This window comes from Spirosoma daeguense, from assembly GCF_054776875.1.
Map to the genome: position 1 here is coordinate 403,701 of NZ_BAAHBF010000003.1, position 57,671 is coordinate 461,371.

The following is a 57,671-nucleotide window of genomic DNA, read 5'->3' on the forward strand; positions in this document are numbered from 1 at the left end:
AAAGGTATTGCCGAATCGGGCAACCTGAATCCGATTGTGGCGGTTTGGCTTCCAAACGCTATTTTTGCAGGCATTGGGGTATTATTGTATAACACAATACCAAGGTAATAGGAGTGAGGAGCGAGAAGTGAGGAGCCATTCGGTAGTAAAAAGGCTCCTCACTTCTCGCTCCTCACTCCTCACTTCTATGAAAAATTCGCCTTCCCTGACAGATTATTTTCAACTCCATTTTATCGTTCTGATCTGGGGATTTACAGCTATTCTGGGGAAATTGCTCGAACCGCTCGATTCATCGGCGGTTGTTTTGTTTCGGACTTTGCTGGCCGTACTCGGACTAGCCGCTATTTTATTTGCCCGTCGACAAAGCTTCGACGTAGCGCCTAAAGATCGCTGGCGTTTGCTGGCTACGGGTGGACTAATTGGCTTACACTGGGTATTGTTTTTTCTGGCCGCCCGACTTGCCAACGTATCGGTTTGTCTGGCCGGAATGGCCACCAGTTCACTTTGGGCTAGTGTGCTGGAACCGATTGTGTTACGTCGACGGGTTCGCCTGATTGAAGTTGTTTTGGGCGTAGTAGTACTGCTGGGGCTTTACGTGATTTTTCGCTTCGAGTTCGACAAAGTGGCCGGACTTACCGTAGCTGTACTGTCGGCGATGATGTCGGCCCTGTTTACGATTATCAACAGTCGCTTTACACACCGCTACGACGCATTGGTTATTTCGTTCTATGAAATGGCGGGTGCCGTTGTTGGAGCGTTTATTTTATGGCTGTTGGCGCAACAAATCGACGTAGCGTCCGTCGGAAGTGTTCAATACGTACCCACTACGGCGGGGCAATGGCTTTGGTTATTGGTGCTGTCGCTGGTATGTACGGTATACGCTTACTCAGTTGGTGTGCGCCTGTTAAGAAAGTTTTCACCCTATCTGGCCATATTAACTGTAAATTTGGAGCCGGTATATGGTATTGTACTGGCTGTACTGATTTTTGGAAATTCGGAACGAATGACGCCGGGTTTTTACATCGGTACACTGGTAATTCTGGCGGCTGTACTGGCATATCCGTTTTTGAATAAACAATTATCCAAAACCACCACGCCCACAGGGGGCGATTTGGAAATAGACTTGAATTAAGGTTTCGGGTTAATTAATGCAGGCAAAACCTGTCGTGAAAAATCTGAACCGATAAAAACTTTGCATGAAACATCCGCTTCTTGACCGGCTGGCGACCATAACCGTTGTACTGTTATTTCTGCTGGCTTACATACCGTTGCTCGTGCTTTCATTGCACAATCATCCATCACCCGCCGACGATTTTTGTTTTGCTGATACAACACTACGTTATGGATTCTGGTCGGCGCAGAACTATTACTACAATGGCTGGACGGGTCGCTATTTTTCGAATATGCTGGTGCATGGAAGTCCGCTCGTCTGGGGTTGGTACGATGGCTATCGGTTTATTCCGGCCTTGATGGTCACCGCTTTATTGCTTGTGCTGTATGGTTTTGTGAATGAAATGCTACGTACCGAATCGCTGAAAACAAAGCTGATTGCTACCGCTACGTTGTTTTTTCTGATGATACTGGCAATGAGCAGCACGGTCGAAGCCTTCTTCTGGACGGCGGCTATTGCTACGTATACCGTACCCACGATTCTGACGATCTATCTGCTCACCGTTATCAGCCGCTGGTATCGATTACCGAACGGGCCGATTCGGATACTTACGGCTATTTGGGCGGGTTTTCTGGTATTTGCCAGTATTGGTTCGGGCGAAACCAATTTGATTCTGTTGCTTTTGTTGTTGCTTTCTATAGCCGGCTATCGTTTACTGTTTCTACGTACATTCGATCCGTTACTGGCCTGGCTGGTTTTAGTTGCTTTTGTTTCGGCCTGGTTACTTTTCCGGGCACCGGGTAATGCCATTCGTATGGGCGGCAATCCGCATAGTGGCGAAATCGTTACGTCGATGGTTTCGTCGTTTAAATGGCTTGCGCGCTGGGTTGCTACGTGGCTCGTGAAAACGCCGATTTTGCCGTTGTCAATTCTTTATCTGCCCATTGCGCGTCGGCTAGTCCGTTCGGGGAGCCCGATACGTGAATTGTTTATGCTTCCGACGGGTCTGCTCACCCTGATTTATATCGGTATTCTGGCGGCCACTATTTTTCCGTCGTATTATGGCATCGGTATTCCTCCGTTCGACCGAACTATGAACGTACTGTTTATTTTCTTTACGTTGGGATGGTTCTACACGCTAACAGTTTGGATTGGCTGGTTCGAACGTCGGGGGCGGTTACCGGCCATACAAGTAGGTTCGGTGGCTTTGCTGGTTGTGGCTGGTGTTTGGATTGCCGGTAGTATCTGGTTCAGTAAATCGCTGACACAGCTTTATAAAGACTGGCTGAGCGGAAATGCCGCTACATTCGACCGGGAAATGACCGTGCGGCACGAGAAATTAATTCAACCGTCCGATACGCTTCGGCTGGGCCCTATCAGCGTGTATCCACCTAGTTTGTTTATCGAAGACATTAAACCGGAGCAAAAACACTGGTGGAATCGCTGTCATGCAGGCTATTATAATCATAAAATAATTATTCTTGACTCAACCCTCACCGCAACTGCTCATCGCTAACGTCCATGTCGTCTGTCTGTATTATTGTTCCCTGCTATAATGAAGCTGCACGACTTGAGTCTGACGTGTTCGTAGCCTACGTTCAACAAGTACCGAACGTTCATTTCTGCTTTGTTGATGATGGTAGTGCCGACGGTACCAGCAACGTACTAAAACAATTGGCAGCCCGTCAGCCCGACCGGATCGAAGCGCTGATTTTACCGCAAAATCAAGGGAAAGCCGGTGCCGTACGAGCCGGAATGCTTCATTGTGTAACGAAGTCGTTTGATTATCTGGGCTATTTCGACGCTGATCTGGCCACGCCATTGCCAGCTATTGCCGATTTGACCGAAGCGCTGGATAAAAAGCCCACGGTTGATATTGTGATGGGTTCGCGGATCAAACATTTGGGAGCCGATATTCAACGCACCTTGTTCCGTCATTACGTGGGCCGGGTCATTGCTACGTTTATCAGTAATATTCTGAGTTTACCCGTATACGATACGCAGTGTGGAGCGAAATTGATCCGAAGTAACGTAGTAAGTACGTTGTTTACCGACCAATTTATCAGCCCGTGGCTGTTCGATGTGGAGTTACTGGCTAGATATATTCAACGCAACGGGCGGCCAGCCACACTGGAGCGTGTAGTCGAACATCCGTTGCGGCAATGGATTGAGCAAAGTGACTCACGACTTAGTTCAACCTATGTGTTTCGGATGTGGTATGAACTGTACAGAATCCATCGAACGTATAAAAAAGGTTCCGGTTCTCCTGTCAACTAATGATTCTGGAACAGCTAACGCTTTTATGACAAAACTGTATCGACTGCTGGCTATTCGGCCACTCACCATAGTGCTGATTGTTTTACCCATTGCCGGATTTTGGGTTTACTTTTTTGCATTACGTCACAACATTCCGTTTCTGGACGAATTCGAAAGTATTCCCTATTTTCTGAACCGATTTCTGGATGCCAGTACGTTCAACGAAGCGATGGGCGCGCTGCTACGTCCGAACAACGAACACCGCGTTGTTTACGCACGATTGGTAGTGCTAGGGCAGTATTTCCTGACGGGCGGACTGAATTTCGGCAACCTGATGCTCTGGGGGAATGCCTCGCTGGTGGTTATTTTTTACCTGCTTTATCGGGTGCTACGTCAGGCAGAAGTACAGCCGGGGTCAATGGTGTCGGGTCGGCGGTTGGGAAACAAAGCGTTAGTTGGGGTGATGGTGGCACCGTTGTTGCTCTTCATGGCTCAGAACTACCTGCTTACGTTCATGGCAATGAACACGTTGCAGTATCTGTCGCTCATCATGCTGGTGTTTATTACGTTTTACATACTGGTTGTTGACCATCCGGTTTGTCTGATTGGGGCGTTGGTATTGGGTATGTTTGCTACGTTCAGCATGGGCAATGGGATGTTGTTATGGCCAGCCGGAGCGGGTATGTTGCTGTTGCAACGGCGTTGGGGAGTGATGGGCATTTGGCTGGCTATAGGTGCATTAAGTATTTATCTATATTTTCTTGGTTATCCGGTGGAGCAAGGTAATACAGAAGGCTTTAGCTACGTAGTACAACATCCGCTGAAAACCATTGCAGGTTTCCTGATTTTTGCTGGAAGTGTTTTCGATTTGTTTCCCAATCTAACTTTTGAGAATCGCGTTTATCTGCCATTTATTGCTGGTTTGATTTTACTCATAGGATTAGGATACTGGCTTATTCAGACACTGTTGGCGGCTATTACCCGAAAAAATACCTCGTTTTTCGAGGTATATATGTTCGGCTGCTTGTTGTTCGTACTGGCCTGTATTGCGTTGGTAGCCGTATTTCGGTTGCGTATGTACTATAGCATTGTGCTACATACATCATACCGGACTAATGCTATGGTGTTATGGGCAGTTGCAAGTGTGCTATTATTCAGTCAGTTATCCGAAAAAAAACGGGAAAGATTATGGCCAGTTGTCTGGCTGTTGTTTCTTGCCTTGAACGTAGCAACCTACTTTACTTATGTACCGGAAGTGGCCGGACGCAAAAGACATTTACAGGGACTGACGTATAATCAGATACACAGCAATATTGGTCTGGGTGGAAGCCGAAATACGAATCTGGCCCGTTTCATATCGGAGCAACTGGATATCATGCATAAAAAAGGATGGTACGATATGCCTGATCCGGCCATTGCGTTGGGCGAAGAAAAACTGAGTGAACCGATGCCAGCCGCTGGGGTGAACCTCCCGCTTCGAATCGAAAAGCAACCCGACTTTATTGTCGTGGAAAGTGACGAGCCCGGTTATACAACTGGGCTCAACAAAGGCGCTTATCTGGTCCTGAAATCGGATAAACTAACGTACCTGATGTTTGCCGAACGAAAAAAGGTGCAGGGCCGAAATCCGTTTCGGGTACCGCCCGGTTTTTCGGTGCCGCTGCCGATTTACATGATGCAGGGCGGCCGCTATAGATTGGGCTTATTCAATACGTATCCCGACCGGACGGATATTCAATTTACAAATCAATACGTCGACGTACCGGCTACGGGCGGTTGGCCAACACAAAGTTTTTAAAAGACTGACGACTATAGGAAATGCTTTTTAATTCGCTTCAGTTCTTACTGTTTTTTATTGTCGTTACGCTCAGCTACTTCAGTCTGAAGTGGCAGGGACGCTGGATACTGTTGTTAGTAGCAAGCTGCTACTTCTACATGGTTTTCAAGCCCGCTTATTTTCTGATTCTGCTGTTCACCATCATTATCGATTACATTGCTGGTATCTGGATTGAAAAGACAACCGGGCCTGCGCGGAAGTGGCTGCTTATTATCTCGCTCATTTCAAACATCGGCATTTTAGCCTTTTTTAAATACCTCGGTTTTTTTACTGAAAACGTATCGCTGCTGTTTGAGAAATTAAACATGCCCGGCATTGCCAGCGAGGTTATGTTTCAGGGTAATCGGCTTTTTATTAAGGTGCTACATTTTTTCGGACAGGATGATATCAAGTCATTCAAGGAGAATGTCATTAGCATTTTGCCAGTAGGCTTGTCGTTTCATACGTTTCAGGCTATGAGCTATACTATTGAAGTATATCGTGGAAATCAGAAAGCTGAGCGGCATTTCGGGATATACGCGCTCTACGTTATGTTCTATCCCCAGTTAGTAGCTGGCCCGATCGAACGTCCGCAGAACGTATTATGGCAGTTTCATAAAACATTTCCCTACGATGCCGAGAACGTAAAAGCGGGCCTGATGCAAATGGCCTTCGGTCTATTCAAGAAGCTGGTTATTGCTGACCGATTGGCTATGCTCGTGGACCATACGTATGGACATCCCGATCAGCACAACGGCCTTACATTACTGGTTGCTACGGTGTTCTACACATTCCAGATTTACTGCGATTTTTCGGGCTATTCCGACGTAGCGATTGGGGCCGCGCGGGTGATGGGTTTCAACCTGATGGAGAATTTCCGGACGCCATACCTATCTCAGTCAATCTCGGAATTCTGGCGACGCTGGCACATTTCACTCTCGACCTGGTTCCGCGATTACCTGTACATCCCACTCGGCGGAAACCGAAAAGGCGAAGTGCGCCAATACCTGAACATGCTTATCGTGTTTCTGGCAAGTGGTCTCTGGCACGGTCCAAACTGGACATATGTGATCTGGGGTGGTTTGAATGGGTTGTATCAGGTACTGGCTGTGCTGCGGGACAAGTTTCTGGCGAAAGTCGGTCTTTCGCGAACATCGCCCGTTATGGCAACTTCACCGGTCAACGATAAAGAAAGTCGCAAATCGCCAGTGCGCGTGGTCGTAAACACACTCATTACGTTTACGCTCATTATGCTTACCTGGGTGTTTTTCCGCGCACGTAGCGTTGGCGATGCATTCCTGATTCTGAAACGTATTGGTACGTTGTCGTTCAGCGATCACATCGATACGCCAATGAACAGCACGGAGATGTGGTTCAGCTTCTTCCTGATAATTTTTCTACTGGTGAAAGAAGCTAAATTCCTGACCATCCCGACACGTAGCACGGTTGGTTTCGCTACGTTGTTTGTGCTGATTACGTTTGTTACGTATCTGTTCGGGGTTTTCTCGTCGAACCAGTTTATTTACTTTCAGTTCTAATTGGCCTGCTGCTACGTATCTATAACGTCGCGATTTCTTGCCAGATAGTAAGAATGCGGTCGGTACGTTTAACGGCTGTTCTAGATTCCAAATGAACTGAGATGCTTTCATGAATAGTCTGGCTGGTAATCAGCTTTGCGATCTCAGCTCGTAGATAAGATCGGACGGACTCTGGACTTTCTCGAATTTCATGGATCAATTCGACCCGGTTATCAAAGAGATAGATGATATCTTCAAAATCTGAGTTCCAGCGAGGGTCTCTACCGCGTCTAAACGAATTGAAAGCATCAAATTTAGTAGCGAGAAAATAAGGAGCTGAGAAAATGCGAATGGATTGCTGTTCGCTAATCGGATAGAATACCGCTTTAGCAACACCTTCTTTATACCAATGGTTACTAAAGCCCAGCACGTCAGGATCTGTAGGCATAACATCAACCGTTAGGCCGTGAATTTTGTAGCGGTAGATGAAGGTTGATGTTATATCATTTACAAAACCCAATTGGCGTAGCCGTTCGTCAACCTGAGTAGTGAACTCAGCATACGTACCAACTTTAACCACTACGTCTATATCTTCGGTAAAACGTTGTTCTGCTGCTGCTGAATCAGTTGTATAAAGACCAACAACAGCTCCCCCTACAAACACGACTTGATCGTTAAGTTCGGCCAGAGAGGCTGAGACTGTTCGAAGTACTTCCAGATTGGCGTAATTATTCATTCAATATCAATCTTTTTCGAAGTTCCTCAACTGCCAAACTTATTTCTCTTGCTTTGCCAACCCGTATAGTGTCGACTAGTGCCAGCATTTCATAGAGAAGTGAATCACTGGTTATTGCCTGCACCACAGTAGGATAGAGGGGCTCAATTGCCTGTCCCCGCACGCTGCCATCGGCACTCGGCCATACATAAGGCTCATTGGATTGTATAATTTCCGAAAGTGGTTTAGCGGAGTGAGCTGTAGGAAATCCCCGGACCAATGCCCCCGGTTGTTGGGGAAAGACATACTTAAGTCCATATTGCAAAAATTCGAAAAGAGCGTGTGCCATAACTCTCTTCTGGTCAGAATCATACAAACCTGCGAATGCCGAACGAGCTAACGATTCTGTCACTTCAGAAAAGCTAATTCCCAATTCAAGAGCTATATCTTTCTGTAAAAGAGAAAAAGAAATTATGCTTCCCTCAGACGATTTTTCTCTGTATCTTTTTGTATGGGCCGCAATCTTTAGCAGAATCAGTATATCCTGCGGACGCATGCCATTATGCTTTTTCATGATTTGCGATTCGCAAATTGCGAATTTCAAAAGTAACAGAGCATACATGAAAAGCAAAATTTATATTCATCCCGACACGTAGCACGGTTGGTTTCGCTACGTTGTTTGTGCTGATTACGTTTGTTACGTATCTGTTCGGGGTTTTCTCGTCGAACCAGTTTATTTACTTCCAGTTCTAGAAATCGGAAATAATTATCAATAATGTTTGTCTGGATAACTGACTTTTGGCAAACGGTAACGTCAAAAGTTTCATAGAGACGATTTCCTTTTAAAATCGTCGAAGTTATTGTTCACCAGCCAGCTTGTACATTTTGGGAAATACTACCGAATTCGCGAAGAAGTTATTGGGCATTCACCCGCAGCAGGGCGTAGAGTCGTTACCGACCGACCATATCGGGTCAACGTATCACGGCTACAATGTGCCTAAGGGTTTTCTGAATAGCCAGTCAATCTGTTATTGCATCGGCGCTGGTGATGATATTTCGTTCGATACGGAGCTGAAAGTGCAATATGACGCACAGGTGTTCATCTTCGACCCGATGCCTGAGGGGATTCTTCATTTCAAAAAACTGAAAGAATTCGCGAAGCACAATCAACTCCTGACCATTCACGGACAGGCACCCTTTACGTATCGAATTTCAGATGAGCAGCTCGATACCGTTACGTTCGTTGAGATTGGCGTATGGGATAAAAAGGAAATGCTGAAGTTCTACGAACCAACGCGGGAAGGCTATCCGTCGCATTCGGTGTATATGTTCAAGGAATCCGGCAAGTATATCGAAGCGCCCGTCGACCGACTAAACGCACTGATGCGCCAGTTGGGCCATACGACAGTCGATCTGGTTAAAATTGAAATTGAAGGAGCGGAATATACTGTTATCGACACCATTCTGGAAGATCAATTGGACGTGAAACTGATTCTGGTAGAGTTCGATGAAATTCACAATCCAACTGATAAAATGCATCATTTCCGAATCAAGAAAACCTGCGACAAACTTCGCAAAGCGGGCTACGTATTGATTCATTCGACCGATGAAATGAAACGCTCGTTTCTGCGGAGAGACGTATTTGAGAAATTGAGAGCGAGAAATTAGTCTGGATTCATTTCTGGCTAACATTCCGTAGCACCAACTTTTCGGAATCTATTCAGTTAAACGACAACGCTTCGCCATTGATGCAGTAGCGAAGTCCGGTAGGGTCGGGGCCGTCGTTGAAAACGTGGCCGAGATGGGCATCACAAACCGAGCAACGTACTTCGCTTCGATTCCCGTCGGGTTCGGTGTAGATGGCGTTCGGTACGTATGGTGCGTAGAAACTAGGCCAGCCGGTTCCCGATTCAAATTTAGTTTTTGAGGAAAAAAGCGGATTGTGGCAGCACACACAGGCATACGTACCAGCGCGATGTTCGTGCGTGAGTTCGCTGCTGTTTGGCCATTCTGTGCCACTCTCGCGGGTGATGTTGTATTGCGATCTTGTCAACAGTTTTTTCCATTCTGCATACGTTTTCTCAACACGTCTGTTACCCGGAGACGTAGCGCCAGCCGGGCGTTTGTGCGGTGGGCGAGGAGCGGCTATGAACGTACCATAACCCCAAAGAAGGCAAGTAATCAACGTAGCAATCAGCAGAAATAATCCGGTTGGTTTCATAAGTAAAGAGCGAAAGGCTGAATGAGCGAAAGACTGAAAGGCTGGCGTAAGCTTTTTGCGCTCTTTCGCTCATTCAGCCTTTTGCTCTTTAAAACTCACCGCCCAATGGCAACTTTTCGTAGAATGGAGTCAATCACCTGCAACGTAGTAACGCCATCAGCTTCGGCTTCGTAGTTGAGCATAATCCGGTGATTGAATACGTCGGGAGCCACTTCTTTAATATCTTCGGGCAATACGTAGTCGCGTCGGTCGAAATAGGCGAGGGCTTTGGCGGCTAGATTCAGGAAAATAGTTGCGCGGGGCGACACACCAAATTGAATATACCGGGCTTCGTCGCGGAGGTTGTATTCCAGCGGTCGGCGGGTGGCAAAAACGAGTTCAATAATATACCGCTCGAGCGTTTCCGAAATAGTGATGCTATTGATTTCGTTACGTATCGCCACCAGTTCCTCTTTGCCCAAAACAGGACGCACTTCGTAATCAAAATTCATGTTCGACATTCGGCGCATCACTTCCAGTTCTTCGTCTTTGCTCAGATAATCAACGAATACCTTCATCATAAACCGGTCGACCTGGGCTTCAGGAAGCGGATACGTGCCTTCCTGTTCAACTGGGTTTTGGGTGGCCAACACCAAAAAAGGACGATCAAGCAAAAACGTTTCTTCGCCGATGGTAACCTGCTTTTCCTGCATTGCTTCGAGTAGGGCCGACTGTACTTTGGCGGGCGAACGGTTCACTTCATCGGCCAGAATCAGATTGGCGAAAATAGGCCCCTGTTTTACCTCGAATTCAGCCGTTTTCTGATTGAAAATCATGGTGCCAATCAGGTCGGCAGGAAGCAAGTCAGGTGTAAACTGAATACGCTGGAAATCGAGTTCCAGAACTTTTGCCAATGTGTTAATTGTCAAAGTTTTAGCAAGTCCCGGTACGCCTTCTAGCAGAATGTGCCCGCCCGTAAACAGACCAATGAGTAGTCGGTTCAGCAGCCGTTCCTGCCCTACCACAACCTGACTCATTTCGCCGAAAACCTCGCGAATTTTACTGTGATATATAAATGAAGTGCCTGATTGCATTTTACTGAATTGTAAAGTTTTAGGTTCTAGAGTTGTAAGGTTTTAGAGTTATAAAGTTGTAGAGTTGCTTTCCGTATTCAACCCTATAACCCTACAACGCTATACCCAATAACTCTTATGAGCCCTGTGAATAGCGTCTTCCTTTGTTGTCGGTCTTATTTAAATAAAAAAGTAAACTGTCAATCATTCGGCTTACGATATCGCACTGTTCATACAACTCATCAAATTTCTCTTTGGTAATGTAGTGATTATCCAGTGAGCGGTAAAGCTGTGACTTAGCCTCCGTTCGTGAGCCTCGGGCAATCCCTAAAAATTGAACAAATTCTACCCGATTGCCGCGCCCGAAGCCTTCAGCTATGTTATCCATTACGGAGCCACCTGATCGACGAATCTGACGTTTTAAATCTAAATCATCCTGAAAACCTTATCGCGAATTGCCTGATGAATAGTACTGGATAAGAAACGTGCTTGCTGCCAGGCCTTGAGGTCTTCTAAACGGTTTACGATGGGCATTTTGAGTTATAAAGTTGTAAGGTTTTAAGACAGTAAAAACGATTTTGCGTCAACCAACCCTATAACTCTACAACCCTACAACTCTAGAACCGTATAACTTTAAAAAGTTGCCCGGATGCTCCGGTCTTTGCCGTGAATATCTTTGTAAACCTGAATGTTAGCAAAACCCCGCTCAATAAACACCTGCCGGGTGGCTTCGCCAAAACGTTCGTTGATTTCAACGTAGCAAGCCCCACTTTTGGTCAGGTATTTTGTGCAAAAATCGGCTACGGCTTTGTAGAATACCAGCGGATCGTTATCGTCGACGAATAGAGCAAGCCCCGGTTCGTAATCCAGTACATTCCGATCCATAACCGCAGCTTCCGAACGTGTTACGTAGGGCGGGTTACTGACCACACAATCGTATTGGCGCGAAAAATCGGCCGATACGTTCAGAATATCCTGTATCTCGAAATTAACATCAGCTTTCAGGTTGTCGGCGTTACGTTGTGCCAGCGTCAACGCCTGATCCGATACGTCCCAGCCTGTTACAACCGATTGGGGCAGAAAACGCGCTAACGTAATAGCAATACAGCCGCTGCCGGTACCTATATCCAGAATCGGTACGTCGTCGGTTCGATCAGCAAAATCGTGCATGATCAGCCGTACAAGATCTTCCGTTTCGGGGCGGGGAATCAGTACGTCGGGCGATACTTCGAATTCGAGTCCGCAGAAAATCGTGGTGCCGATAACGTGCTGAATGGGTTCCTGGCGATTTAGGCGTTCCAGAATCTTAAACCAGTCGGGCTCGGTCCGGTTCGGCGGAAGGGGCTTATCGGTCAGAACGTCGGTCTTGCGCAGGCCAAAGTAATGGTCGAGGAGCATAAAAGCCATTTCGCGCGCTTCCTCAGGCGGAAACGCCGTAATGTTCTTGCTTAGTCGGTCGTATAAAGGTTTGGCGGTTGCCATTCGGTTCTATCGGGTAATTTTGCCAAAAATAGGGAAGTTTATCTTTTTTGTTTCAGGTTTATTGTTTCAAGTTTCAGGTTAGCTAATACTGAAAATCTGAATGCCGAGATTCGAACCTGATTGAACAAACCTGAAATTTGACATCTGACACGTTAAACATGGAACAAGAACTGTTTATGCGTCGCGCCCTCGAATTGGCTATACTCGGACGGGGTCACGTTAGTCCCAATCCGATGGTTGGCTGCGTAATTGAACACAACGGACGTATCATTGGCGAAGGCTGGCATCAACGCTACGGACAGGCACATGCCGAACGTAACGCCATTGCGTCGGTACAGCCCGAAGATACGCGCCTGTTGCCTGAGAGCACTGCCTACGTAACGCTTGAGCCATGCTCACATTATGGTAAACAGCCGCCCTGTGCCGATTTACTGATTGAAAAGAAAATTGGCCGGGTTATTTGCTGCAACGACGACCCCAACCCACTGGTAGCCGGACAAGGATTTGCGAAACTCCGGGCGGCTGGTATTTCCGTTGAAACGGGTTTATTGGCCGGGGAGGGGCAAAATCTGAATGCGCGATTCTTCACGTTTATTGAAAAAAAACGGCCTTATCTTATTCTGAAATGGGCTGAAACGTCGGACGGTTATATTGCCGGGAAAAATGGCCAGCCTGTAAAAATTAGTGGCGATTTATCGCATCGGCTGGTGCATCGCTGGCGCAGCGAAGAAGACGCGATAATGGTTGGAACCAACACGGCACGTAACGATAATCCGCGCCTGAATACGCGGTTGTGGCCCGTTCAGGCTGTTGCTGAACCCGGCAAAAATCCAATTCGTATCGTGTTCGATAGAAATCTGTCGTTGCCCACCCGACTGCATTTATTTGATGGTACGCAGCCAACGATTGTTTTTCATGGACGACCAAATGAACCCAAACAGGAAGCAGATGACAATGCCATGATTCATTACGAATTCGCTCTGTCGCTGAATCATGCATTGGAAATTTTGTATCAACGTAACATCCAGTCAGTATTTGTTGAAGGTGGAACAACGCTTTTTCGGTCGTTTATTCAGGCTGGTCTTTGGGACGAAATGCGGGTGTTTCGTAGTCCACGTATGTTGGGCGACGGTATTTCTGCACCAACAGTGCGTGGGCAATTGATTAGTCGCGAAATGATGGGTGACGATGAGTTGTCTGTTTATAAAAATAGCTCCGAACAAGCGTCCAGAGCTATTCTGTAAAATGAAAAGTTCAAGGAAAACACGAACCTTTCATTCAATCACTCAATCATTCAACAATTTAACATAAGATTAGACTAATTCCGGTGCTGATCAGCTTTAGGCTGACTCTGATTACCAGTTTTATTGTGTTGGCCAGTTTCACTACGTGTTCTGACCGGAGAAGCTGGGGAGCTGTATTGTAAAACTCCGGGAGAATAACTTCGGCGTCCTGAATACGTAGCGGATGTAGTATACCGTCTCATAGTGCTGATGAGTTAATAATTAATGAGTTGAAAAGTGGAGTAATGGTCTATTCATCAGGCTCTAAAGAGTCTGAATGATACCTCGGATATATGAACTGAAAATTGTTGTACAGCCAATTAGTTATGACGGTTGGTTGTACTTACTTTTCTACTGTTTAAATCGTAAGAAAATAAAATTGTATTGCTTTTGGTTAAATGTATAGATTTTAATTTTTAATAAAAAGATTATTTCAAAATATTATGTCGATTTATTTTAATAATACAATATAAAAATACATACCGACTATTTTTAGGTAAATTTCAGGATGGAATTCGTATTTATACTTACTATTTACCAGTTTTCAAATGACTATAAATCTGGTAAATAGTAGGTTGTCTCTATGCTCAAATCAGATAATTCGTTTGCCGGAAATCCAGACATTTTTAGTTATCAGTGATTTATTGAGTTGCAGCAGATTGGCTACGTACCCCGGCTGAATTTTACCAATCTGATTGCTTAATCCAATAATTTCGGCAGGTATCACTGATGCCATACGTAGTGCATTGGTGAGTGGAATGCCTGCCTGTTCTACCGCAATTCGGACGCAATCAATCAACGTAATGGCCGATCCTGCCAGATTTCCTTCGTTGTTGACGTAGCGTCCCGGTCCGTTGGTATCGGGTTCGTATTGTACCACAAATTGCCCCAGTTCGAACGTTGGGCGGGGTGGGTTGGCAAACAGAGCGTCTGAAATTAAAAATAATCGTTCGCCCAATAGTCGATAAGCGATACGTATGCTGGTTGGGTTACAGTGATAACTGTCGGCAATAATACTGGCACGTACCGTCGGATGGTCAAACACGGCACCCACAATACCCGGTTCACGACTTTCGAAACCACGCATGGCGTTATATAAATGCGTTGCCAGCGGAATTCCGTCGTTAAAAGCGGTCATTGCTTGCTGATACGTAGCGTTACTATGCCCCAGCGATAACAACGTAGTAGGTGATTTCAATTGATTGATCGTAGCGAAGTGTTCCGGCGTCAGGATTTCCGGCGCTAACGTCAGAATCCGAATCACATCAGCATTGGTACTAAACAGGGCTTCCAACTCACCTTCTGCTGGTGTTCGTACGTAGGCCATGCTGTGCGCCCCTCGCTTAATTGGGTTAAAATAGGGCCCTTCAACATGGATGCCCGGCACGCCGAGCGGATTTTCGTTACGTACCACAGCCACAGCTTCCATCGACTGTTGCATAATTTCCAGCGAAGTCGAATGGATAGTTGGTAATAACGTAGTGGTGCCATTTCGGGCGTGAGAGTCGTAAATATGCCGAACGGTGTCGGGCGTAGGAATATCGTTCAGGAAAAGATTGGAGCCGCCATACAATTGCAGGTCAATCAGGCCCGGCACGAGGTAGTCACCGTGCAGATCAATCACATGTTCTTCATTCGGATCGGAGGCCGCCGTAACTTCTTGAATCGTACCATTTTCGATACGTACTGATGCGTTGTTTAGCCATTCTTCGCCGGTAAAGACGGTGGCGTTGATAAATTGTGTCATGCGATAAAACAGATTGCCTGCTCACTGGCAAACGAATGATGGCCGGAATCTAGCCGATTTTTCGTTTTTTTGCGAACAAATTTGTTTAGTACCAACTCGTTTTGCCTTTGAACGCTGCCCGTTTAACTCCTCTCGCTACGTTAACAAATCCTGGTTTAGTCCAGGCAACCATTCCGCTGGCTTCGTCGAAAAGCGAAAGCAACCGCGCGCTTATTATCGATGCGCTGACTGGTTTTCAGTGCGACCTTACCAACCTATCGACCGCCCGCGATACGCAAACGATGATTCGTCTCCTCAAATCAGACGACGCAACCGCCGACGTACTGGATGCCGGTACAACCATGCGTTTTCTGACGGCCTATTTCTCCATAACAGGTAAACAGAAAATCATGACCGGAACCCCGCGCATGTGTGAGCGTCCGATTGGGATTCTGGTCGATGCGCTACGTACGCTGGGAGCCGATATTACGTATCTGAAAAATGAAGGCTATCCGCCACTGCAACTGAATGGTTTTAACCCATCGAGCACAAACCGGGTCAGCATTCGGGGCGATGTGAGCAGCCAGTATATTTCGGCGCTGCTGATGATTGCGCCTATGTTGCCCGATGGTTTGACGCTGGAGTTGACAGGTGCAATCGGGTCGCGTCCGTACATGGAAATGACCATCGAGCAGATGATTTATTTCGGTGCCGATGTCCAGGCCGATTGGGACGCTAAAATTATTACGGTTGCGCCGAAACCCTATATACCCCAAAGCTACGCGATTGAATCCGACTGGTCGGGAGCGAGTTATTGGTACAGCGTAGCGGCTTTGGCAAAAGACGAAACCGCCGAAATCAATCTGCTGGGCCTTAAGCCAAAATCGTTGCAGGGCGATAGTGCCATTGTCGACATTATGCGGTCGCTGGGCGTTGAGAGCACGTTTAATGAAACGGGAGTTCGACTGACGAAAGGAAAAGCCGAAGAGTCGCTGGCGTGGGATTTTACCGATTGCCCCGATCTCGCGCAGACCGTGGCCGTTTGTGCAGCAGTAAAAGATATTACGTTACGTCTGACGGGTATCGAAAGTTTGAAAATCAAGGAAACCGACCGCGTTGCTGCTTTACAAGCTGAATTGCAGAAACTAGGTGCCGAACTGGTTGAGCTAGAGACAAATCACCTCTACGAAGTTCACCGGCTAGAAGGAAGTCATTCGGTACCCGCTACCATCGCTACGTACGACGACCACCGTATGGCAATGGCCTTTGCGCCTGTTGTGATGCGGGAAGAAATTATTATCGACGAACCACGCGTTGTCGACAAATCCTATCCAAGCTTCTGGGATGATCTGGCGCAGGTTGCTACGGTCGAGTTTGAGTAATAAGCGTTTTCGGTTCAATATTCCCGGTTTGCATTAGCCAAAATCGAACCTAAGAATTTTTATAAAAACCCCTAAATTCCCTGAAGGAGACTTTTTTCAAGCACGAGAAAAGTCTCCTTCAGGGAATTTAGGGGTTTTCGAGAGTCTCTAATGCTTCACTTCCTGCTGGCGGCCATAGATGTAACGTAGCGAAATACCGAAGCTCCAGCCTTTACCATCGGACGTAACAAGCGCCTGCTGTTCGGTTTGATTGACTCGATACGCCAAATCGGAACGTAACGCTTTGCCAATGCCCCAATATTTTCGGAGGTAAACGCCAAATTCGAGAAACGAGGCTAGCCGAACGGAATAATCCGCACCTAATTCTGCCAAACCGGTGGTTTCCCGGAGTGTCGTGTTACTGTTCAGACGTAACGTATCGGCGGTGCGGCTTCGACTGGTGCGGTAACTATACCCAATCAGCCTGAAATTATTAAGTTGTGCATCGCCATTCGGAACCAGCCATGCGCCTGCCGATACCCAAAATCCAGTGCCATTTGCGGCTTTATTCCCAGAACCAATACGTCGTTTGATACGTAGCGGAAGGCCATAACCGCCATTCTGGTAATTATAAACGAGAGGAGTAGAGCCGTTGGCAACGGTGATATTCAAATGGATAGGGGCGTAGGCATAACCTGTTTCAACAGTCCACGCATTCCGATACGTATACCCAAGTAGTACGCTCCAGACGGCCTTCGTTTTAGACGATGAACTGATAAGTCCATTAAACGAATTACTCAGTTCGCTCGCATCGTTGCGAAACCCGCCTTCCAGATTAACGTACCAGCTTTGTATTTCCCGAACTGAACGCCCGGTTATAGCGTCGACATTTCGACGACTTTTGACAGGTTGATAGGAGGGGGTATTACGTTCGTCAGGGTCTTCGGTAAGAACGCGCCGACGATGAACGGGAAGGGTATAATAACTCGTATCAATCACGGTTTCCTGCGCCAATGCCGATACGGACAAGCCAATCAGAAAAGAAAGAAGCGAGATGTGTTTCACGATAGTATGCAGGTCAATTGAGATAGTGATTTTTACTATCCCCGATACGCATTTCCTACTAGCTACGTTGCGCTGTTTTCTGAATCATTTTCAGCCAGTTGTAAGAACTGCGTTCTGTTACAGATTTGCGCAATTGGTCAGTCGGTTTTCATTTTTTGTCATCAATGCCCTAGCTGTTTCATCAGACCTTTGTAGCATACAAACACAAACTATACGAAGGCTATGAAAACCCTGTTGAAATCGGAAGAACTGATACAATTTTTAGGTGGTATTTATATATTTTCTCAATTGAATTTTGCCTGGTGGTGGTTTCCTGCCCTTATCCTCGTGCCCGACCTCAGCATGATTGGCTATGTAATAAATCCGGCTGTTGGTGCCGTTACGTACAATATTGTGCATCATAAAGGATTAGGCATTGTTATTGGATTGCTTGGTTTGGCGACTGGTAATCAGATTTTTATATTGGCTGGTGTGATTCTTTTTGCGCACTCTGCAATGGATCGTATGTTTGGCTACGGTCTGAAATATTTCGATAGTTTTAAGCACACCAGCTCGGGAAACATGTAAGAGTAGGCCAACTCTTATCCCCCTTTTATGGGATTTAGACTGTTCGTGGTATGGTTGAATTTTGTCGTAATCAAACGTAGCAACGTAGCTGCGTTTACGTATCAATCTATTCAGCCATGCTTACATCTACTACGTCCCGTATCGCTCACGCCTTTCTGCTGGTGAGCATCGTTCTTTTTTCTTTCTCAGCCTGCAAAGGCCCACAAGGTGACCCCGGCCCTAGTGGTGCTCAGGGAGCTGCTGGCGCACAAGGTCCCGCTGGGCCAGCCGGAGCGGCAGGGGCAGCTGGCGCACAAGGTCCTGCGGGGCAGAACGGTAATGCTAATGTGATTCAAATTACGTATGGAGCCAAAAGTTGGGCTAATACAGTAGGAGCTACAGTTACACTGGCGTTGACAGGGGTAAACGCTGAGGTGGCTGAAAAGAGTGCTTATTTAACTTATATCAAAACTACTTCCTTGTGGTATGCTGTTCCTGGTGAGATAGATTTTTACGGTGAATTCAGGACATATATGACACCTGCATCAACCTCAACAGTCACTGTTAAACGAGTTTCTGTTGGAACAGCACTGAACGCCACAGCAGTCAGAGTGGTTGTTATTCCCGCCAACGATCTTCGAAACGGTCGTAAAGCCGCTGTTGATTATTCTAATTACGAGGAAGTGAAAGCGTTCTACAACCTGCCTGATTGATCTGCTGTGTCATGAACTCTCGTTTATTGGTCAATCGGCTGGCAGGCTTACTGTTCGTCTTGTTGTGGGGGCCGGGTTACGTGTTAGCTCAGAATGGAAATGATCCATACCTGCGGCTTACGCTCTACACAGGTGGCGACGATCTGCGTAATGGACAGAACGTACTCGCTACATTATACACAAATGTAAACATGGGGCCGGGAATGGCCGATGTTAACATCAATGATGGACGCGGATCGGGCAATAATTCCAATTTTAGTTTTGTGTTTCCGATGGGCAGCGGCTGGAAACCCTCTGATTTTAAAGGAATCAAAATTGCGCACGATGGTAACGGACGTAACGCTTTCGAAGGCTACGACAACTGGAACCTCGACCGAATTCGGGTCGTCTTTATTGATCCGAATGCATCTCCCCGGCAAACAATCATGCTGGATTTGTCGGGTCAACCGCTGATACGTTTTACAGGCGACAAACGCGCACATAGCTGGAAATTTATGCCTGCCAACAGTGTGAGTGATTTGTCGGGCGGAGGCAGTACGAGCAGACGGACAATGAATGATAATGATGTAAGTTTCATCATCCAGTCACAGTATAGTACGGTTGGCGATCCGCTTCAGGCCATGCTGGTTAAGATAAAACAAACCGGTTCGCTACGTAGTATGGCATCGGCACAGGCACGACGTATTGTGGCGAGTTACAAGGAAGAATCTGGAAAAATGACGCTGGCCCGAACCTGCTTTTCTTACGTGAGCGACCGTGATCAATTTCCGGGATTAGTCGATTTATTTCAATCGTCAAATTTGATTCGTCAATTCGAAGCCGAATTTGGTCGGGTCAATACGTCGTCAGCTACTACGAATACAGGTCAAGCTACTACGTATTCAGGAAATAATAACGCCAACACTCCGCCGGTAGGCTCTCCACGATCTGCCGCACAGGGAGAGATTAATGGCAAATTCGTTCGGGTACGGTATTCGAAAGTTGCGGTACGTGGACGCGATGTCTGGTCAACGATTGCACCATACGGCAAAATCTGGCGAACCGGCGCTAATGAAGCCACAACCATTACCTTCGACCGCGACGTGACTATTGGTCATCAAACCAAAGTTCCCTCCGGAACGTATTCGCTTTTCACCATTCCGGGGCCAACAAACTGGACTATTATTCTGAACCGAAACAACCAGCTTTGGGGAACTCAGGGCTACAATGCCAGCGACGACGTAGTACGTCATTACGAAGACGTTCGTCCTCATGATTACACCGAACAACTGACGTTTGATGTTATTTCGGATGGTATAATGCTACGTTGGGAAAAGATGGAAGTGTTTATTCCAGTACAATAATTAACTCAGTCGATACGCGCGGGGTGTTTTTCCTGTCCATTTTTTGAAAGACCGGAAAAACACGCTGGGTTCGGCAAAACCGAGTAAGTATGAAATATCTGTGGTGCTTAAGCTCGATTCACGCAGGTGACTAACGGCCAGTTCTTTACGGGTTTCGTCGAGAAGTTGCTGATACGACGTGCCGAGTTCTTTCAGGTGAAGCTGAAGCGTCCGAACACCCATTGCTAAGCGGTCAGCAATTGCGAACAAAGTAGGTTCTTCGCCTTTCATCATGGCAATGATTTCGGTTTTCACTCGTTGGCTCAATGCTGGAGCCTTCAATTGATTCAGCAAATCGGCTGCGTGTTTTTCGAACAAAACTGATAGACTCGAGCTGGCATTTAAAATCGGTAAATCGAGCAACGTAGCATTGAGAACCAAGTGCGTTATGTCGGTATCGAAAGTCAATTTTGCTGGCGAAAATACACGTTCATGTTCTCGTGTGTCGGCAGGGCGCGGATAGGCGAAATGGACTTCACTAGCAACGATAGGATGGCCTGTCAGGGCGCGCATCGCGGCTAGATAAATAGAAAGCTCGGAATTGAGCGTGTGCTGTGGGTAAATAATATCAGAACTGATAAGTTGCAGATACAGAACGTACTGCTCTCTAGACGTAGTGAATTGTCCGTTTGTCAGAACACCCTCGCAGGCAATATCCTGATACTGACAGAGTCGCTCCAATGCCTTTCCCAGCGTGGGCGCGTGCATCATTACGTAGGCGAGTACCCCTAAAGCCAGCGGATTAACCAGCTCGCCTAGTTTCAGTGCCAGATCTGGCTCACCCGTAACCAGAACAACTTCTCGCCAGAGCGCCTGTATTTTCTGAATCGATACGCGCCCGTCGGGGTCACTACGTTGCTCCGGCGTAACGCCAATAGAATGCGCTAGTGCATCACTATCGACCCCATATTGCTGCGCTACGAATAAAATCAGGTTGATGGAAGCAATAGAAAGTGTGTCGTTACTAGTTGGCATTTACTCGAAAATACGTTCGTGAGAATAGTTAGTTTTAGAAGTCACGGACTTCGCTACGCAATTTCTTAAAATAGTCCGACGACCGCAATAAGCGGCTACCATACCACGAAAATAGCTCACCATCAACCAGCACTACGTTAGCCGATGGGCATATTGCCTGAAATTCTGCTACGTGTTTGTCGGTGAATGGGTACGGTTCGGACGATAGGAAAATAAGATCCGGTTGGGCGGCTTGCAGTTGCTCTGGAGTTACTTCTGGATAGCGATTTTCGTGCGCAAACGTGTCTCGAAAACCTGCTATGTTGAGCATCGAATGAATGAACGTAGCGTTTGCCACAACCATATACGGCTTTCGCCAGATAAAATAAGCCACTCGTTTGCTGGGAGCAACGGGCGCGGGGCAGAGGGTTTCTTCAAGCTGTTGAGACATAGCTTCCGCTTCCTGACTTTTCCCAACCAGCGTGCCTACTACCCGAATCATCGACAACGCATCGGGTAGCGTTGCCACATCGGTTACGTGAACTGCGTACTGACGTTGAAGTTCTTCGATTTGCTCACGTGTGTTCTCTTCTTTATTGGCAATAATCAGGTTGGGTTGTAACGCCTTTATTTTGTTGATACGTAGCGTTTTAGTGCCACCCACAATAGGCTTCTGTTTAACTTTATTAGCGGGGTGAATACAGAACTTTGTAATTCCCACTACCTCATCGTCAAGACCAAGGTCGAAAAGGAGTTCGGTAATTGATGGAACGAGCGAAATAATTCGTTTGGGCGTCATTACGTAGCATTCGGAGGTTAAAACGACCGACTTAGTATCGATTTAATTGCTTTCAGCAAGATTTTCAGCTTCAGTTAAAAAAAATGTGCAACGTTTACAGTCAGAATCTCTCATTTCACCATGAAACAATTCATTTTTGCCTGTTTAACAGCCGGACTGTTTAGTACGTCAGCGTTGGCGCAGACCAGCGTATCCGGCAAAATTACATACGAAGGTATGCGCCAGATTGATCGGTCGCAGATGCGGATGGTCATTAATGGTCAGGAAGTTCGTGCCGGTGCGCCCGAGTTGCCCGAAGGAGCGCCTGATGTAATATCGTTTACGCAGAAGCTCGTTTTCTCGGGAACAATGGCCAAAGAAGAACGCGACCGTCAGCAGGGCGGTATGATGTTCCGTCGGCAAATGGGCGATGGTAATGGCGGTGGATCGGGCGAACGTAGCAACCGGCCGCGTACCATGAACATGACCCCCCCTTTTGAGCAACAAACGTATCTGGACTTAGCCAATCGGCAAAGCATCGACGTAATGACGATGACGAAAGATTCGGTGAAACAGACGTATCGGACGGAGCATCCGCTGGCGAAGGCTGAAGGCTGGCAATTGTCAGATAAAACAAAAAAAATAGCAGGTTACGTTTGCCATAAAGCTACTGTGGCCTATAGTCCGTCTCGGCGGATACGGCAGGGACGAAATGGTAGCAACGACGGCAAAGCGCAGGCTCAGGAACAGCGGCAACAGGCCCCCCAAGCACCTGAAGAAACATATACTATCTGGTACACAACCGATCTGCCGTTTACGTATTCGCCAGTTGCCGCCCTGACACCGGAGAAAGGCGTAGTGTTGCAGATAGAGTCAGATAGTCAGTCATTTAAGGCGACTAACGTATCGATGGAAGCCGTGGCCGAAACGGCTGTACAGCCGCCAAAAGACGCCAAAGTGGTTTCGGAAGACGAAATGAATCAGCTACGTCGGAAAGCAATGGCCGATTTTCGACAGAAAATGATGCAGAACAACCCATTCCCAAGAAATTAATCGGCCCCGACAGGCTCTGGCTGTCGATGAAACAATAGCGGCTAATATTCCAGTTACAACCTCGCCGACAGCCAGAGCCTGTCGGAGCCAGTCCATCAATGATCAACGAATGTAAGATGAACACTTTTCGACCGATACTGAAGCGATTCCTGTTTGGTACATTCTTCATTATCCATTCACTATTCTTTATAAATACTACGTTCGCGCAATCGGGCGGTACCATTCGTGGGGCCGTGGTCGATTCCCTGACTCGGAAGCCATTGCTCGAAGCGTCGATATCGCTTTTATCGGGTCGGGATTCGTCGCTGGTGTCGTTTGGGATCACGGATGGCGACGGAAAATTCCTATTCCCAAAAGTGGCCGAAGGGCAGTATCGTGTACTTGTTACGTATGTAGGTTACCGTAGTCGGGCACAACGGATTTCGATCACAAAAGCCGATCAGATCGCTGAAGTTGGGACAGTAGAACTGATTGCTGAATCGCAGACGCTGACCGAAGTATCGGTGCAGGGTGAGCGCGCACCTGTGGCTGTGAAAGGCGATACGCTGGAGTTTAACGCTGGTTCGTTTAAAACACGTCCGAATGCGCAGGTCGAAGAATTGCTTAAAAAACTACCGGGGGTTGAAGTTGACCGCGACGGTGCTATAAAAGCGCAGGGCCAAACCGTAACGAAAGTACTGGTCGATGGCAAACCGTTTTTCGGGAACGATCCTAAAATGGCAACTCGTAATTTACCTGCCGATATTATTGATAAAGTGCAGCTTTTCGATCAGTCGTCAGAACAATCTGCGTTTTCGGGTGTAGACGACGGCGACCGGGAAAAAACCATTAACATTACTACCAAACGCGATAAGCGGAAAGGCTCATTTGGGCAGCAGTCGCTGGCAGTTGGGCCAAAACCCGGCGATGATGCACGCTATTCGGGACGTATCAGCTTTAATCAATTCAATGATGGTCGACAGATTTCGGTGCTGGGTATGGCCAATAACATCAATCAGCAAGGCTTTTCGGCGCAGGATTTAGGGCTTGGTAGCAGCTTTGGCGGAGCCGGACAAGGTCAGGGTGGTGGCGGTGGAAGTAATATGGTACGCGGTGGCGCGGGTGGCGGAAGTACGGGCGGTGGCGGTCAGGTTGGTAGCAATGCTATTACGCAATCGTGGGCGGGCGGCATCAATTACCGCGATGGCTGGGGCAAAAAAATCGACGTAGTAAGTAGCTATAACGTCAGCAATACCAATACGTTAACGGATCAGAAAAGCCGTCGGGAGAACGTAATACCGAGCACTACGTCGGGGCCAACGCGGGCCGATGCCGGTTTCATCCGTAACCAGGCCAACGGTTCTGACAACACCAATACCAATCATCGGCTTAACCTTCGGCTGGATTACCGACTCGATACACTGACAACCATTCGGCTGATCCCGAGTTTTTCGTGGCTAAATTCTAACTACAATAACCATAGCGAAGCCACAACGCTCTCTCGCGAAGGTGTACTGGCCAACTCAAGCCGCACCAATTATCAATCGGACGGCGAAGGCTTGAACGGTAACAATTCACTGTTGTTTATGCGGAAGTTTCGGAAGAAAGGCCGAACATTTTCGGTAAACTGGAACATTGCCCTCAATAATCAGGATAACGAAGGTATAAACCGCTCGGTTAACCAGTTCAACGGCGCATCGACAACACTGACATCGGGTGTTATTACGAAAGATACACTGACGGGAATCACGACGCAGACAATTAACCAGCGTAACAATCAGCAGACGAACTCGATGACCAATTCGGTGAACGTGAGTTATACTGAACCACTTTCGCTACGTCAGACGCTGGAGTTTCACTACACGCTGTCGAATAATCACAATACGTCGAACCGGGCTGTTAATGATTTCAACGAAGCAACGAGCCGCTACGATTTGCTGAATACGCAATTGAGCAACAATTTTATTAACGATTACATGACCAATCGGGGTGGGTTGACCTGGCAAACCAGACGCCTGAAATATACCTATGCTCTTGGTCTGGATGCGCAGCAGGCAAACCTGAATTCCGATAATCTCAGTAGTCGGGACAGAAGCCTGAATCGGTCGTTTTCAAATCTATTGCCGAATGCATTGTTTACGTATAATTTCGGAAAACAGCGTACACTACGTATCAATTACCGGACACGTATCAACGCGCCTTCGGTAAATCAGTTGCAGCCCGTTCCGAACAATACAAACCCATTGAATATTCAACTTGGTAACCCCAACCTACAACCTGAATATAGCCATAATATCTCGCTGAATTTCAATCGATTCAGTTCCGCTACGTTCCGCAACCTGTTTGCGTCGGTAAACCTGAGCCGGACCGATAATAAAATCGTAAACGCAACGACCTTTACGTCGGCAGGAGCGCAGACAACGCAGCCCGTCAATACCAACGGTTATTACACCGTCAATGGATTTCTGGTATTTGGTCAGCCAGTTACGATTGGTTCTCAGAAGACCAACGTGAACCTGACAACTAACGTAACGCATAACCGGGGGCAGAGTTTTGTGAACAACCAGCCCAACGAAGCAACAAACTGGCTGCTTGGGCAGGGAGTAAGACTAAGTTCGAACTTCTCCGAAAAACTGGATTTGAATTTAGCCGGAAATATCAACCTGCAATCGGCTAAGTATTCGTTGCAGCCACAGCAAAACACGACGTTCCTAAATCAGACCGTTACGTTGGATATGTTCTATCAGCTTCCGCTTCGGTTCACATTCTCGACGGATGTGTATTACAATCACTATGGTGGTAGTGCGGGTGCTTACAATCAGTCATTTACATTATGGAATGCTACGTTGTCGCGGCAGTTATTCAAGCAGAATCAGGGCGAAATTCGGATTCAGGCGTTTGATTTGCTGAACCAGAACCGAAGCATCGTTCGGAACGTAACCGATACGTATACCGAAGAGGTGCAGAGCCGCGTGTTGAATCGGTATTTTATGGTCAGCTTCGTATACAACCTGCGCAAGTTCGGTGCTGGCGTTACGCCCCCACGCGATCCGTTCCAACAGCGCGAACGGGGAGGTAACCGAGGACAAGGCGGTGGCTTCCGCCGGAATGGGTAGCGGATTGAAAATAAAATTGGAAACGTAGCAAAAGCAGTCAATATTATCACTGGTTTTGCTACATTTCCAATTCTGATACATTCCTACTTGATGCGACCGAACCATAAGCTACTCGAAGGATAATAAGCTTTATTGTCATATATTTTATGTGTATAATTCTGGTATTAAGATAGAATCGCTGTAGTATATGATAACCCTTAGTGAATTGAAAGAGAGGTTTGAGCAAATGTTCCAAATACTTGCTGATTTAAATATTTGCATGAATAATGTTGAAAGATTAATTGTTAATAAATATGAGTATGAAGAGATAATAAAAAACCAAGGCTTTTGGCTTCTTCATTTTTCTCAGTTGAAGTTCATATTGATTATACAGTTATGTAAACTATTGTCTACTTCAAATAATCAAAAGATTAGCTTATATAAATTGATCAATCGTTTGAAAAATGAGAAATATGATGGTGAGTTAATTGCTCTATTGGAAAATAATAAGAAATATATTGGAAGAATTTATCATTCCCGAAAAGATATTTTAGATGATTTAGAAACTATAACAATAGAGATTGAGGGCAAAAAGTCAGTAATTGAAAAAGTGACTGCGGCAAGAGATAAAGTATATGCACATTACGATCCTAACGGTACTATAGCACGAATAACTTTTGACGAAATTCGTGAACTGGTCGATTTAGCGTCAAAATCATTTAACCGTATTAGGAGTAATTTTTTAAATATAAACGTAGTCTTTTCTCATACTAGGGATTGGGATGTTGATTATATATTGAAAGAATTAAGTAGTAATAAAAAAAGTAGAATAGATGAAATTCAATCTAAATTAAAGAATGAACAACCGTAATAGATATTATGAATATTAACTTTGGTTGATGATGCTGAATCCAAAGACTAATAATGACCATTTTATTTATTCCAATCCAGTTAGGTCGCGCGGTATTCTCATAGTGCAAAGACTTCGTCTTTTACAAAATGCAATCGTACTAATTGCGGCCACTGGGCTGAGCTATTATAATGACAATCAATAGCATCCCGAATCATTATTTTTAAATCCGCTATTGTCTCGCCCTGAGTGAAAATATTTTCGCCAACGGCCTGTGCGGTATAACCACCTTCAGGATCTTCCTCAACCAAAAAGATTAATTCCCTCATATTGCGGATAATTGATTCTGTTAAGGTAACAAAAAAAGCCGGAAATTAATCCGGCTTTTTTTGTTACCTTGTTTACTTGATATACCGGAAATCTTCGTTGCCTTTTAAGGCTAACAGCGTTTCGTACATAAGCTTGATTACGTTCTGCACATCGTCCATGTGGACAGTTTCAACAGTTGTGTGCATATACTTAAGCGGAAGCGAAATCAGGGCAGACGCAATGCCTTCGGTGGCGTAGGCAAAGGCGTCGGTATCGGTGCCGGTCGAGCGGCTAACCGCCTGACGCTGAAACGCGATTTCTTTCATTTCGGCTACCGCAATCAGGAAATCCAGTACGTTGTTCTGAACCGCCGGACCGTAGCAAAGCACGGGACCATCGCCACATTTGAGGTCGCCCTGTTCTTTTTTGTCGTACTTCGGCGATTGTGTATCGTGCGTTACGTCGGTACAGATAGCGAGATCGGGTTTCAGTCGACGGGCAATCATTTCGGCACCGCGCAGACCAATTTCTTCCTGAACTGCATTCACTATGTAGAGCGTAAACGGCAGCGTTACGTTGTTTTCTTTCAACAAACGAGCCACTTCGGCAATCATAAAACCGCCCATACGGTTGTCCAGTGCACGACCAACGTAGTAACGATTATTCATCTCGGTCAGGCCATCGACAAACGTACAAACCGTACCAACATGAATGCCCATGTCCAGAACTTCCTGCTTGGTTGCGGCACCCACGTCGATAAATAAGTCCGTCACTTTCGGAGCGACATCTTTTGCGAGGTCGCGTACGTGAATGGCAGGCCAGCCGAAAACACCTTCGACAGTTCCTTTTTTCGTATGCAGATTTACCCGCATAGAAGGCGCAATGAGTGCATCGGAGCCACCGTTACGTCGAACGAAAATGTAGCCATCGTCGGAAATGTAATTGACGAACCACGAAATCTCATCGGAATGGGCTTCAATGACTACTTTATAATCTTTGCCAGCTCCGATTACACCAACCGCAGTTCCATACGTATCGACAATGTACTCGTCGGTGTAGGGTTTAATGTAATCGAGCCAAATCTGCTGTCCCGACGATTCAAAACCCGTTGGTGAAGCGTTATTGAGGTATTTATACAGAAACTCTTTACTCTGTTCGTTCATGAAAGCTGTTAGCTAATTGCGTTAATGGATAATGACGCTATTGGGAGGTCAATAATAAAGTAAAAGTGCTAAAATCGACACCATTTCACGAAATTCTGTACCGGAAATGCTATCGAAGCGCTTCTTCTACAGAACGTACAAAATGAACCAGATTGCCTTTGTTGCTTTCAAAAATGAAATCCTGCAAACTTTTACTGGTATAGCCTGAAAAGTCGCCAACGATAGCGAGCTGAACGCGAAAGTTCGAAAACTTCTGGAGAATTTCTCCGGCGAGACCCGTTTTTAAATCGAAAAAATCGGCCGTGATATTTTCCTGATGAAGGATGATTTTCTCCGCACCCTGAAACGAGCAGTTCGCCAGTATATCCAGCCCGTCCTGAGCTGTATGGATGATAATCGTATCTGCTTTTACTTCGGCTATTTCGGTTCCATTAACGCTTTTGATCTCAATTTGCATGGTTGAATACGATTTGTCCTATTGGGGGACAACTGGGCTAGCGGGCATTACTGGCTCCATTTGTTGCATACTGAAAAACTGATCTAAAAATTCTTTCAGTGGTTTGAGTGGCGGATGGGCGGGATCAATATTCCAGTGACGAGATTCTCTGTAATTGCGATGACGCTCTTTTATTTTCTCCTTTTCGGAGTCAGATTCTCCAACTAAGGCTTCGAGGTAAGCGTATATTTTGGTTTTTCGGGCAGGTATGGTAAAGCTACCCGAGTCTGTCATGTAGGTGGGCTTTCCTTGTAAACATTGTTCGTAAGCTTGCCAACAGTCGAAAATGACCTGATTATCTGAGTGGATCAAATTTTGTAATAGAGTTTCTAAATCGCCATCAGATTCATGATTGGGTAGTAGAAAAAAACTGAAACCGTGCGTCTGGCTATGACTGTTAAACAATGCATAATTGCTAGAAAATGCGTCAGCATCAGCAATTAATATTACAGGAATTTCCTGAAATATGGCTTGTTCAAATAATATTGAAAGTTTGTCTAATTTAGTCGCGCTATCGAATGCATTTTTTCCGCCTAGACAAACAATGTCACCGGGTCTGCCTAAATCAGCAATGGCTAATGGAGTATCATACCATGTTGCAATTATGTCTTGGAGAAACTTAGCATCCGCAATACCTTCAACCAAAATTTTGATTGTACTCATAACTGACCTCCACGCGTATTTACACCAACACTTAATGAATACTCGAATTGGTCAAAATCATACGTGAATGCTTTAACCTCACTCTTTTTATTCTCAAGCAACGTAATATTTCTTGCATCCGCTTGATATTGTTTCATCTCTTCACTCTGAAGAGCTTCTACAAACGCACGCTGACATTCAAGACTATGAGTAGTAGCGAAAAGCTGAACATTATATTTGGAGCAAAGTTGAATAACCGTCTTCCAGTAATCTTTTAAACGAGTAAAATGGATGCCAGAACCAATCTCGTCAACCATTAGGCGATTATTTTTTGTAATAAAAATCTCCATTATTAGTCGGAGTACTTTTAATGTACCATCGCCATATTGTGTTATAGGGAATATTTCGTTGCTATTAATCAAAGTGAGAGCAAGTGCCTCTTGATTAGCATGAAATTTATGGGTTCTTATTTCTTCTAAGTCACTAATAAACATCCTTAAATTCTTTTCTAATTCTTTCCTTGATTCCTTATTTGAATTGAAGTGTTCATAGAAAATATCTACTAATGAATGAGTATAGTTAGTATTCGCATCTATAAAGGGGCAGTAGTGCTCTATATTAAGATTTATATTCTCAAAATAAGCACTTATGATATTGAAATTATCTGTGCTGTCTTTTTGAGAATTTAACTTTATCCATTTATTTGCCAAATTAGGAAATATGTTGTTTTTTATAAACTCTTTATCTTTGTCACTTAGCTGGTCTTGAGATAAAAGATTAATAGAATATTTTTCATTATAATTTATTTTTATATTAATAGATTTGAGCCTTTCCTTAAAAAGGTAATTCCAAAATTCGGTATTTGGTACTTCTTGTTTGTTAATGAGTGAATCTGAAAAATTATATTTATAGCGTGATAAGGCTACAAATAGAAAATTGTGGGCTAATTCTATGATGTTTGGAGAAAACGTTAATGCTTCTAGCACTGATGTTTTTCCCACATTATTGTCACCCACAATCAAATTGAACTGTCCGAGATTGTTCATCTCGAATGAGTTGAATCGTTTGAAGTTTTCGATTTTGAAGTGGGTGAGGTGTTGCTTTTCCATAGCTGTATAAAAAATAAAGCAACGAATGAGTTACCGGTAAAAAAGGCTCATTCGTTGCCAAATCAACAAAAAAAACAGGAAAACCTCACTAAAACGCCACGCGATAACTCAGAACGGGCAGAAGCCCCATCTGATAACTGGTGTGAACGGTGCCCGTTTGCGCATCAAAATATTGTCCGAAGATGTTTTGGCGATTTGTTACGTTCTGAATGTCAAGCGAAAGGGTGCGGGTGGAGCGAGGTCGGTTACGTTTGTAGCTCAGCCGAATGTCGGCACGGAAGTAATCGGGTAAAGTTTGGGTATACGCCAGATTTTCGTAGTAAACCGTTTCACCTTTACTACGTGATTCATCCAGATTGATGGGCGTAGCACGATAGCCACCGTAATACGTCAACTTTACGTTCAAGCCCAGAATACCGTTACGTCCTGCGCCCGTAGTAAACTCTTTCCCGGCCAGAAAACTTGTCGCAAATCGACCATCGTAGCGGCTGTTGCGCCAGATTTTGTCGGAACCCTGATATTCGGAACGGTATAGCGACGACGATAGCAGAAAATAGAAATTGTTATGCAGAAACTGCTCCAGCGTTAATTCCAGCCCATAATTCCGGCCAATGCCTTTGCTGGATAATGACTTGTTTGTCATACCAAACGGTTCGTTAATAAGGGCGAACGAATCAGACGTATCGGCGCTAACCGGAATGTTGAACAAATGCTGGTAATACGTCTCTGCTTTCAGTCGTAAGTGATCGGTTAATTTTCGATCATAGGCCAGTACTACGTGGTGCGAACGGGTGAAACTTAGGTCACGATTTGGCATTCGAAGCCCATTGCTGGTAGGTTGTTGAGACAACAAAACGGCCGGATTTTGCGTCTGACTGTGTAACCCATATCCCAGACTAATTGCCTGTCCCGGTTTGAATGCCCAACGTAGCGAACCGCGTGGCTCCAGCGCATCTGAACCGTTCAAAAACAATCGTAAATAGTGGAGACCAGCGTTGAGCGTCAAGGCTTCTGAAAGGCGGTAATTCCATTGGCCAAATGCCTGAATGGTTTGCGTTGCTGGCGCGGGCGATTGCGGGCCCGGAATTTCTACAACAGTCTGAAGCTGACGCTGATCCGAATTCCATTCCAACCGACTCAGGTTATAATGAATCTGTGTGCCAATTAAACCCGCCCGAACCGTGTTCCGAGCGTCGAATTTATAGGTTAACGTACTGGATGCTATGGCTTTCCAGATGGCGTATTGATCGCGTCCTCGTGGTTCTGCTACGTAGTTTTCGGTTAAATAATCGCTTTCGTAGTTATTCTGATAACCCGATGCTGATAGCACCGTTTTAAGAAAAGCGTGTCGGCCAATGTTGAGCGAATGCGTTAAACCGACAGCGCCTGTGTTTGCTGAATACGTTTCATTGTAGCGGTCGCTCTGGCTAGTCCAGCCGGTTGAATCGCGCTTGGCTTCGATGTTCTGACTGCTCAAACCACCGAAACCAAATAAAGTGAACGTACCAAGTCGGTTTGTGGGTAGATAGACGTTGAACGAAAAGTCCTGAAACGTAGTGACGCCTGTACCGACATTTACGCCCAACTTGCTCAGAATTCCCAACGTTGAGTACCGATAATTGAACAGATAGGAACCCTTATACTTTTTCGAGAATGGCCCTTCGCTCGATACGTCGATGCCGAGCACACCCGCTTGAATCGTGCTTTCGCGTTTGGCGTTGTTGCCCCGGCGAAGTTTTAAATCGAACACACCAGACAACGCATTTCCATATTCAGCCGGAAAAGCACCGGTCATAAAATCGGAATTGGCCAGAAGTTGAGCACTTAGAATTGAAATGCCGCCCGATGCCGCTCCCAGACTGGCAAAGTGATTTGGATTCGGAATCTCAACGCCTTCCATGCGCCAGAGCAGTCCGTTGGGTGTATTTCCCCGAATCACAATCGTATTGTTGCCATCGTCGGCCCCGACCACACCCGCATAAGCCGTTGCCATACGCGCCGGGTCATTGACAGCGGCTGCGAATCGTTGCGTTTCTTCGACCGAGAACGTACGCGCCGATACAGCGGCCATTTCGTTCAGCGGCTTGTCTTTTTCGATGGTCGGCTTTACCGTGATTTCGGCAAGTTGCGAAATGGATTCCTCCAGTGAAACCGTGAGAACGAGTTCTTTACCCGCATCGACAACGAGATTTGACAGGACGAGGTCTTTGTAGCCAACATACGAAATCCGGAGCGTTTGCCGGCCCACTGCTACGTTGGTCAGGCGGAACGTTCCGTCGGCACTTGTGCTGGTTCCGGTGGTAGATTGATTGCCAGTATCTGATGAATTCAACAGCGAAATAGTAGCACCGGGAATCGGCGTTTGCAGACTTTGGTCAACCACAGTTCCGCGAATGGTTTGCGTAAGTGGTTGTGCAATAATGGAGTAGGAGAGGAATAGGCTGAAGATAGCCAGAAATGAACGAAGGAGCATAGCGTTTTGAAATGGTTGCAGCTATGACCATCGTTACGTCCTATACCCCTACGTCATTATAAATTTTACGATGGAATCAGATGGAAAAATTAAAAACCAATACGTTCGCGTTTCTCTTCGACGCCCATCGAACGTAACACTTCAAACGCGATACGTTCGTCGTATTTACGTTTCCAGTAATCAGCTTCCAGCCGAAGTTTGTCGAGTTCAACCTGCTGTTTTTCAAGAATCAGACGTAACGTTTCGAGTTCATGATGAATCGCTACGTCAGGTTTTTCTTCAACAACCTGCGCCGGAATTGCTTCGTCGGTAAGCAGGGTTAAGGGCGATACGTCCAGCGCCTGCGCAATTTGTGTCAGGCGGGAGAGCGTTAAGTCAGTTTTTCCGCGTTCGATATCCCCATAAGCCGTGGTCGATAGGTTGAGCAAATCGGCCATATTTTCCTGTGATAAACCGCGCTGAAGCCGTTGTAAGCGTATTTTTTCGGCGATGGATGCTTTCATATCAAGTAACAACGATAAAATCTAAACCAAAACCGACAGGGTTTTTCGGATTCATAACGCAAATTTGTAACGAAACGATTCTCGAACTTACACCAGTTGTTTCTGGTTTTCAAATTAACGGATAGAAACCAAATTATGAATTACGAAAAAGAATTCCGCAAATTCGCCGTACATCACATGGGCCTCAACGGACTAACGGTGGATGGCTACATGAACCATACGGTAAACAACCTGCAAGTTGAAAACATGACTCGGTCGGTCATTGAAGAACGGCCGATGAATTTCCGTGAAGTAGATGTATTCTCGCGTCTTATGGCCGACCGGATCATCTTCATGGGCTTACCAGTCGATGACAATATTGCCAACATTATTGTGGCTCAATTACTGTTCCTGGAATCGGCTGATCCGAAGAAAGATATTCTGATGTATCTGAATAGCCCCGGCGGTTCGGTATACGCTGGTCTGGGTATTTACGACACCATGCAATACGTTCGCCCTGACGTAGCAACGGTTTGTACGAGCCTTGCTGCCTCGATGGGTGCTGTATTGCTGGCAGGTGGTGCGGCTGGTAAACGTTCGGCGTTACCTCACGCACGGATCATGATTCACCAGCCATCGGGCGGTGCGCAGGGCCAGTCGGTCGATATTGAAATTACGGCGCGTGAAATTGTGAAACTTCGCGAAGAGCTGTATCAGATTCTGGCTGACCATTCCGGTAAATCGGTTGAACAAATTGAAAAAGATTCGGATCGCGACAAATGGATGCGGGCTGAAGAAGCGAAAGAGTACGGTCTGATCGACGAAGTACTACGTCGCGAAAAATAATAGCTGCCCTCTGGGTAGAAAGTCGTGGAAAAGCGCAGGCGTTACGTTGGTAATTCCTGCGCTTTTTTGTATAATTCACTGAGATTGTAGAACTCTTTAGCTGACTGAGGGTTCTATGATTTTCAGGCGTGCAAACGCACTTACTACCCATAACGATGAAACGTGCGACCCCATTAATCTGGCTCATTGGCCTGACAATGCCCTTTTTGTGGGGAGGATGTTCGAAACCGACCGAGGTTGATAAGCCTGCTACGTTGCCCCCGGCGACTACTGGCACTACGGGTGCTACGTCTGTACGACTGAAACAACTTCAATTTATAAATCGGACGGCTTCATTTGTTGAGTACACGTATGATGCACAGGGGCGGCAGGAATCGGTACGTACCTATAGCCAACGTACTGGCGAGAGTAAAGAAGAAAGCCCGCTCACGCTTATTACGTATGACCAGCAAAATCGTCTGGCAAAAACCGAAGACGGCTGGTTTACACTCGATTCAGTAAGTCATTCCGTTACCAAAAAACTGTTGATGCAGTGGCAGGAATTTACGCATCAGGGTTCAGTAATGGGTATAAAAACTTTTCTGGTTGACCCAAACGCTTACAACAACAATCCAGAAGTAACCCTGGAGTCAAGCGCGCAGCAAGTTGTGAAGCAGATACAGCGGAAAGCGGACGGTTCTACGGTTGACATAACGTTCCAATACGATGGAGAAAACGTAACACAATGCGAGCAGATTAACCGCGATAAAACAGGGACAGTAAAAAGCCGTGCGCGAAGTTTGTACGTCTATGATACGAGTCCTAATCCACTACGTGGTTTGCTGGGGCCGTATGGGAGCCTGAATGTGCAGTCATATGCCAGTAAAAACAACGTAGTAAAATGGACGTCGCAGCAACTTTCGCTGGATGGTACGTCGGTGCTTTCGCAGGTCAGTACAGACTATCTGTATACGTATTCCGAAAAAAACTGGCCAGTAAGTTATGAAACGGCTACTACGTCGGCAACTTTTATCTATAAATGACGTGTTCTGAACAACAAACAAGCTTGGCTGTTTGACGCCAGATTGATAACTTTGTTAATTCCAGGTGCCCCGAATGAGGTTATGCAGGTCATTATCTGATTTCGGGCTAGCAAAGTACCTAAACGAACCGTTTAAAATCCTGGATTACAGATGCCGTAACGCGCTGATTATCCGTTAACCACAGCAAATACACTGCAAACGTTCATGCCACAAATTAGTTGCTCGTTCTGTGGACGACGCAAAAATGAAGTGATGGTGCTCCTGTCGGGTATCGACGCACACATCTGCAATTATTGCATTGAGCAGGGCCATCAGGTCGTACTCGAAGAAATGCGCCCACGCAAAAGCGAACCGTCCGAGATTCAAATCAATCTTATCAAACCGATTGAGATGAAACGGCACCTCGATCAGTACGTTATTGGTCAGGATGAAGCGAAGAAGGCGATTACTGTAGCTGTCTATAATCATTACAAGCGGTTAATGCAGCCCAAAACCAATGATGACGTAACGATTGAAAAATCGAACATCATTATGGTGGGCGAAACCGGAACTGGCAAAACGTATCTGGCACGTAGCATCGCTAAAATTCTCGAAGTGCCTTTCTGCATTGCCGATGCTACGGTAATTACTGAAGCTGGCTACGTTGGTGAAGATGTTGAAACGATTCTGACCCGTCTACTTCAAGCTGCTGATTATAACGTAGAAGCTGCCGAACGGGGAATTGTCTACATCGATGAGATTGATAAAATTGCCCGGAAGTCTGACAATCCGAGCATTACGCGCGATGTGAGTGGCGAAGGTGTGCAACAGGCGCTGTTGAAATTGCTGGAAGGTTCCGTTGTGAACGTACCACCACAAGGAGGTCGTAAGCATCCCGACCAGCGAATGATTGCGCTGAATACCGAAAATATTCTCTTTATCTGCGGTGGCGCGTTCGACGGAATCGAGCGTCACATTACGAAGCGTGTCAATACGCGCCCAATCGGTTTCTCTGGAGATCGGCGACTAAACGATACGTTCGAGCGGGGGCATCTGATGCGGTATATTTCGGCGCTTGATTTGAAATCGTTCGGATTGATTCCTGAATTGATCGGCCGCTTACCTGTATTGACGTATCTGGAACCGCTCGATCGGAAGGCGTTGATGCAGATTCTGACCGAGCCGAAAAATGCCATCACGAAGCAGTACGATAAACTGTTCAAGATGGAAGGTATTACGTTGCATTGGGACGAAAGTGCATTGAATTATATTGTGGATCAGGCACTTCACTACGGCCTAGGCGCGCGTGGACTACGTTCGATCTGCGAGTCGATCATTACCGATGCGATGTTCGAAATGCCGTCGCAAACGGGTGTGACGGAGTTAACGGTTAGCTTGGAATATGCACGGGAAAAATTTGGTAAATCCACTACGTATCAACTGCGTTCTGTAGCATAATATAGTTGTTAAGTCATAAAAAAGTCGCCGGTTTTGACGAACAAAATCGGCGACTTTTTTTGTGCTCCATTATTTTTTTATGTCCGGGTTAACAAATGAAAACTTTGGTGGTTTACCCATTGATAATTTAATCGTTCACTTAACTATAAACATACTTGTTATGAAAAATAACTCCAGTCGATTACTGGCCTGTCTGCTGATGATTTCGGTTTTTGCTTCCTGCAGCCGCCCAGTGGCTTATTTTCAGCCAACAACCCGTGAACAGTTTACTACCACTTCTGCCAAACCTGCTCCCATTCGTGCAATCGAAGAAACTGCTCCTGCTACTATTACTTCTACTGTTACCCCAGCCGAGCAAGTAGCTCAGGTTAATACTGAACTGGATAAAGTTGATGCGTTGGTACGTAACGACAGCAAACTGTCGGCCGATAAAACGGTACAAAAACGATTGAACCGGATTCGGAGCATGGTGGCTTCTGCCTCGACCAAAACGAACGTAGCATCTGCCGAAAGCCAATCGACGAAAAAAATGGGACTAATGGAACGTATGATGCTGAAGAAAATGAACAAAAAAATCAGCAAACAGCTTGCTCCTGCCAATCCCGAAAAAACAATGATCAACTCAGGTACATTAGCTACTGGAGCTGTATTGGTGATAGTTGGTTTACTGTTACTCCTGCTTACTACCGGAACTGGCGCTACAGTCGGGCTTATTGCTCTGGTAATTGGTGCGGTACTGTTGTTGCTTGGTTTGCTGTAGGAAATAAAATTTCGCTATCGCAAATACAAATCTTCAGGTGTTTTATCTCTTAATTAATCAGTTGTTAATCAAGAGATAAAACGCTGAATAAACTCTCTTCTGAAAGCAAACGAATTATCGTCTGCAACGTAATTGAACTAATTTTTTTTCAAGATTGCCCAACAAACTAATTAACTAACAGTTGACATGTTTGATATCTTAATCGTTCACGTTAAATCATTCACCATGCGATCACTTACTTCGCGCTTCATTGTTGCCCTAGCTGGCATCGCTTTTATGGCTTCCTGCAGCCGTCCAGTGGCTTATTTTCAGCCCACAGCCCGGGAAAACTTCAAATCAACTCCAGCTACTGTTGCAGTAGCAACGCCCGCAGAATCTGTTCAGTCCGTTGCCGAACCACTACCAGCTGCTTCTGTAGCTGCGCCAGTTACAGAAACCGTTTCGACAACACCCGTTGAACAAGTAGCTCAGGTTAAACAAGCTGTTAGTCAGGTAGAAGCTTACGTTCGTAACGACAACAAACTGGCATCTAGTAAAAAGCTGACTAAACGAATGGAGCGATTGAATGAGGTGATGACTACTGCCAGTGATAAAGCAAGTGTGTCGACCAATGCAGCGACGTCGACTAAAAAACTGTCGCTGATGGAGCGGACGATGCTTAAGAAAATTGATAAGAAAATTAAGAGCCACGTAGCACCTGAAAAAACCAAAGTGATGAACAGCAACGTACGGCTGGGTCTGATTATTGGTCTTATTGGTTTACTGTTGTGGTTATTGGGCGGAGGAAGTGTTCTGGGACTCATTGGGTTAATCGGCTTTGTCGTTGGACTAGTGCTTATCCTGCTAGGCGTTATTAATACCTAGCCGTTTTTGTCTAAATCACTATCAATGAGTCAATTGAAAACAATCTGTTTGATTCATGGCCACGGCGTAGATGCCTCCATCTGGGATGGCATCTACGCCGATTTGGCATCTGATGCGCTTGTGTTAAAGCCCGACTTTTCTCAGCTTACCAACCATACTTCTGTTGAAGCCTATGCCGAAGACGTGCATGCTCGTTTGCAGGGAACACAGACGCAGAAAGTAACCCTGATTGGGCATTCGATGGGCGGTTATATAGCGCTAGCTTTTGCCGAAAAATATCCGGATCTGGTCGAAGCGTTGGTCTTGTATCATTCAACGGCTACTGCCGATGATGAAAAAAAGCTGGAAGCTCGGCAGGAAGCTATAAAAGGTCTTGAAAAAACTGGAACGGCTCCATTCATTCAGAAGCAATTGCCAAAAATGGTTGCCACTACGTATCCGGCCGATAAAACACAGGGACTTGTCGACCGCTTTGACAATATTCCAGCCGATGCGCTGATTGCCGGGATGAAAGCTATTGCGGGACGTCCCGATCGCACACACGTATTGAAGGTAGCTAAATTCCCAATTTTGCTGTTACTAGGAAAAGAGGATCAGTTGATTCCGTATGAAAAAACAGCTCAGCTTGCTGATTTATCGAGCCAGATACAACTGGCAACGATTGATAATGCAGGGCATTTGAGCATGATTGAGCAGCCCGAAGCGTCGATTCAGGCGTTACGCTCATTTCTCAATCAATACTGATATGAGCTAAAAGTGTAAAAAAAGAAGGAAGCTAATTGGCTTCCTTTTTTTGTTTTAACCCTATTTTCAACGGATTATCCGTAAACTTGCACCCTTATTTTATGAACAACACCGGCAGGTAATAGCGTCGGTTTATGGTTTACGCAAATGGCTGAGTTATTTAACGTTTATCCGCTCTACGACATTGAGCCCGTGCGTGCGCAGGGAAGTTACCTCTGGGATGTTAACGGTACCCGTTATCTCGACCTCTATGGAGGGCACGCTGTAATCTCGGTTGGTCATACGCATCCACGATACGTGCAGGCGCTTACCGATCAATTACACAAGATTTCGTTTTATTCCAACTCTGTCAGGATACCACGGCAACAAGAACTGGCCGACAAATTGGGCGCTCTTTCCGATCATCCTGATTATGCGCTGTTTCTGTGTAATTCAGGAGCCGAAGCAAACGAAAATGCGCTGAAACTGGCGTCGTTCCATAACGGACGTACTAAAGTTGTTGCCTTCAAAAAGAGCTTTCACGGACGTACTGCCGGAGCCGTTGCCGCTACGGATAACCCAGCAATTGTAGCGCCTATTAACTACAATGAGCATGTTACGTTCCTGCCTTATAACGACGTAGAGGCCGCCAAAGCGGGTATTACATCAGAAACCTGTGCTGTCATCATCGAAGGCATTCAGGGTGTAGGTGGCATTCAGATGGCTACCGATGAATTCCTTCAGGCGCTACGTCAGCGTTGCGACGAAACCGGAACAATACTGATTCTGGATGGAGTGCAGTGTGGCTATGGGCGATCAGGAAAATTTTTCTCACACCAGTTCAGTGGCATCGAGGCTGATATTATTTCGATGGCGAAAGGTATGGGTAATGGCTTCCCAATCGGTGGCATCCTGATTTCACCGAAATTCAAGGCAAGTTATGGCCTGTTGGGCACTACGTTCGGCGGAAACCATCTGGCCTGTACGGCTGCCGTTGCCGTGCTCGACATTATGAAAGAAGAAGGACTCATGGAAAATGCCGCACGCATGGGCGAGTATTTCATGAACGGTATTCGTCAGATTGGTGGCTACAAAGAACTTCGCGGTCGTGGGCTTATGATCGGTATAGAATATGATTTCCCGGTCGAAGCATTACGTAAGACGTTGCTGTTCGAACACAAACAGTTTACGGGCGTAGCGGGTAAAACAATTATCCGCCTGTTGCCTTCGCTGGCTGTTGGTGTTGACGAAGCCGACCAGTTTCTGGAAGCGCTGGAAGCCTGTCTAAAAACGGCTGTTGTTTAATGATTTTTCTCGCGTTACGTTTTACTACCACTAATGACCAATTTCATTTCGCTTGCCGACGTAACAAATATTGATGCACTGATTCAATCGGGTCTGGAATCGAAAGCCAACCCGTTTGCGCATCAGGGTCTCGGCAAAAACAAAACCATTGGCCTAATTTTCTTTAACTCCAGTCTGCGCACCCGTTTGAGCACTCAAAAGGCGGCTCAAAACCTCGGCATGAACGTAATAACGATGAATGTTGGGCAGGATAGCTGGGGCTTAGAAATGGAAGAAGGCGTGCTAATGAATTCAGATAAAGCCGAGCACGTTCGTGAAGCGGCTGCTGTTATTGGCCGTTATTGCGATGTAATTGGCATCCGGGCGTTTGCCGAATTGCAGGATCGCGATAAAGATTATCGGGAACAGGTGATGCATCAGTTTGCCAAATATGCCCGTGTGCCGATTGTAAACCTCGAATCGGCTACGCGTCATCCGCTGCAATCGCTGGCTGATTGTATTACTATTGAAGAAGCTAAAAAAGTAAGTCGGCCCAAAGTTGTGCTTACATGGCTGCCTCATTTCAAACCCCTGCCGCAAGCTGTTGCCAATTCATTCTGTGAATGGATGAATGTGCGTGCTGCTGCTGGTGAAGTTGAGTTTGTGGTAACGCACCCAGAGGGTTACGAATTGGCACCTGAGTTTGTCGGTAATGCATATGTAACACACAATCAGGATGAAGCCTTTGCGGGTGCTGATTTTATCTATGGTAAAAACTGGTCGTCCTACACGCATTACGGACAGGTTCTTACCCAAGATCCGTCGTGGGCAGTTACAATGGACGATTTACGGCTGACGAACAACGGTCGTTTTATGCACTGTTTGCCCGTTCGGCGTAATCTGAAAGTATCTGACGAAGTGCTGGATAGCCCGCAATCGCTGGTGATTGAACAGGCGGCCAACCGCGAATGGTCAGCACAGGCGGTTCTAAAGGAAATCTTAAAAGGAATTTGATAGATGTATGATGTGTGATATATGATGTATAGCAGACCAATACATCATATATCACACATCATACATAATACTTTGTAAAAATGCCCAACACCCTTACAGTTATAAAAATTGGTGGTAACGTCATTGACGATACTACGGCTTTAAAACGTTTTCTGACTACGTTCGCCGAGTTACGTGGCGCTAAAATTCTGGTGCATGGCGGAGGTAAAATTGCGACGCAGGTAGCTGAAAAATTAGGGATTCAGACAACTATGGTCGATGGCCGACGTATCACAGACAAACCGATGCTCGACGTAGTAACGATGGTGTATGGCGGTTTGGTTAACAAACAAATCGTTGCTCAGCTTCAGGCTTTGGATACGAATGCTATTGGGTTGACGGGCGCTGACGGAAATACAGTACTGGCAAAGAAACGCCCCGTTAAGGATATCGACTACGGTATGGTTGGTGATATTGAGGAAGTGAATTCTGGGCAGATTCAGTTTTTTCTGCGTCAGGATTTAACTCCTGTTTTTGCGCCAATCACGTATAACGAAACGGGCGATTTATTAAATACCAACGCTGATACGATGGCTTCGACTATTGCCGTTGATCTTGCTAATCATAACGACGTTACGCTGGTTTATTGCTTCGAGAAAAAGGGAGTCCTGAAAGATCCGACAGACGATACTAGCGTCATTAGCGAGCTAACGCCCGCGTTATATGCTGACTATAAAGCTGCTGGAGCTATCAATAAAGGAATGATTCCTAAACTGGATAATGCTTTTAAAGCCCTCGACAACGGTGTATCGAAAGTAATTATCTGCCACGCCGATGAATTGGCAGCCGCTGTAGGGCAGGGAGCAGGAACAACACTCAAGAAATAGACTACTACTTGTAGGGGCAACTTAATAGTTCCTATTTCTCCGTCAACATATGAGCCACACGTCGTACTCCTACAAAGCGACGTTTATAGTAATCGGCACTCAGATAATCGTAACGTACTCCGCCATTCCAGGCTGAGTGAATGAATTTTATCTGATTGTCAATTACTTCGGTAATCAGGCCGACGTGGCCTATTCGGCTTCCTTTGGAGCTGTGACCTTTAAATAAAATCAGATCGCCGGGTTGGGCCTGCTCTTTGTCGATAGCCTCGCCGACATTGCCTTGTGCTGCGCTGGAGTGGGGGAGTAAGAGCCCGAAATGATTGAAGCAGAAGCGAGTAAAGCCAGAGCAGTCGAAGCCGTGTGTGGTCATTCCTCCAGATCGATACCGGGTATATAAGTGTTCTTTTGCAAAACCGATCACCTCTTTTACAAGTGGGATTTGCTCATAGAACGAAGTTGATGTTACGGTGGGTACGTTAGCTTCAGTTACGGTTGGTACGCTATGAGTAACGGTGGGTACGGATTGTGCCTGAACAATGCCAAACGAGACAGTACAAAGTACTGCCAGGAGCATCTTTTTCTTCATAAAGTAAGGTTAAGTACAAGCGATACGTTATAAAAGTAGGTGATACCGATCTTTAAACCAATTTTATGAGGAAATTTTTCCCCACTTTTTTAACATCTGACCCAGATTTAGTAAATAACTTATTGATTATGAGTAGTGTATATTTATAGGTTAAATGATATCGTTTTATAGATAAAACTGTGCCAATAAATTGATACTGTTATCTTCTTTTATTTATCGGTATTATATTGTTACTGAAAAAGGGTATTCTGTAGCCTAAACTAGATTACAGAACACCCTTTCGATCTAAATGAGAAGTTAGCAAAAACAATGCTAGAACCAGTTGGCTCCCGGAATACGGAACGGCCAGGGAATAGACGCCAGAATCAGTAGTAGACCAATGCCGAAAAATATACCGACAAGCCGATGTTTTTCGATAGGTTGGCTGACTCGTTTAGAGCGCGAATAACCAATAGTTATCAGAATGATAGCCAGTAACATACCGGCGGTATGTTCAACGCTGTAGAACCGATATAACTTGTCACTCATCAAGCCAAAATTTACTTTAGGACTAATGAACAACAGAAACAGGCCAAGCAAAAGCTGGGTGTGTACCGAAATCAGCGTAAATAAATAGAGTTTACGGTTACCTTCGGTGAAACTATTTCGGCCCTGCCATCGACTAATAGCGGTTGCGGTGGCAGCCAATAATAAAATAAGGGCAATCCAGCGAAGCCCTGAGTGTGCGTGTACTAATCCGGAATACATGGTCAGTAGGTTATCAAACGAATTGGTTCAGCAAATAAACAACCAAATGGTCAACTTCCATCAATGATTTGCTGTTAAGCAAACTATGATTGTTTATAATACCACGTATAGCGTCGCTGTCGACGTAGCAGAAGATTGGGTCCGATGGATGAAACGCTTTTACCTTCCGGCTGCGCTGGCCACCAGCCTTCCTGCCAATCACCGGATACTACGTTTACTGACCGAACTCGACAATGGCGGCACTACGTATTCCGTGCAATTTGATTTCGCTACGTTGGCCGACTACGAAACCTTTCAGGAGCTTCATGCCGATGTGCTACGTCAGCGAATTCAGCATCGTTTTGGTAATCAGTACGTTTCATTCGATACGTTGCTCGAAGAACTGTAAAATTTCAGGTCTGTTCCTCAATATTTTTTCATGATCTTAATCAGCTTGCGGCTAATCAGATCATAACCTTTATCGGAAGGATGCAGGCCATCGTAGGTTCTATCGATGGCTTCAACCGGGTAAGGATACTCATCCGTTTCGGGGGAGAATGGAACGTCGATAAATTTTGGATATGGGTAATTTGTGTAAACGCCGGTTTGTGGATTTTTTAGCCGCTTAAACTTCACTAGTTTTTTATGATCCAGCCCCTTCAGATGGTAAAGATCCAGAACCGGTAGGTTTTCAAAACGGCCAATTGAATCGATAGCGTTGGCAAAAGTTTCGAGAAGCTGGCCATTTTTGGCTTTGTATGAGCCATAGGCGTTATTTTTGAAATTGGTTAGGTACACAAAATCGACCCGCTGCATAGGCGTGATGAAAATAATAGGAGCTTCCGGGTTCAGGCTACGTAGTTTGTTAACGATTATCCGAAACGACCCATATACCGTACCGTTACCCGTATTTTGCTTGTAATCTTCCAGCCGGCCAAGTGGCTTTCCGCCCCACCAATCGTTGGTGCCCAGAAAAATGGAATAAACGTCAGCTTTTGTTAATCCCAGTTTGTCAATTTCCTGCGCAATACGTACCGCCGTCCAGCCATTATGGCCCTGATTGGTGTAGTGGATATACGGTAGTTTTTCGGTCACGCGAGTCATATACCCTTTGGTGATTCGATTGCCCGTTTCATTCAGATGCTCGTTCAGGTACGTAATCGAATCGCCGATAGCGACCCAGCTAAGCTCTTTGTGCGTGAATGAGCTAAATAAACAAACCAGGATTATAAGGACAGCCAGCTTTTTCATCATCAAATATATTATAGGAGAATGGTCGAAGAAGTAAAGCAAAACCTAGGTTCATTCTCCCTTAATCGATACCATAAATAACAATGTAGTAAGCTACCGTAATACGTAGTATCAGACTATTCGATGGCCCGTTTCCTCAGTGTAAGCGTTAACGCGTGCGGTTTTGTTGAAGTAATGAAGTGAATAATATCATAGTACAAATGAGTTTCTATGGCAAAAAGCAGGTTAAATAGGATAATAATCAGCAGTAGCCCATTACCTAGCTGTTCAGGGATTAAATCTGAGGTTTCTTATAAACAAAAGAGCATATAAGCAGCTTATATAAATACGAATAATACAATTCAATCCCTAATAACCCAATGAGCATATACAGCAACCGAACCGGAGTAGCCACCACTCAGTCTGTAGTACATTCAGGAGCGGATGCATCATTTGATTACAAACCAAGAAACGTAGCGTTTATTGGCGATTACTTGCCTCGCCAGTGCGGAATTGCTACGTTCACCTCTGACCTTTATACATCCTACGATTCATTTATTCCCGACGCCAACGCATTAGTCGTGTCGGTCAACGATACGCCCGAAGGCTATAATTACCCGAGCGAAGTACGGTACGATTTCTATCAGCATGATCAGGACGCCTATCGAAAAGCTGCGGAATTTCTCAATGCAAAGTCTGTCGACGTAGTGTGTTTGCAGCATGAATATGGTATATATGGTGGATCTGCCGGAAGCTACATTCTGACGTTGCTACGTAATCTGACAATGCCTATCGTCACTACGTTTCATACAATTCTGAAAACGCCCGACAAAGATCAGCTCGTTGTTCTGAAAACGATTGCCGATCTGTCGTCGCGAGTGATTTGCATGTCGGAGAAAGGACGTGATTTTCTGATTAACATCTACGAAATTCCTGAAGAAAAAATCGACCTGATTCCGCACGGAATTCCCGATATGCCCTTTGTCGATCCGCATTTCTATAAGGACAAATTCGGGATGGAAGGCAAACAAACCTTATTGACATTTGGCTTGCTATCGCCTAACAAAGGCATCGAGAACGTAATAAAAGCCCTACCACGTATCGTTGAACAGCATCCGAACGTAGTGTATATGGTGCTGGGCGCTACGCATCCGCATTTGTTGAAACATGAAGGAGAAGCGTATCGCGACAGTCTAAAAAAACTGGCGGCCGATCTGGGCGTTCGAGATAACATTCGTTTCTACAATCAGTTTGTTGAACTGGACGATTTACTGGAATATCTGGGTTCGGCGGATATCTACGTAACGCCCTATCTGAACCCGGCACAGATTACGTCTGGTACGTTATCATATGCGTTCGGCTGTGGCAAAGCGGTTGTATCTACGCCATACTGGCATGCTGAAGAATTGCTATCGGATGGTCGGGGCGTATTAGTGCCTTTTGGTGATTCAGACGCTATTGCCAGCGAAATCAGCCGATTGCTAACCGACGAGCCAACACGCCATGCCATGCGTAAAAAAGGCTACATGATGGGCCGGGAGATGATCTGGGAGCGGGTTATTCAATTATACGGTGAATCATTCGGGCGGGCTCGTCAGGAGCGAATGAGTATTATTGGCGGTCAGGCTCCATATACCGTAGGGGCGCATAGTAGTGCTGTATTTAAACTGCCTACACTACGTCTCGATCACCTTTTCCGCTTGACCGATTCAACGGGTATTGTGCAACACGCCCGTCATCATTTACCTTTTTATGAAGAAGGTTATTGTACCGATGATAACGCACGAGCACTGATTCTGGCCCTGATGATCCAGAATATTGGTACTACTGATGCTCGTTTGGGGCAAGTCGTCGATACGTATTGCGCCTTTCTGAATCATGCCTATGCCGATGATCATCGGCAGTTTCGCAACTTTATGAGCTACGACCGGCGCTGGCTGGAAGAGTTTGGCTCCGACGATAGCACCGGCCGGGCTATATGGTCGCTAGGCTGTTGCATTGGGCGCGCAAAAGATCAGAATACCGTAAGCTGGGCTATGAATCTGTTTGAAAAAGTGTTGCCCAGTATTTGCGAAATGTCGTCGCCACGGTCATGGGCGTTTGCGTTGCTGGGTATCTACGAATACCAGAAACAGTTCAACGATGATCGGCTGGCTAAAAATATTCAGCGTCAGTTGCTCGACAAGCTGATTTTCCGATATACCGAAACGGCTACGGAAGATTGGCCCTGGTTCGAAAATACGCTTTCGTACGATAACGCCCTGCTTGCACACGTCTTGATCCGGTCAGGAGAAGAACAGTTAGTGGCTATCGGGTTGTCGTCGCTACGTTGGTTGATTGACATTCAGACAGCTCAGCATGGGCATTTTCAGCCTATTGGCTCGAACGGTTTTTACACAAAAGGACAACCCCGCGCTTATTTTGATCAGCAACCATTAGAAGCACAGAGCACGCTATCGGCCTGTCTGGCTGCGTTGGAAGTAACAGGTGATGAGGACTGGCATCGTACCGCGATTCGTATTTTTACCTGGTTTACGGGGCTTAATGACTTAGGATTACCACTTTATGACCAGCAAACCGGCGGTTGCCGCGATGGGCTTCATATCGATCGGGTGAACCAGAATCAGGGAGCCGAATCAACATTGTCATATTTGCTGGCACTGGCCGAACTCCACTACGTTCAAAAAAAACGTAATATATTGAAGGCTACAGCTACGACAACAAGTTCGCTCGTTAATGCCTGATTGAACGACTATTATGAAATTATCCAAAACCTTCTCGCGTAGAGAAGGTTTTTTTATTGTTCAGTCGATAGGCCATGCACATGGCAGATTATCAACTGGATACGTACCTGCATTTGATGGGATTACTAATTCCCGTTAGAATAAAGACGTCGAAACAATCTGTAGTTATTTATATCACTGCTATCTTGGTTTCAGCGTCTTTTTCGTTCTTTTTTTGTTCAGAAATCCTGACTTAGCCAAATGAGTATAAAAGCCACGCGTACCGGTATTGTGCTTCAGCCGGACCCAACCCGTGTTTTGTTTCGTCCGTTTGAATTGGGTAGTACAACCCGAACGCTGAAAATTATTGCCAGAGTAGGCAGTATGACCGACGAAGAAGTTGATAGTAAATTAGACGAGGTTATTCGGGAGTTCGGCGGACGGCATTATAAGCACGACCGTTTTCTGCTCCAGCGATTCGAACAAATAAAACCTCATTTGCTGACCGATGAGCCATTGACGGAAGACCGTAAACTGTTGCTGGGCGCTTATTTTACGATGGAATATTCGTTGGAATCAGCTGCGTTGTTCAATCCGTCGATGATCTGGCACCCCGATCAGACGAATCTGCCGCCGGGCTACAAGCGATTCATTCTGAGTTTGCGCGCAACTGGCGAAGGACACGTATCGTCAATATCGTTTCGGATGGGTTACATCGATGAATCGGGCAAAATCATTGTTCGTAAGCCATCGCGCTACGTTACGTCGCCCGATATAGTACCTAATCACCGTTTCAATCGTGCTATGTTTGAGCGTAAACTTTACGAGTTGCGGTTGGAGAATAGTATTCAGGAAAAAATGATGACGGGCCTTGGCGAAGAGTTCAGTCTGACCGAACTGGAAGCACAGGTAAAACGTGTGCTGGCGCAGTATCGTTACAATGCTGAATACGAAACGATTGCTGGTGGATTGCTGGCACTGGCAAAATCGAACTACGAAATTCACTTCGAAGATGATCAGAGTTTAGATGAACGCTGTATTTTCCCGACATCTCCTAACGAAACTAACGGAATCGAAGACGCCCGGTTCGTAGCGTTTACGGACGATAATGGCGAAATAACGTATTACGCTACGTATACAGCTTATAACGGTCGTGTTACGTTTCCGCAACTTCTTGAAACCAAGGACTTCACCAATTTTAGTGTCAGCACGTTAAACGGGGCCGAAGTGTCGAACAAAGGTATGGCGTTGTTTCCTCGTAAGATTAATGGCAAATACGCCATGATTTCGCGGCAGGATGGCGAGAATATCTACCTCATGTATTCCGACGATCTATACTTCTGGCAAACCAAGGAATTACTGATGAAACCAACGTATCATTGGGAGTTCGTTCAGTTAGGTAATTGTGGTTCACCTATAGAAACCGAAGCAGGCTGGCTGGTACTCAGTCACGGCGTTGGACCAATGCGTAAATATGCCATCGGCGCGTTTCTGCTTGATCTTAACGACCCCAGTAAAGTCATCGGACGCACGGTTGAGCCGATTCTGAGCCCTGATGAAAATGAACGGGAAGGCTACGTACCGAACGTAGTATATAGTTGCGGAGGGATGATCAACAATGGCGAACTAATCATTCCGTACGCTATGGCTGACTATGCCAGCAGCTTTGCTACCGTGAATGTAAATGAATTGCTGGCTGAATTAATGGGTCAGAAAAAGCAAGAAGCCGAGTCTATACAAGCCTTGGAACAGTCGCTGGAAGCCAACCATAAATAAATTATTGCTAAACACGGCGGACAGAATGTCCGCGTTACGTAATCTTGTAACGTGGACATTCTGTCCGCCGTGTTTACTGACCCACTCGTGCAATAACTCGTTGATAACGAGTCAGCTTAGGCGAACCAGAATCGCTTACTTCCAGTACTACGTGGATGGTTGAACCAACGGGAGCATCGTTTGGAACTGTGAACGATGCTTTTGCTTTTTCGGCATTTTGAAGGTCTATTTTGCCCGTATACGTATCCACATCTTCATACTGCCACCACCGATACGTAACGGAATTACCGTCGGGGTCTGTAGCTGAACCGCTGAGCGTTACGTTCTGCCCCGGCTTGACCGACAGATTGAGCGGATGATTGAGCTTTACAACAGGTGCATGATTCGCTTTTTTATAATCCATGACGCACCAGTCGGCGCGGGCGGCAAAGTCGTTCTGAATAACATCAATCCAGCGTGTTTGCGGATAAGCCGCATCCTGCTTTTTCGAGTAGGGATTGTAATCCGTTACGTGTTTACCATCTTCCCAACGATGCGGGTTCGTAGTCGACTGCACCATGCGTCCGCCCCAGCCTCCGTATGAAATATCTTCCATACAACGCAATCCCACATCGACAAGGTAAAAGTAAGCTGGCGAATCACCTTCCGAAATGAAGTCGTACTGACTTCGTTTGTATTTCTGCGCTTCTTCCATGCTCCCGTGTGTGTGCTCTGGGTCGCCGGGAAGTTTCTGTCCATCACCCCAGAGATAATATGATTCCAGCAGCGGGCCGTGGTTGAACTTGATGTGTTCGGCAAACCATTTTCCGCTCAGATAAGGCTGTAATTCAGTTGGCACCACGCGTGGCCACAGGTAAGCAAAGCTCCAGAATTGGTCAGAATTGTAGAGTACCCGAATGTCGGGCCAGTTTGGTGCTACGTATTTCTGGTACGTAGCATCCTGATCGAGTACGGCGTAAATGATGGCTTTCTGCGATACTTTTTTGTAGATGCTTTGCCACTCCGATTTTCCTTTGTACTGATCTTCAATCGATTTTAGTGCCCTGGCAACCGTGTTGGTGCCACCCCATATTTGCAGATAGACCGGACTTGGATTGTTGTCGAGCAGAATCTTTTTAATGAAATCAGACCCTTCGGTATCGCGCGCCATTTCGCCCTCAAAATCGATATTACCTACCCGAATCAAACTACGTAGATGATCGGGAGTTGGATAGCCTTTCGCGTGTTTTATTAGATTCGGATACACTTTTGCGTACTTGTCGATGTACACTTCCATCCAGGTTGTGCCGGGCCAACGGAGTTCGGTACGTTCGCCATACCGCTTGGCCGTGCTGGGCATTTCGGACGTAAATTTCGTCCCTTTGCCATCGCCTTTATAATGCCATTGCGAACTGCTGTAGACCAGACCAACAATATCGAACTCATTGGTATAGAGCAACATCCGAATAAACGTATCGACATCATCGACTTCGCCGTCGGTTGTTACAATCGTTCGTGGTTTGGACGAAGCAGGCTGGCTCAGTGTTACGTTACCAAAGCAAATGACTAGCAAAAAAGAAGTTACTATACTTTTCATAGAAATGTAACGTCCCCGCGCTACGCTTCTTCGACGTAATCGAGGTCTTTAGTAAAAGTTTCTTCCAGAAATGTCAACGCAATCAATGCGATTGCCAGCGTGGCCAGCCCAACTGTCAGGGCGCTGTAAATGGTACCAAGCGACGGCTTTAGTAAGACAAAAAGTGAACTCAACGGAATGGTGGCCCCGCGCACGAAATTTGGCACCGTAGTAGCTACCGTAGCGCGCAGATTGGTACCAAAAAGTTCTGCCGCAATAGTTACAAAGAGAGTCCAATAGCCATTTGCAAACCCGAGACAAACGCAAACAGCGTAAAAAACCGTGATATCATCAATGGGTGCCAGTAAATAGACCAGCATAAAAACAAGCGAGAGCAGCATAAACATCCGCATAACCCGTTTTCGGCTCTGCATCGACTGGCTCATGAAACCGCTCACCAAATCACCCAGAACTTGCCCCGAGAAACTCAACATCACGGCTTTACCGGCTATTACGGGTGCATTTAGCCCCAATGCTTTGCCTAATTCTGGAGAAAACGTAATCAGAATACCAACCACAAACCAGATCGGCAATCCAACCAGAATACACTGAACGTAGCGACCCAGCCGATTTTTATTGGCAAAAAGCATGGTCAGGCTGCCGCGCGTAATGGCTCGGTGTTTGGTTTTTTCGTAAAGACCTGATTCCATTACTCTGATACGTAGAATGAGCAGTAAAAGCCCCATACCGCCACCAATGAAATACGAAATCCGCCAGTCGAAAAGATCGGCCATGAAGTAAGCGAGAATGGCACCCACAACGCCCATTGTAGCGACCAACGTAGTGCCGTAACCGCGTATTTCTTTTGGTAAGGTTTCGGTGACCAACGTAATACCAGCCCCCAATTCCCCGGCCAGACCGACGCCCGCAATGAAGCGAAGAATAACGTATTGATTCAGCGACGTAACGAAACCATTGCCAATATTCGCTAACGAATACAGCAAAATAGAGCCGAACAGTACCGAGAGCCGCCCGCGCCGATCGCCCAGAACACCCCAGAAAATCCCGCCAACAAGCATACCTGCCATCTGGCTGTTGAGTAGCAAAATACCATCGCTAAGCAACCGGTCGCCGTCTATACCGAGTGCTTTCAGGCTTGGTACACGTACCACACTAAACAGAAATAAATCGTACATATCGACCAGATAGCCGAGGGCGGCTACCAGTACGGGTATTTGTAATAATTGGCTTATAACAGACCGTTGAGTGGGTTCGGGTGTAATAATTGGTTTCATTAAGTCGAAAGGTTGTAGAGTTGTATGGTTGTAAGGTTATAGGGTTGTATAGTTATATGGTTATAAGATTGTAGAGTTGTATGGTTGTCCATCAGGCAGCTAACCATACAACTTTATAACCTTACAACTCTACAACCCTATAACCCCACAACTCCGGTAACTATACTTTTTCTGGCACTAGGAATGGCGCGCGGTATTTACGGGTAAGCATCTGATTTGCTTCTTTGTCGCTAACGAACACTTCGTTTTTCGGGTCGAAATGGAGCGTGCGGCCTAACCGATACGCGATGTTGCCGAGGTGCGCAATACCCGAGGATAAGTGCGCGGTTTCGACAGGGCCGTTCTGCTTTGATTTATCGCGTGAGCGAACACATTCGATGAAATTAGCGTAGTGGTCACCACCGGCTTTACGGGCCGGGCCGGGCGTACGCTCTTTGCCCAGAAAGGTTTTATAGTCATCGTAACCGTTGATAACCATGTAGCCTTTATCGCCGTAGAACAGATTCCCAATTTCAACGCCGTCTTCTTTGTTGGTCATCCACGGACGTACCTCAAACTGAATGACTTTGCCTTCTTTCGGATATTTATAAACCGACGTCAGCGTTTCGGGCGTTTCCTTGCAGTCTTTCCACAGAAACTTGCCACCTGCCGAGGTGATTTCTTCTGGAAGCCCCACGTTCAGTCCCCACATACAGAGATCAGTTTCGTGAATGCCCTGATTACCAATGTCGCCGTTGCCGTAGTCCCAGAACCAGTGCCAGTTGTAGTGGACGTAGTTTTTGCTAAACTCTTTTTCCTGTGCTGGCCCCTGCCATAGATTCCAGTTGAGTTCGGATGGAACGCTTGATTTCCCCTGATTGCCAATGTCTGGACGCCATTTATAAACAAGCCCACGCGCCATGTAGACATTACCAATCAGGCCATCGCGCAGATGCTTGATAGCTTCCTGTATGGCCACTGAGCTACGTAGTTGTACACCGTGCTGAACAATTCGGTTGTATCGATGTGCTGCTTCTACCAGCTTCCGGCCTTCGTGAATGTTGTGAGCACCCGGTTTTTCGACGTATACGTCTTTCCCGGCCTGACATGCCCAGATTGCCGCCAACGCGTGCCAGTGATTTGGCGTCGCAATACTAACGGCGTCAATATTTTTATCGTCATAAACCTGCCGTAGATCGCCCACGGTCTGAACTTTACGGTTGTATTTTTTCTCGAAATCAGCCGCGCGCTCCTGCAATACGTTGCTATCGACATCGCAAAGGGTTACCACTTCAACATCTTTCTGTTTCGAAAATCCCTGGATGTGATCTTTCCCCCGACCATTGACGCCAATTACGGCCACCCGAACACGGTCATTAGCCCCAAAAGCACGGGCAGGAATAATGGTGGGTAAGCCTATCACCGCCAATGAACCGACGGCGGCTGATTTAATAAACTCTCTACGAGTTTCGGTTGAACGTTGCATGAGCGGTTATCGGATTTAGGAGATAGAGTACTTCAATAGGCACCGACAGGCTCTGGCTGTCGGATGGGAACAGTTTAGCCGACAGCCAGAGCCTGTCGGCGCCTTCTTGCAATTATTCAGTAAAGCGTTGAAACAGGTAAAACTAATCGGGCATCTAAAGCTGACTATCAAAAACTTATAATCGTGGTATCGTCATGCCACCATCGACCATGATTACCTGCCCGGTCGAGTAAGGGAAATCACCTTTAGCAAGGGCTGATACGGCGCGGCCAACGTCGTCGGGTTGCCCCCAGCGTTTCTGTACACACAGGCCATTGGCAATCAACGTATCGTATTTCGACGTAACACCCGCTGTCATGTCGGTCTGAATAATACCCGGACGAACTTCGTAAACAGGAATGTTAAACTCGCCTAGTCGGGTGGCAAAGAGTTGGGTAGCCATGCTCAATCCGGCTTTGGCGATGCAGTATTCTCCGCGATTGACCGACGCCACCGTTGCCGAAACCGACGATACGTTAATAATACTGCCGCTGAACGTAGTGTCGTTACGTTGCTGCTCAATCATCCAGTTCGCTGCGGCCTGTGTCAGAAAATAAGCACCTTGCAGATTGGTCGAAACAACGTAGTGAAAGCTTTCTTCCGTGGCTTCCAGAATGTCGCGACGTTCTTTAGGCGCTACGCCCGCGTTGTTTACCAATACGTTCAATCGCCCAAAATGCGCTTTTATTTTGTCGAGCATGCTGGTCCGATCTTCTTTCGACGCAATGTCTCCGGGGCAATAAATAACCTCAGCTCCCAGCGAACGCAGTCCGTCAAGTGCTTCTGTTACGGCTGATTCGGGACGTACACCGTTGATAGCCAGATCGAAACCCGCTTTGGCCAGATGCTCGGCGATGCCATAGCCAATGCCCCGACTCCCTCCCGTTATAAATGCTACTGGACGACGCTTCATGTTTTTCACAAGCTTTCCTTATACGCTTTAAGTTGCTCGGCTTCAGGGCTTTTCTTGTAAAGTGGGTCTAGCGGATAACAGCCCGAAATCAGGCCGTTGCGCGGAGCCGTCGTACAGTCGGAGAACGTGCGGCAGATCAGGTTACGAGTCAGCGTTTTTCCGGCACTCATGTCGGCGGGCATGGCTGGATAGGACAACACCATCCGGCCAAAACCGATGCTGTCGGCCATGCTGTTACGTAGTACGTAGTGCGCTACGTTGGGCAGCCATTCCTGCAAATACGAATAGCCCGATCCAATAATGACCAGTTCGGGGAAAGCCTGTTTTAGCTCATTTGTTACGTCGAGATGGCGTTTTACACCGATGAGCGGGTCTTCGGGAGGAAGATAACCATCGGAAGGTGGAAACAGAGCCGGGCGCGTTAGGTGAGGATTGTAGTAAGGGCTACCTGCGGTAATGCAAATCATCTGAATGCCAAGTGATTCGGCCAACGCCAGAAACGCTTTGGTTTCGGTAAAGTCGAAATCCAGACCGCTGGGCTGTCCGCCAAAAGCATGTGAATACTGTTCAGATTCTTCAGGAATTCCCTTACTATCAGGGCCTTTCTTGAACGGAAGCATATCGACTGCACTTAGGCGAATACCCATTTCGAGTCCCGGCGCAGCCTGACGAATACCCGCCACGATGTTACGTAGGTAGCGCGTCCGATTCTCAAACGAACCCCCATAACGCCCTTCGCGACTAACCGCGCTCAGAAACTCGTGGCCCAGATAACCGTGGCAATGCTTTACGTCCACAAAATCGAAACCGGCTTTCTGCGCCAGTACAGCCGCATCGACGTACTGCTGAATAATCTGATCGATGTCCTCGTCTGTAAGTGTCGGGTAATCGGCGGGCATTCCGAATTTACTGTTCAGAATCGGATGGCTGTACAGAATCTTCGACTCAAACTTTTTGTGACTGTTTGGCTTACTGAACCGGCCCGAATGAGTCAATTGAAGACCAATCACCAGCCCGTCGGTAGTACCGAATGCCTGTGTATGTTCGTCCAGAATCAACTGACGTAGCGCCACAAAATCATCGAATGTATCGGTGTTTAAAACCAGTTGATTTGGGTTGGCCTTACCGTCATGACAAACCGCTACGGCTTCGCAACCGAACAATAATTTAGCTCCACTGATGGCAAACTTCTTCCAGCGATTTCGAGTAAAATCGGTCGGACGCCCGTCGGTGGTGCCATCCCAGCCTTCCATTGGCAGAATACAAAGGCTATTGCCAATCGTTTTGCCTGATTTTAGCGGAATGGTTCTGTTAAACGGGCTTTCGTCAGGTGGTAGTAACGTATCGTCGAACGGCAGGGCAATGTTGTTGGTTTCCAGATAATTCCGCAGGTCAGACGCTGTTTTCATCTGCGCCATGCGCGGAAACTGGGGTTTATATTTCTCGCTCATTAGAATAGGTCAGACAATCCGGTTGAAAAAAGTATAGTACGGTTCGTTACGGATGATACGTTGGACATACAACGCTACTTCGCGGATGTGGTAATCGCCCCACATACTCGATTCACCGTTAGCAATTTTACTGCCGGGCGGTACGTAGTCCCAGCCGTTGGGCTGGTGATAAATGGAGTGAAGCAATAAGCCCTGATGCGTTGGCGACGTACTCAGATACGGCTCATCGAGTAGCGTATTAAGCACCGTCAGCCCCGCCTGAACGTAGCGTTTTCCGGCTGCTACGTCACCTTTTTCGGTTAGGTATTTTCCTAAACGTAGCAAACCCTGCGCACCAATAGCTGCCGCCGAACTATCAACAGGTTCATAGTCATTGTACGGATCGGCCGGACGGTTCAGGTAGTCGCCGAGTTTGTGTAGGTTGGGTGCACCTGTGTCCCAATATGGGATACCGTCGGTGGCGGTGTTGTCGATGTAGAAATCACAGGTTGCTTTAGCGGCTTTGAGCATGTACGCTTCGATAGTGCTACGTCCGCCAAACGGCTCAAGTTCAGCGTCTTCTCGTGTGGCAAGCCATTCTAATTCTTCCGGAAAACCACACATAGCCCAGGCCAGTCCGCGCGTCCAGGTCGTGAATCCCGAAAAACCTTGCTGTGAATTGGGGCAACGGAAATTCCCGTCTTTTACGTTGAATACGCTTTCATGAGCAGTACGTCCCCAAACATCGTAGGAGTCGCGCCCTTCGCCGTAGAAAACAGCGTAATCGGCAGTGGCTTTGATATGCTGTAAAGCCAGGTCGAGCAGATTGATTTTTGCGTCGCCCTCCGCCTGAAACACATGGCCCAGCGCATGGCTCAGCACGAGTGCCCGGCACGAACGTATCGTATCAACAAAGAGCGAATGAGCGCCGTTGAACGAGTGAATATACCCCGTAGCGACGGACCGACCATTCTTGGTTGTTGTCCATCGACTGGCCTGTACGGCTCCTGAAATTTTCAGCGCCAATTCATAGAAATTAGCTTCCCAATCGTTGGTCGGAATTCGACCTTCACGCATGAGCCGGAGTAGGTTGCCATACGTACTGACGTTGTTGAAGCCGTGGTCGTGCACACCAATATGGCTGATGTGCGGAGCCATTACGGCCAGCGTTTTCTGGCGACCTATTTCCAGAAACCGGCTATCGTTGGTGGCGTCGAACTGGAGAATGGCTGAGCCAAACTGAAAGCCCTGCGTCCATTCGGTCCAGCCGCGCGTGGTGTATTTGCCAGCTGCCGTAAACACGGGCGAGCCTTTCGATACGTCATATTCCTGTTCGATGAGGTCAATTTTCTGACCGGAAAGCTCCCAGAATCGGGCAAGTTTTGTTGAAAGGTCGGCAGGTTGTAGCGACTCGTTGATTTGCATAGGGAAAAGGTAAGCTATTGGGCAACAAAGCCACAAACTGCCTAAACCTTACTCACCGAATGC

The 57,671-nt window shown here is 46.4% G+C and carries 55 protein-coding genes (2 of these 55 cut by a window edge); 27 read left to right on the forward strand and 28 right to left on the reverse strand.

Annotated features, from left to right (window positions below):
- The 6 genes from ACYVD4_RS10725 to ACYVD4_RS10750 form a co-directional block, all read left to right on the forward strand.
- A protein-coding gene (locus tag ACYVD4_RS10725; protein ID WP_460945322.1) for an LptF/LptG family permease crosses the window boundary here: on the forward strand, positions 1-108 show its final stretch. 969 nt of this gene lie to the left of the window's left edge; only the last 108 of its 1,077 coding nucleotides appear in the window; its start codon lies beyond the left edge, outside the window; the stop codon is at positions 106-108.
- A 79-nt stretch (positions 109-187) separates the two neighbouring features.
- Entirely contained in the window at positions 188-1,132 is a 945-nt protein-coding gene (locus ACYVD4_RS10730; protein WP_460945324.1) for a DMT family transporter, read from the forward strand.
- 64 nt (positions 1,133-1,196) lie between these two features.
- Complete coding sequence (locus tag ACYVD4_RS10735; protein WP_460945326.1) at positions 1,197-2,627, forward strand: DUF6056 family protein; 1,431 nt, start codon at positions 1,197-1,199, stop codon at positions 2,625-2,627.
- Positions 2,628-2,632: 5 nt separating this feature from the next.
- Positions 2,633-3,388 (forward strand): glycosyltransferase, encoded by a 756-nt coding sequence (locus tag ACYVD4_RS10740; RefSeq protein ID WP_460945328.1) that lies wholly within the window; start codon positions 2,633-2,635, stop codon positions 3,386-3,388.
- 25 nt (positions 3,389-3,413) lie between these two features.
- On the forward strand, positions 3,414-5,165 hold the full coding sequence (locus ACYVD4_RS10745) for a hypothetical protein (RefSeq protein WP_460945331.1): 1,752 nt from the start codon (positions 3,414-3,416) through the stop codon (positions 5,163-5,165).
- 20 nt (positions 5,166-5,185) lie between these two features.
- Positions 5,186-6,721 carry an MBOAT family O-acyltransferase gene (locus tag ACYVD4_RS10750; protein ID WP_460945334.1) on the forward strand — a complete coding sequence of 512 codons (1,536 nt, stop codon included), beginning with the start codon at positions 5,186-5,188 and terminating at the stop codon, positions 6,719-6,721.
- Positions 6,722-6,740: 19 nt separating this feature from the next.
- Here ACYVD4_RS10750 and ACYVD4_RS10755 read toward each other — a convergent pair whose 3' ends face one another.
- Together ACYVD4_RS10755 and ACYVD4_RS10760 are read right to left on the reverse strand one after the other, a co-directional pair.
- Positions 6,741-7,436, reverse strand: a complete 696-nt coding sequence (locus tag ACYVD4_RS10755) for a nucleotidyl transferase AbiEii/AbiGii toxin family protein (RefSeq protein ID WP_460945336.1) — start codon at positions 7,434-7,436, stop codon at positions 6,741-6,743.
- Positions 7,429-7,989 carry a hypothetical protein gene (locus ACYVD4_RS10760; protein WP_460945337.1) on the reverse strand — a complete coding sequence of 187 codons (561 nt, stop codon included), beginning with the start codon at positions 7,987-7,989 and terminating at the stop codon, positions 7,429-7,431. The genes ACYVD4_RS10755 and ACYVD4_RS10760 overlap by 8 nt, the downstream gene beginning before the upstream one ends.
- A 311-nt stretch (positions 7,990-8,300) precedes the next feature.
- Here ACYVD4_RS10760 and ACYVD4_RS10765 point away from each other — a divergent pair, with 311 nt between their 5' ends.
- The gene (locus tag ACYVD4_RS10765) at positions 8,301-9,083 is read left to right on the forward strand and encodes an FkbM family methyltransferase (protein ID WP_460945338.1); all 783 of its coding nucleotides are present in this window, start codon (positions 8,301-8,303) and stop codon (positions 9,081-9,083) included.
- 52 nt (positions 9,084-9,135) lie between these two features.
- Here the strand turns inward: ACYVD4_RS10765 and msrB are convergent, their stop codons facing one another.
- The 4 genes from msrB to prmC all read right to left on the reverse strand — a co-directional run bounded on the left by msrB (position 9,136) and on the right by prmC (position 12,170).
- Entirely contained in the window at positions 9,136-9,636 is a 501-nt protein-coding gene (gene msrB / locus ACYVD4_RS10770) for a peptide-methionine (R)-S-oxide reductase MsrB (protein WP_460945339.1), read from the reverse strand.
- Between the two features lie 95 nt (positions 9,637-9,731).
- Positions 9,732-10,709: an AAA family ATPase gene (locus ACYVD4_RS10775; protein WP_460945340.1), complete on the reverse strand. Its 978-nt coding sequence runs from the start codon at positions 10,707-10,709 to the stop codon at positions 9,732-9,734.
- 115 nt (positions 10,710-10,824) lie between these two features.
- The gene (locus tag ACYVD4_RS10780; protein WP_460945341.1) at positions 10,825-11,076 is read right to left on the reverse strand and encodes a four helix bundle protein; all 252 of its coding nucleotides are present in this window, start codon (positions 11,074-11,076) and stop codon (positions 10,825-10,827) included.
- A gap of 245 nt (positions 11,077-11,321) precedes the next feature.
- Positions 11,322-12,170: a peptide chain release factor N(5)-glutamine methyltransferase gene (gene prmC / locus ACYVD4_RS10785; protein WP_460945343.1), complete on the reverse strand. Its 849-nt coding sequence runs from the start codon at positions 12,168-12,170 to the stop codon at positions 11,322-11,324.
- A gap of 158 nt (positions 12,171-12,328) precedes the next feature.
- Between prmC and ribD the strand changes: the two genes are divergently transcribed.
- A complete protein-coding gene (ribD, locus tag ACYVD4_RS10790) occupies positions 12,329-13,414 on the forward strand; it encodes a bifunctional diaminohydroxyphosphoribosylaminopyrimidine deaminase/5-amino-6-(5-phosphoribosylamino)uracil reductase RibD (protein ID WP_460945345.1) in 1,086 nt (361 codons plus the stop codon).
- Positions 13,415-13,488: 74 nt separating this feature from the next.
- Here ribD and ACYVD4_RS10795 read toward each other — a convergent pair whose 3' ends face one another.
- Both ACYVD4_RS10795 and nagA read right to left on the reverse strand, forming a co-directional pair.
- A complete protein-coding gene (locus tag ACYVD4_RS10795; protein WP_460945347.1) occupies positions 13,489-13,656 on the reverse strand; it encodes a hypothetical protein in 168 nt (55 codons plus the stop codon).
- Positions 13,657-14,045: 389 nt separating this feature from the next.
- Positions 14,046-15,200, reverse strand: coding sequence for an N-acetylglucosamine-6-phosphate deacetylase (gene nagA / locus ACYVD4_RS10800; protein ID WP_460945349.1), 1,155 nt, complete (start codon positions 15,198-15,200; stop codon positions 14,046-14,048).
- Positions 15,201-15,307: 107 nt separating this feature from the next.
- Between nagA and ACYVD4_RS10805 the strand changes: the two genes are divergently transcribed.
- The gene (locus ACYVD4_RS10805; protein WP_460945351.1) at positions 15,308-16,561 is read left to right on the forward strand and encodes a 3-phosphoshikimate 1-carboxyvinyltransferase; all 1,254 of its coding nucleotides are present in this window, start codon (positions 15,308-15,310) and stop codon (positions 16,559-16,561) included.
- A gap of 147 nt (positions 16,562-16,708) precedes the next feature.
- Here ACYVD4_RS10805 and ACYVD4_RS10810 read toward each other — a convergent pair whose 3' ends face one another.
- Complete coding sequence (locus tag ACYVD4_RS10810; protein ID WP_460945353.1) at positions 16,709-17,605, reverse strand: hypothetical protein; 897 nt, start codon at positions 17,603-17,605, stop codon at positions 16,709-16,711.
- A 222-nt stretch (positions 17,606-17,827) separates the two neighbouring features.
- Here ACYVD4_RS10810 and ACYVD4_RS10815 point away from each other — a divergent pair, with 222 nt between their 5' ends.
- From ACYVD4_RS10815 to ACYVD4_RS10825, 3 genes are all read left to right on the forward strand, one after another.
- Positions 17,828-18,172: a DUF4260 domain-containing protein gene (locus tag ACYVD4_RS10815; RefSeq protein ID WP_460945355.1), complete on the forward strand. Its 345-nt coding sequence runs from the start codon at positions 17,828-17,830 to the stop codon at positions 18,170-18,172.
- A 116-nt stretch (positions 18,173-18,288) separates the two neighbouring features.
- A complete protein-coding gene (locus ACYVD4_RS10820) occupies positions 18,289-18,864 on the forward strand; it encodes a collagen-like protein (protein ID WP_460945357.1) in 576 nt (191 codons plus the stop codon).
- Between the two features lie 11 nt (positions 18,865-18,875).
- Positions 18,876-20,207, forward strand: coding sequence for a DUF2911 domain-containing protein (locus ACYVD4_RS10825; protein ID WP_460945359.1), 1,332 nt, complete (start codon positions 18,876-18,878; stop codon positions 20,205-20,207).
- Here ACYVD4_RS10825 and ACYVD4_RS10830 read toward each other — a convergent pair whose 3' ends face one another.
- Complete coding sequence (locus ACYVD4_RS10830) at positions 20,208-21,221, reverse strand: AraC family transcriptional regulator (RefSeq protein ID WP_460945361.1); 1,014 nt, start codon at positions 21,219-21,221, stop codon at positions 20,208-20,210. It lies immediately after the preceding gene.
- 34 nt (positions 21,222-21,255) lie between these two features.
- Complete coding sequence (locus ACYVD4_RS10835) at positions 21,256-21,999, reverse strand: helical backbone metal receptor (RefSeq protein ID WP_460945363.1); 744 nt, start codon at positions 21,997-21,999, stop codon at positions 21,256-21,258.
- Between the two features lie 120 nt (positions 22,000-22,119).
- Between ACYVD4_RS10835 and ACYVD4_RS10840 the strand changes: the two genes are divergently transcribed.
- From ACYVD4_RS10840 to ACYVD4_RS10850, 3 genes are all read left to right on the forward strand, one after another.
- Positions 22,120-23,031, forward strand: a complete 912-nt coding sequence (locus ACYVD4_RS10840) for a GLPGLI family protein (RefSeq protein WP_460945365.1) — start codon at positions 22,120-22,122, stop codon at positions 23,029-23,031.
- 116 nt (positions 23,032-23,147) lie between these two features.
- A complete protein-coding gene (locus ACYVD4_RS10845) occupies positions 23,148-26,126 on the forward strand; it encodes a TonB-dependent receptor domain-containing protein (RefSeq protein ID WP_460945367.1) in 2,979 nt (992 codons plus the stop codon).
- A 187-nt stretch (positions 26,127-26,313) separates the two neighbouring features.
- Entirely contained in the window at positions 26,314-26,976 is a 663-nt protein-coding gene (locus ACYVD4_RS10850) for an AbiU2 domain-containing protein (RefSeq protein ID WP_460945369.1), read from the forward strand.
- A 98-nt stretch (positions 26,977-27,074) separates the two neighbouring features.
- On the opposite strand, the gene ACYVD4_RS10855 is transcribed toward ACYVD4_RS10850, so the two are convergent.
- The 7 genes from ACYVD4_RS10855 to ACYVD4_RS10885 form a co-directional block, all read right to left on the reverse strand.
- Entirely contained in the window at positions 27,075-27,284 is a 210-nt protein-coding gene (locus ACYVD4_RS10855) for a type II toxin-antitoxin system HicB family antitoxin (RefSeq protein WP_460945371.1), read from the reverse strand.
- Positions 27,285-27,356: 72 nt separating this feature from the next.
- Positions 27,357-28,427 (reverse strand): M42 family metallopeptidase, encoded by a 1,071-nt coding sequence (locus ACYVD4_RS10860; protein WP_460945373.1) that lies wholly within the window; start codon positions 28,425-28,427, stop codon positions 27,357-27,359.
- Between the two features lie 109 nt (positions 28,428-28,536).
- The gene (locus tag ACYVD4_RS10865) at positions 28,537-28,884 is read right to left on the reverse strand and encodes a DUF4180 domain-containing protein (protein ID WP_460945375.1); all 348 of its coding nucleotides are present in this window, start codon (positions 28,882-28,884) and stop codon (positions 28,537-28,539) included.
- A gap of 18 nt (positions 28,885-28,902) precedes the next feature.
- Positions 28,903-29,586 (reverse strand): DUF3226 domain-containing protein, encoded by a 684-nt coding sequence (locus ACYVD4_RS10870; RefSeq protein ID WP_460945377.1) that lies wholly within the window; start codon positions 29,584-29,586, stop codon positions 28,903-28,905.
- On the reverse strand, positions 29,583-30,674 hold the full coding sequence (locus ACYVD4_RS10875) for an AAA family ATPase (protein WP_460945379.1): 1,092 nt from the start codon (positions 30,672-30,674) through the stop codon (positions 29,583-29,585). The genes ACYVD4_RS10870 and ACYVD4_RS10875 overlap by 4 nt, the downstream gene beginning before the upstream one ends.
- Before the next feature lie 88 nt (positions 30,675-30,762).
- Entirely contained in the window at positions 30,763-33,147 is a 2,385-nt protein-coding gene (locus tag ACYVD4_RS10880; protein WP_460945381.1) for a TonB-dependent receptor, read from the reverse strand.
- A gap of 89 nt (positions 33,148-33,236) precedes the next feature.
- Positions 33,237-33,650, reverse strand: a complete 414-nt coding sequence (locus tag ACYVD4_RS10885; protein WP_460945383.1) for a helix-turn-helix domain-containing protein — start codon at positions 33,648-33,650, stop codon at positions 33,237-33,239.
- A gap of 135 nt (positions 33,651-33,785) precedes the next feature.
- On the opposite strand from ACYVD4_RS10885, the gene ACYVD4_RS10890 reads away from it, so the two are divergent.
- From ACYVD4_RS10890 to argB, 9 genes are all read left to right on the forward strand, one after another.
- Positions 33,786-34,475 (forward strand): ClpP family protease, encoded by a 690-nt coding sequence (locus ACYVD4_RS10890; protein WP_460945385.1) that lies wholly within the window; start codon positions 33,786-33,788, stop codon positions 34,473-34,475.
- 155 nt (positions 34,476-34,630) lie between these two features.
- Positions 34,631-35,497 (forward strand): hypothetical protein, encoded by an 867-nt coding sequence (locus ACYVD4_RS10895; RefSeq protein WP_460945387.1) that lies wholly within the window; start codon positions 34,631-34,633, stop codon positions 35,495-35,497.
- Positions 35,498-35,701: 204 nt separating this feature from the next.
- Positions 35,702-36,934: an ATP-dependent Clp protease ATP-binding subunit ClpX gene (gene clpX, locus ACYVD4_RS10900; protein ID WP_460945388.1), complete on the forward strand. Its 1,233-nt coding sequence runs from the start codon at positions 35,702-35,704 to the stop codon at positions 36,932-36,934.
- Between the two features lie 160 nt (positions 36,935-37,094).
- Positions 37,095-37,694, forward strand: coding sequence for a hypothetical protein (locus tag ACYVD4_RS10905; protein ID WP_460945390.1), 600 nt, complete (start codon positions 37,095-37,097; stop codon positions 37,692-37,694).
- Between the two features lie 225 nt (positions 37,695-37,919).
- Positions 37,920-38,558: a hypothetical protein gene (locus ACYVD4_RS10910; RefSeq protein WP_460945392.1), complete on the forward strand. Its 639-nt coding sequence runs from the start codon at positions 37,920-37,922 to the stop codon at positions 38,556-38,558.
- A 24-nt stretch (positions 38,559-38,582) separates the two neighbouring features.
- Positions 38,583-39,302, forward strand: a complete 720-nt coding sequence (locus ACYVD4_RS10915; protein ID WP_460945394.1) for an alpha/beta fold hydrolase — start codon at positions 38,583-38,585, stop codon at positions 39,300-39,302.
- A gap of 147 nt (positions 39,303-39,449) precedes the next feature.
- Positions 39,450-40,586 (forward strand): aspartate aminotransferase family protein, encoded by a 1,137-nt coding sequence (locus ACYVD4_RS10920; RefSeq protein ID WP_460945396.1) that lies wholly within the window; start codon positions 39,450-39,452, stop codon positions 40,584-40,586.
- Positions 40,587-40,619: 33 nt separating this feature from the next.
- Positions 40,620-41,579 carry an N-acetylornithine carbamoyltransferase gene (locus ACYVD4_RS10925; protein ID WP_460945398.1) on the forward strand — a complete coding sequence of 320 codons (960 nt, stop codon included), beginning with the start codon at positions 40,620-40,622 and terminating at the stop codon, positions 41,577-41,579.
- An 80-nt stretch (positions 41,580-41,659) separates the two neighbouring features.
- Entirely contained in the window at positions 41,660-42,445 is a 786-nt protein-coding gene (gene argB / locus ACYVD4_RS10930) for an acetylglutamate kinase (protein WP_460945400.1), read from the forward strand.
- A gap of 31 nt (positions 42,446-42,476) precedes the next feature.
- Here the strand turns inward: argB and ACYVD4_RS10935 are convergent, their stop codons facing one another.
- Both ACYVD4_RS10935 and ACYVD4_RS10940 read right to left on the reverse strand, forming a co-directional pair.
- The gene (locus ACYVD4_RS10935) at positions 42,477-43,031 is read right to left on the reverse strand and encodes a C40 family peptidase (protein WP_460945402.1); all 555 of its coding nucleotides are present in this window, start codon (positions 43,029-43,031) and stop codon (positions 42,477-42,479) included.
- Between the two features lie 312 nt (positions 43,032-43,343).
- Positions 43,344-43,778 (reverse strand): cytochrome B, encoded by a 435-nt coding sequence (locus tag ACYVD4_RS10940; protein ID WP_460945404.1) that lies wholly within the window; start codon positions 43,776-43,778, stop codon positions 43,344-43,346.
- Positions 43,779-43,863: 85 nt separating this feature from the next.
- Here ACYVD4_RS10940 and ACYVD4_RS10945 point away from each other — a divergent pair, with 85 nt between their 5' ends.
- Entirely contained in the window at positions 43,864-44,166 is a 303-nt protein-coding gene (locus ACYVD4_RS10945; RefSeq protein ID WP_460945406.1) for a DUF4286 family protein, read from the forward strand.
- Between the two features lie 17 nt (positions 44,167-44,183).
- Here the strand turns inward: ACYVD4_RS10945 and ACYVD4_RS10950 are convergent, their stop codons facing one another.
- On the reverse strand, positions 44,184-45,008 hold the full coding sequence (locus ACYVD4_RS10950; protein ID WP_460946207.1) for an SGNH/GDSL hydrolase family protein: 825 nt from the start codon (positions 45,006-45,008) through the stop codon (positions 44,184-44,186).
- A 359-nt stretch (positions 45,009-45,367) separates the two neighbouring features.
- On the opposite strand from ACYVD4_RS10950, the gene ACYVD4_RS10955 reads away from it, so the two are divergent.
- Positions 45,368-47,731, forward strand: coding sequence for a glycosyltransferase family 4 protein (locus ACYVD4_RS10955; RefSeq protein WP_460945408.1), 2,364 nt, complete (start codon positions 45,368-45,370; stop codon positions 47,729-47,731).
- 240 nt (positions 47,732-47,971) lie between these two features.
- Entirely contained in the window at positions 47,972-49,486 is a 1,515-nt protein-coding gene (locus ACYVD4_RS10960) for a glycoside hydrolase family 130 protein (protein ID WP_460945410.1), read from the forward strand.
- A gap of 73 nt (positions 49,487-49,559) precedes the next feature.
- On the opposite strand, the gene ACYVD4_RS10965 is transcribed toward ACYVD4_RS10960, so the two are convergent.
- The 7 genes from ACYVD4_RS10965 to ACYVD4_RS10995 form a co-directional block, all read right to left on the reverse strand.
- Entirely contained in the window at positions 49,560-51,062 is a 1,503-nt protein-coding gene (locus ACYVD4_RS10965; protein ID WP_460945412.1) for a DUF1593 domain-containing protein, read from the reverse strand.
- Positions 51,063-51,082: 20 nt separating this feature from the next.
- Positions 51,083-52,336 carry an MFS transporter gene (locus ACYVD4_RS10970; RefSeq protein WP_460945414.1) on the reverse strand — a complete coding sequence of 418 codons (1,254 nt, stop codon included), beginning with the start codon at positions 52,334-52,336 and terminating at the stop codon, positions 51,083-51,085.
- Positions 52,337-52,496: 160 nt separating this feature from the next.
- A complete protein-coding gene (locus ACYVD4_RS10975; RefSeq protein WP_460945416.1) occupies positions 52,497-53,801 on the reverse strand; it encodes a Gfo/Idh/MocA family protein in 1,305 nt (434 codons plus the stop codon).
- Positions 53,802-53,976: 175 nt separating this feature from the next.
- Positions 53,977-54,753: a 3-ketoacyl-ACP reductase gene (locus ACYVD4_RS10980; RefSeq protein WP_460945418.1), complete on the reverse strand. Its 777-nt coding sequence runs from the start codon at positions 54,751-54,753 to the stop codon at positions 53,977-53,979.
- A gap of 5 nt (positions 54,754-54,758) precedes the next feature.
- Complete coding sequence (locus ACYVD4_RS10985) at positions 54,759-56,204, reverse strand: oxidoreductase (protein ID WP_460945420.1); 1,446 nt, start codon at positions 56,202-56,204, stop codon at positions 54,759-54,761.
- Positions 56,205-56,213: 9 nt separating this feature from the next.
- Complete coding sequence (locus tag ACYVD4_RS10990) at positions 56,214-57,608, reverse strand: glycosyl hydrolase (protein ID WP_460945422.1); 1,395 nt, start codon at positions 57,606-57,608, stop codon at positions 56,214-56,216.
- A 52-nt stretch (positions 57,609-57,660) separates the two neighbouring features.
- Positions 57,661-57,671 carry the 3' end of a dihydrofolate reductase gene (locus tag ACYVD4_RS10995; RefSeq protein WP_460945424.1) on the reverse strand. The gene runs 484 nt beyond the window's last position, so only the last 11 of its 495 coding nucleotides appear in the window; the start codon falls outside the window, past its right edge; it ends in the stop codon at positions 57,661-57,663.

Coding starts and splice junctions, on each gene's coding strand:
- ACYVD4_RS10870 (WP_460945377.1), bottom strand. CDS start 29,586: ATGAGTACAATCAAAATTTTGGTTGAAGGTATTGCGGATGCTAAGTTT.
- ACYVD4_RS10975 (WP_460945416.1), bottom strand. CDS start 53,801: ATGCAACGTTCAACCGAAACTCGTAGAGAGTTTATTAAATCAGCCGCC.
- ACYVD4_RS10755 (WP_460945336.1), bottom strand. CDS start 7,436: ATGAATAATTACGCCAATCTGGAAGTACTTCGAACAGTCTCAGCCTCT.
- ACYVD4_RS10890 (WP_460945385.1), top strand. CDS start 33,786: ATGAATTACGAAAAAGAATTCCGCAAATTCGCCGTACATCACATGGGC.
- prmC (WP_460945343.1), bottom strand. CDS start 12,170: ATGGCAACCGCCAAACCTTTATACGACCGACTAAGCAAGAACATTACG.
- ACYVD4_RS10825 (WP_460945359.1), top strand. CDS start 18,876: ATGAACTCTCGTTTATTGGTCAATCGGCTGGCAGGCTTACTGTTCGTC.
- ACYVD4_RS10920 (WP_460945396.1), top strand. CDS start 39,450: ATGGCTGAGTTATTTAACGTTTATCCGCTCTACGACATTGAGCCCGTG.
- ACYVD4_RS10775 (WP_460945340.1), bottom strand. CDS start 10,709: ATGCAATCAGGCACTTCATTTATATATCACAGTAAAATTCGCGAGGTT.
- ACYVD4_RS10855 (WP_460945371.1), bottom strand. CDS start 27,284: ATGAGGGAATTAATCTTTTTGGTTGAGGAAGATCCTGAAGGTGGTTAT.
- ACYVD4_RS10730 (WP_460945324.1), top strand. CDS start 188: ATGAAAAATTCGCCTTCCCTGACAGATTATTTTCAACTCCATTTTATC.
- ACYVD4_RS10745 (WP_460945331.1), top strand. CDS start 3,414: ATGACAAAACTGTATCGACTGCTGGCTATTCGGCCACTCACCATAGTG.
- ACYVD4_RS10985 (WP_460945420.1), bottom strand. CDS start 56,204: ATGAGCGAGAAATATAAACCCCAGTTTCCGCGCATGGCGCAGATGAAA.
- ACYVD4_RS10940 (WP_460945404.1), bottom strand. CDS start 43,778: ATGTATTCCGGATTAGTACACGCACACTCAGGGCTTCGCTGGATTGCC.
- ribD (WP_460945345.1), top strand. CDS start 12,329: ATGGAACAAGAACTGTTTATGCGTCGCGCCCTCGAATTGGCTATACTC.
- ACYVD4_RS10925 (WP_460945398.1), top strand. CDS start 40,620: ATGACCAATTTCATTTCGCTTGCCGACGTAACAAATATTGATGCACTG.
- ACYVD4_RS10760 (WP_460945337.1), bottom strand. CDS start 7,989: ATGAAAAAGCATAATGGCATGCGTCCGCAGGATATACTGATTCTGCTA.
- msrB (WP_460945339.1), bottom strand. CDS start 9,636: ATGAAACCAACCGGATTATTTCTGCTGATTGCTACGTTGATTACTTGC.
- ACYVD4_RS10965 (WP_460945412.1), bottom strand. CDS start 51,062: ATGAAAAGTATAGTAACTTCTTTTTTGCTAGTCATTTGCTTTGGTAAC.
- ACYVD4_RS10935 (WP_460945402.1), bottom strand. CDS start 43,031: ATGAAGAAAAAGATGCTCCTGGCAGTACTTTGTACTGTCTCGTTTGGC.
- argB (WP_460945400.1), top strand. CDS start 41,660: ATGCCCAACACCCTTACAGTTATAAAAATTGGTGGTAACGTCATTGAC.
- ACYVD4_RS10835 (WP_460945363.1), bottom strand. CDS start 21,999: ATGACGCCCAAACGAATTATTTCGCTCGTTCCATCAATTACCGAACTC.
- ACYVD4_RS10970 (WP_460945414.1), bottom strand. CDS start 52,336: ATGAAACCAATTATTACACCCGAACCCACTCAACGGTCTGTTATAAGC.
- ACYVD4_RS10955 (WP_460945408.1), top strand. CDS start 45,368: ATGAGCATATACAGCAACCGAACCGGAGTAGCCACCACTCAGTCTGTA.
- ACYVD4_RS10820 (WP_460945357.1), top strand. CDS start 18,289: ATGCTTACATCTACTACGTCCCGTATCGCTCACGCCTTTCTGCTGGTG.
- ACYVD4_RS10895 (WP_460945387.1), top strand. CDS start 34,631: ATGAAACGTGCGACCCCATTAATCTGGCTCATTGGCCTGACAATGCCC.
- ACYVD4_RS10865 (WP_460945375.1), bottom strand. CDS start 28,884: ATGCAAATTGAGATCAAAAGCGTTAATGGAACCGAAATAGCCGAAGTA.
- ACYVD4_RS10945 (WP_460945406.1), top strand. CDS start 43,864: ATGATTGTTTATAATACCACGTATAGCGTCGCTGTCGACGTAGCAGAA.
- ACYVD4_RS10840 (WP_460945365.1), top strand. CDS start 22,120: ATGAAACAATTCATTTTTGCCTGTTTAACAGCCGGACTGTTTAGTACG.
- ACYVD4_RS10830 (WP_460945361.1), bottom strand. CDS start 21,221: ATGCCAACTAGTAACGACACACTTTCTATTGCTTCCATCAACCTGATT.
- ACYVD4_RS10815 (WP_460945355.1), top strand. CDS start 17,828: ATGAAAACCCTGTTGAAATCGGAAGAACTGATACAATTTTTAGGTGGT.
- ACYVD4_RS10885 (WP_460945383.1), bottom strand. CDS start 33,650: ATGAAAGCATCCATCGCCGAAAAAATACGCTTACAACGGCTTCAGCGC.
- ACYVD4_RS10740 (WP_460945328.1), top strand. CDS start 2,633: ATGTCGTCTGTCTGTATTATTGTTCCCTGCTATAATGAAGCTGCACGA.
- ACYVD4_RS10780 (WP_460945341.1), bottom strand. CDS start 11,076: ATGGATAACATAGCTGAAGGCTTCGGGCGCGGCAATCGGGTAGAATTT.
- ACYVD4_RS10845 (WP_460945367.1), top strand. CDS start 23,148: ATGAACACTTTTCGACCGATACTGAAGCGATTCCTGTTTGGTACATTC.
- nagA (WP_460945349.1), bottom strand. CDS start 15,200: ATGACACAATTTATCAACGCCACCGTCTTTACCGGCGAAGAATGGCTA.
- ACYVD4_RS10915 (WP_460945394.1), top strand. CDS start 38,583: ATGAGTCAATTGAAAACAATCTGTTTGATTCATGGCCACGGCGTAGAT.
- clpX (WP_460945388.1), top strand. CDS start 35,702: ATGCCACAAATTAGTTGCTCGTTCTGTGGACGACGCAAAAATGAAGTG.
- ACYVD4_RS10910 (WP_460945392.1), top strand. CDS start 37,920: ATGCGATCACTTACTTCGCGCTTCATTGTTGCCCTAGCTGGCATCGCT.
- ACYVD4_RS10950 (WP_460946207.1), bottom strand. CDS start 45,008: ATGAAAAAGCTGGCTGTCCTTATAATCCTGGTTTGTTTATTTAGCTCA.
- ACYVD4_RS10880 (WP_460945381.1), bottom strand. CDS start 33,147: ATGCTCCTTCGTTCATTTCTGGCTATCTTCAGCCTATTCCTCTCCTAC.
- ACYVD4_RS10905 (WP_460945390.1), top strand. CDS start 37,095: ATGAAAAATAACTCCAGTCGATTACTGGCCTGTCTGCTGATGATTTCG.
- ACYVD4_RS10990 (WP_460945422.1), bottom strand. CDS start 57,608: ATGCAAATCAACGAGTCGCTACAACCTGCCGACCTTTCAACAAAACTT.
- ACYVD4_RS10750 (WP_460945334.1), top strand. CDS start 5,186: ATGCTTTTTAATTCGCTTCAGTTCTTACTGTTTTTTATTGTCGTTACG.
- ACYVD4_RS10735 (WP_460945326.1), top strand. CDS start 1,197: ATGAAACATCCGCTTCTTGACCGGCTGGCGACCATAACCGTTGTACTG.
- ACYVD4_RS10860 (WP_460945373.1), bottom strand. CDS start 28,427: ATGAACGAACAGAGTAAAGAGTTTCTGTATAAATACCTCAATAACGCT.
- ACYVD4_RS10960 (WP_460945410.1), top strand. CDS start 47,972: ATGAGTATAAAAGCCACGCGTACCGGTATTGTGCTTCAGCCGGACCCA.
- ACYVD4_RS10795 (WP_460945347.1), bottom strand. CDS start 13,656: ATGAGACGGTATACTACATCCGCTACGTATTCAGGACGCCGAAGTTAT.
- ACYVD4_RS10875 (WP_460945379.1), bottom strand. CDS start 30,674: ATGGAAAAGCAACACCTCACCCACTTCAAAATCGAAAACTTCAAACGA.
- ACYVD4_RS10980 (WP_460945418.1), bottom strand. CDS start 54,753: ATGAAGCGTCGTCCAGTAGCATTTATAACGGGAGGGAGTCGGGGCATT.
- ACYVD4_RS10850 (WP_460945369.1), top strand. CDS start 26,314: ATGATAACCCTTAGTGAATTGAAAGAGAGGTTTGAGCAAATGTTCCAA.